Raw genomic sequence first — 57,671 nt, forward strand, 5'->3', positions numbered from 1 at the left:
ACTGCCGGCAGCCGCCGCCCCTTCGGCGAAGCTTCGTCGTTCTGGTCAGCGCCTGGTGTTCTTGAGGTTCTCGCCCGCCTGCTTCAGGTCTCCGCCGATTTTCTCCGCGGCGCCCCGGGCTTCCATCTCCCGGTCGCCGCTGACCCGGCCCGCAGTTCGCCTGCTGCGCCCCGTGAAGCGCTGCAGGGCATTCCTCGCCTTGTCGACCATGCTCATCGGAAACTCCTCTGTCGGTGCCCACGGGGATGCGGACGCTGTGCGGCTATACCCGGCCTCGGCACCGTCACCCGCGCGGGCCGCACAGCGGTGCGTGGCGCGGCAGCGCGGCTGCCGGCGGGCGAGGCCAGCCGTCCCGACTCGGATTCCGGCTGTTATGACCCGCGTTTGCGGGGTAGATCGTCGACATGAATGATCTGGGTGTAGTTGGTGCCCTTGCCGCGATCACGCTTATCGTGATCGGAGTTCTTCTTGCTTTCACCACCGCCATTTCCTGGGACACGCCGACCACATTCGGTGTCTTCGGGATCCTGCTCGGTGCGGTCGGTCTTTTCGGCGGAGGCATCGGATCGCTGATCCGTCGCCGCGCCTGACACCTCGGAGGCGTCGAACCCGCGCGTCAGTACGTCTGCCAGCCGCCCGGGTCCACCCCGCCGGGGGTGTCCGAGGCTGGGTCGTAGGGCGCGCGGGTGAAGACGAAGGTGCCGATGTCCAGCTGGGAGGCGGTGCCGTCCGGCGTCCGGACGACGCGCAGCGTCTCGCCCGCGTAGTAGTCGTCCAGCCCGGTCCAGGTGCCGTCCGGTTCGGCGCGGAAGCGGGCGCCGCGGCCAGTCCCGCCCTGGGGTACGAGCTCGAGTCCACGGTCAGCGCGCAGGTGCAGCAGGTGTGGCGCCGGCCCCCAGTGCCACAGGCCGGTGAGCGCGAGAAGCTCGGGATCAGCCGCCGCGAGTGGTCGCCAGGGCTCCGGGATCCGCGGTTCGTGCTCGGCGACGATCCGGATCAGATCCGCGGCGATCAGCGCGACCTCCGGGCCGGCAGTCGCGTTCGCCAGGACGACGGCGGCGAGGTCGTCCCGCGGGCTCACCAGCAGGCTGGCCAGGAAGCCCGGCATGGAGCCGTCGTGGCCGTACAGAACCTGGCCGTCCTGGCGTCGCAGGTGCAGGCCGAGCCCGTAACCGGTGGTCCAGTCGTCCGCCTCGTCCGGTCCGGACGAGGGCTGGCGCATCTCGGCGAGGGTGTCGGCGCTCAGGACGTCGTCGGCGCCGCGGGCCAGGAACGCGGCCCAACGGGAGAGGTCGGCGGCGGTCGACCAGAGCTGGCCCGCCGGCGCCATCACGCCGGTGTCCTCCAACGGCTCGGGCAGCATCACATCCGCCCACGGGTGGACGGCGAAGCCCCCGGCGTGCGGGGGCTGCGGGGTCAGCGTGGTCCGGGTGAGGCCGAGCGGCGCCAGCACCTCCTGGTGCAGCACCTCACCCCATGGCTGCCCGCGCAGCCGGCTCACCAGTGCGCCGAGCAGCGCGAAGCCAGGGTTGGAGTAGTGGAACCGGCGGCCCGCCGGATGGCGCACCGCCGGCGCGCCGAGCACGTCACCGAGCTGTGGCCGCAGCGTGCCGGGGGTGCGTTCCCACCAGGGCCCGGGCGGCTCGGACGCGAGACCCGAGGTGTGGCCGAGCAGCTGGGCGATCGTGAGCGACCCGACCCCGACCCCGGCACCCGTCCCGGCCTCGGCTCCGGCCGTGGCCGGGACGGTGGCGGTGGCGGTGGCGGGCAGGTGACGCTCCAGCGGGTCGGCCAGGTCCAGCGCACCCTCGTCACGCAGGCGCATGACCTGCACCGCGACGAAGGTCTTGGTGATCGAACCGATTCGGTACTGGACGTCGGCGTCGGGGCTGTGCCCGTCGATCATGCTCCTGCCGTCAGCCCAGACCAGCTCGCCGCCCCGCGCGACCGCGCCGACCAGCGAAGGCGTGCGCCCCGCCGCCTGCCCGACGGCCAGCCGGTGCAGCAGCGCCCGGCGGGTGCCCGGCAGAAGCTCCTCAGGAGGCACCGTCATCGCCCGCTCGCTGACCATCCCCGCAGGATCTTCTCATCGGCCGACAGCTGCCACTGCTTTTCCCCCGCACCCGCCACCGGACGCGGGCCGGCATCGGGCGCCGGCAGCATCGGACCGGGTCGGTTTCCGGACGGCCTCAGTGCTGGTCCGGGTCGAGGCCGAGCATCCGCGCGGTGGCGCGCAGGGTGGCGCAGACCTGGCCGTCAGGGACGCTCCAGGGCCCGTTGTCGCCCTCGCAGTCATGCCGGTAGCCGTGCAGCTCGGTGATCTCCCGCAGGCCGGCGCAGAACGCGAGCACGGTAGCCGGGTTCCACCGGGCGACGTGCTCGGCGGTCGGGAGCGCGACCCCCGTCATACCCGCGACCTGCCGGGCGTTCCAGATGGACGGTCCGGGAACGGCACGCGCGATCTGCTCGAGCCGGTCGATGCCGTCGATGATGCGGGCCCGAAGGTGAGGCACGGTCTCCCCGGTTGCCGGTCGGTGGGGCCAACGCCGAGCCGCTGGCCGGGCCGGCGGCCGCGCCGGAGAGCCTGGCCGCGCCGTTGGGTGGCCGGGGCTGTTCAGCCGTCCGCAGGACCGGGTCCGCTCAGAGCTGACCGTGGTTGGGTGGGAGCACGCCGTTGAGCACGTGATTGCCGATGTGATGGTATTTCCAGTCGGCGGGGTCGTGGCTCGCGTGGGTACGGGCGTTACGCCAGTGCCGGCTGAGATCGTGGCGTTCGTCGGTGGCGCTGGCGCCGGTGAGGGCGAACAGGTCACTGGCCACCTCGGTGGCGATGTCGCAGGCGAACGCCTTCGCCTGGGCCACGGCGAGGGAGCCGCGGGCGGCCTGGTCGGCGTCCGCCGGGCGCCTCCCGACGTCCTGGAGTTCGCCCGCGGCCCAGCGCAGGAGCTGTTCGGCGGCGCGGACCCGGGTGACGAGCCGGCCGTGGCGCAGGATGGTGTGCGGGTCCTGGCCGGCCGAGTCGGCCCACCCGCCGCGCGCCGCCTCGAAGAACGGCCGTGCGCGGGTGCGCACGAACTCCGTCGCGTCGCGCAGCGCGCCACCGGCAATGCCCACCTGGATGGCGGCATGCACCAGCTGGGCCCGGGCGCCCAGCTGCTGCGGGACCTCGAAGGCGCGGTGATAGGGCACGACGAGCGCAGGGTCGACGGGGACGGCCCGCAGCGTCGTCGTGCCGCTCACCGTGGCACGCTGCCCCATAACGTCCCAGTCGGTGTCCACCTCGACGCCGGGGGCGTCCCGCTCGACGAACGCGACGACGAGACGATCCGATTCGTCCAGCGCGCTGACCGCGATCCACCGGGCGGTGATCGACCCGGTGCAGTAGTACTTCGTCCCGTCGAGGCGCAGTCCCGCGCCGTCAGCGCGCAGCCGGGTGCGCAGGTCCTGCGCGTGCCGGCCGCCGCGCTCCGCCAGCGCGTTGCCGATCCGGGCGCCGGTGAGGACGTCGGAGAACAGCCGCTGCCGCTGCGCGTCACTCCCCCACACGGCGAGGACGTCCACGAACAGGTAGTGGGCCTGCGGTGTCTGGGCGATGGCCGGGTCGACCGCGGCGATGGTGCGGACGACCTCGGCCAGGGTGACCGGTGAGACGTCCGGCCCGCCGTGCTCCGCCGGCACGGTGATCCCCAGCAGGCCGCTGCCGTCCAGAGCGGCCAGGACCGCCGCCGGCACGGCACCGGACCTGTCCCGCTCGATCACGCTGTCGGCGATCGACTCGGCGTAGCTCCGCGCCACGGCGAGCGCCGCCGCGTCCGACCCGATCACCGACGCGGCTGCCCGCATCCCACCCGACTGCCGAACCATCCCCGTCCCCTGTCCCCTGTGCCCTGCCCCTGCGTCCTGACCGGCCCGGCTGATCCGGCGTGCGGCGTGCCGTCGCCGGAACGAGCATTTCCACACTGTGCGGCCTCCGGGAGCCATCTGTCGGTCTGTGGACACGGCGGCGCTGGCAGACASCCCTGCCACAGTCCGGGTGCGGGCGGTTCCGCCGACCACCTACGTGCTTGGCCGAAGCAGCGGCATCCCATGCGCTTTCGGCCCTCCCCCGGGAAGCAGGTGATCCGTGCTATTCAGACCGGATGACATTGTTCGGACCGGGTGAGCCGCACTCGCGTCCGGGACGGAGGCAGCCGTGACGCCCACCCGGGAAACACCGACGACGCCCGTCAGATCCACGCTGGATGATGTTCGTTCCCCGGTCGGGTCTTGACGCACCATGACGGGTCAGGCTGCAACGCCCGGAGGGCTTCGACGGGCCTGGCGGCACCGGTGGGTCGAGTGGCACGGATGGTGGGAACGGCGCGAGCGGCGCGCCGGAACGGCCGCCCGCCGGCACCTGAACCCCCAGGGCCCGGTCCTTCCGGTCAGACGGCCGAGGCTGTGCCGGCTGCCGCCGCCGGGCCGGCTGCCGCCGCCGGGCCGGCTGCCGCCGCCGAGCCGCTGGCCGGGCCGGCCGCGTTCAGGGTGAAGACCACCCGGGTGCCGCCGGAGTACTCGGTGTCGAGCCAGATTCGTCCGCCGTGGTATTCGATGATCTTCTTGCACAGCGCGAGGCCGATGCCGGTGCCGGGAAACTCGTCGCGGGCGTGGAGCCGTTGGAAGATGACAAAGACACGGTCGCTGTACTGAGGATCGATACCGATGCCGTTGTCCGTCACGCTGATCTGCCACTGGTCGCCGTCCCGCACGGCACCGACATGAATGACCGGGGCTCGATCAGGGCGGCGGAACTTGACGGCATTGCCGAGCAGGTTCGTCAGCAGCATCTCCAGGTGCGAGGGATGCCCGATGACGGCCGGGAGCACGTCGTGGGAAAGCTCTGCGCCCGCCTCCTGAACGGTCAGCGCGAGGCTGTCGGTGGCACGGTCGTAGACCTGCTCGAGTTCCACGGTCTCGGCGGGCTGATCCGCGCGGCCCGCACGGGAGAACGCGAGCAGATCCTGGATGAGTCGCTGCATGCGCGTCGCGCCGTCGACGATGAAGCCGATGTACTGGTCGCCCCGCTCGTCGAGCTGGCCGGCGTAGCGGCGTTGCAGCAGCTGGCAGAAACTCGTCACCTTACGAAGCGGTTCCTGCAGGTCGTGGGAGGCGACGTAGGCGAACTGCTCGAGGTCGGTATTGGAACGACGCAGCTCGTCAGCCTGGCGATCAACTTTCAGGCGGGCCTGTTCGGACGTCGTGTAAGCCTCGGCGAGCCGGCTTCGCATCAGATCAACAGCCCAGGCAACGGTCTGGATGTCCGCAGGGCCACCGGAGCGGATCGGATGATCGAAGCTGCCGGCGGTGACCCGCTCGGCATCGCCGGCAAGCCGGGCCAGCGGCCCGGACACGGCCCGGCGCAGCCCCACGAACGCCAGCACGGCCACGACGAGGATCACGGCCGCGATCGCGGTGAAGGTCCAGTTCCGCAGGGTGCGGACAGCGACCAGGTCGGCACGCGCCTGCGCACGGGCCTCGGTCAACTGCCCGTTCAGGGTGATGCTCGCGGCGCGTAGCGCGTCGAAGGCTGCCTTGCCGGCTTCCGCCTGCGCTGTGGCGAGCGGCACGGGTCGGCCGGACGGCGCGGCCACGATCGGGTCCGCGTACCTCTCGTGCCAGCTGTCCGCCCGGGTCAGCAGCGCGTCGAGGGCGACGGTGCGCTCGTCGGCCGCGGTCAGCAGCTGGCGCAGCTCGCGCACGGCACGGTCCTGCTCCGCGACCCCGAGGCGATAGGGCTCGAGGAAGTCCGCGTGGCCGGTCATCCCGTAGCCACGCACCCCCGTCTCCTGGTTCACCAGCGAGGCGTCCAGCCGCACCGCGGCGATCAGGGCAGGGGCGCTCCGGTCGACCAGCCGCTGGTTCACCGTCGTCCCGTGGGCCAACAGCCAGGCACCGGTCAGACCGAGCACGACGAGCACCGCCAGGGTGCCTCCCACCCCGACGGTCAACCACCGGCTGGTCGTCCACCCGGTGGGCCTCCGCCGAGTGGCCAGTCCGGGCTCCGGCTCGAGTCCCGGCTTCGGCGAGGCCGCGGTTGCCCCGCTCGCCGGGCGGTCGAGCTCGTCGGAGACAGCCTCACGCGATGCCACGTTCCCTACTTTCCACCGGCCGCCCGCACCAGCCCACCGACCGGGTGGTGCGGACCCACCCGCGCCGAAACGCCGTCGCCGGCCTCGGGTGCCCGGGGACGGAGCAGCGCGACTGTGAGCCATCGCAAACTACGGCACCGACAGCCGCACGTCATGATCCCGCGCACTCCTTACGGTAAATCGTGCAGGCAGGATCGACCGCCCGCCCCTCATTGTGATCATCGTGAGGGCTTCGCGGACATGCGATGATGACGCGGCGCCCCTGACACCACCCGAGCACGGGGCCGATGGAGACCATGCTTATGACCGCTGCCGCGCCGAGCCGCCCCTACGACATCCTTCTCGCCGAGGACGATGCCGGTGATGCCCTGCTCGTCGAGGAGGCTTTTCTGTCCCGCGGGCTCGGCCAGCTCCTGCACATCGTCGGCGACGGGGTGGAGGCGTTGGAATACCTTCGGGACCCGGCCAGGCGCCGGCCCGACCTGATCATTCTTGATCTGAACATGCCACGGATGGACGGCCGCGAGACGCTGGCCGCGATCAAGGCCGACAGCTCGCTGCGGACCATTCCCGTCGTCATCCTGACGACCTCGGACGCACCTGACGACGTCGCCGGCAGCTACGAGCTCCACGCCAACGCCTACGTCTGCAAACCGACGGACCTCGACGCCTTCCTCGACACCGTCCACATCATCGACGACTTCTACCTCGGCCTGGTACGCCTGCCGCGGCCCTGACCGCGCGACCGTGCCGTGCTGGCACGCGCGCGGCGGCCTCGCCGTAGCGGCACGCACGAGCTGGCGCGACCGCCCCGCCGGCAGCCGACCGGGTCCTGGCCACTGACAGCCCCCGCGAGACGCTGACAGCGGCTGACAGCCGCTGGCGGCTCGGGAGCCTGGAGAAGGGACGGCCGTCGGCGTGGGTGCGCAGGCACACATCGGGACCTCGGGCTGGAGCTACGGCCACTGGACCGGTGTGCTGTACCCGCCAGGCACACCGAAACAGCGATGGCTGGAGATCTACGCCCAGGCCTTCGAGACCGTCGAGCTGAACGCCAGTTTCTACCGCTGGCCGTCGAACACCGCCTTCCAGCGGCTGCGCTCACGCCTACCCGAAGGGTTCCAGCTCTCCGCCAAGGCAGCCCGCGGGCTCACCCACGGGAAACGACTGCGTGAACCGGAGATCTGGGTCGAACGAACGGCCGCCGGCTGGCACGAACTGGCTGATCGACGCGCCGTCCTCCTGGTCCAGCTGGCACCCGACCACACCCGCGACGACGCACGCCTGGAGTACTTCCTCGGCCGGCTCCCGTGGTGGATGCGGGTGGCCGTCGAGTTCCGGCACCCGAGCTGGCATGACGAGGCAGTGTTCCAGATCCTGGAGCGCCATCAGACCGCATACTGCGTGATGAGCGGGGCCGACCTGCCCTGCGTTCTCCGGGCGACCGCTCCCTTCGTCTACGTCCGCCTGCACGGGCCCGACCACCGGTATCTTTACGGCGGCTCGTACGGCGACAATGACCTGCGCTGGTGGGCGGACCGGGTGGGTGAATGGCTGGACAGCGGCCACGAGACCTACGTCTACTTCAACAACGACGGCGGCGGAAACGCCGTCCACAACGCCCGCCGACTACGGGAAATCGTCGGCTGACAGATCCCACTTCCAGATAGACGCAGCACGAATAGCAACCGCACCGCACCCTCCGCCACCAGACCAAACACCACACCGGCCGGCCATGGGATCATTACGGTCTACGGCGCGGTACCGACGATGGGCGGGTTCAGGCGCGCGAAGCCAGCCTGACGGTGGTAGGGGAAATAGGGGTAGGGGGCGGTTCGCGCGGTGACTGCCTCCAGTTTCTCCAGGTGCTCCGGGGCCAGGGCCCACCCGACGGCGCCCAGGTTCTGCCGCAGCTGTGCCTCGTTCCGCGCGCCGATGATGACGGATGCGACGGTCGGCCGGGTGAGCAGCCAGTTGACGGCTATCTGCGGAATCGCCCGGCCGGTCTCCTCGGAGATCTCGGTGAGGACGTCGACGACGTCGTAGAGGTCCTCCTCGGACACCGGCGGAGCGTAGGGGGCGGTCTGGTGCAGGCGGCTTTCCGGCGGCAGCGGCTGACCGCGGCGCACCCGGCCGGTGAGCCGGCCCCACCCGAGCGGGCTCCACACGATCGCGCCGACTCCCTGGTCCAGCCCCAGCGGCATCAGCTCCCACTCGTAGTCACGACCGATCAGGGAGTAGTAGACCTGGTGGGCGATGTAGCGCGGCCACCCGTGCTGGCCGGCGACCGCCAGCGATTTCATGAGCTGCCAGCCCGCGAAGTTCGAGACCCCGACATATCTCGTCTTGCCCGCGCGCACCAGATCGTCGAGGGCCGACAGCACCTCCTCGACCGGCGTGTTCGCGTCGAAGGCGTGGAGCTGGAAGAGGTCGATGTGGTCGGTACCGAGCCGCCGCAACGCGGCCTCACAGGCCGCGATCAGCCGCGCCCGCGACGTACCGGCATCGTTCGGCCCGTCACCGAGCGGCAGGCCGGTCTTCGTAGAGACGATCACCTTCTCCCGCCTACCGCGGACCGCCTCACCAAGGATCTTTTCCGACTCGCCGTCCGAGTAGACGTCGGCGGTGTCGAACATCGTGACGCCCGCCTCGAGGCAGATGTCGACGAGGCGGCGCGCCTCGCGGGCGTCGGTGTCCCCCCAGGCCCCGAACAGCGGGCCCCTGCCGCCAAAGGTGCCGCCGCCGAAACTCAGCGCGGGGACCGTGAGCCCTGAAGCGCCCAGCCGTCTGAACTCCATCTCCGTCGCCCTCTCCACGAGATGTGGACCGCCACATCCCCCGCTGCGGGAGCAGGGAAGCCGGGTCCTCACCACCCACCGGCGTCGCCGCCCGTCGGACCGCCCGCCAGCCCCGGCTCATCGCTGAGCCATATCTTTAACGGATCGCCAGTACCATTAGGACTGCGCCAGCGTACCAGTCGAGGGCGTGTTAACGGAACTTCCATCCCCTTAGTGGCGGATCGGGCGGTGTGGATGAAGGACGGGGACGGCCCTGGCGACGGGGACCGTGACGGCGACGGCTGCGGCGTGCTGCCGGGCAGCATCCGGCCCGGCGGACGCACCGCGCGGGTACGCGCCTCGGTCCTGCGGGCCGCTGGCGATGCACTCGCCGAACACGGCTTCGCCGGCCTGGATCTCGCCGACGTGGCCAGCCGTGCCCAGGTGGGCAGGACCACCGTCTACCGGCGCTGGGGGTCGGCGGGTGCCCTGGTCGCCGACCTGCTCGTGGACATGGCCGAGCAGTCCCTGGCGCGCAGCCGGACAGGGTCCCTGCTCGGCGACCTGAAGGAGAATGCCCGGCTCGTCCAGCGCACCCTCGTCGACCCGCGGCAGGGCCCGTTGTTCCGGGCGATTCTCGCGGCCGCCGCCACCGACGACTCGACCGCGCGGGCGCTGCGCCGGTTCTACGAGATTCGTGTGGCGGAGTGGGCGGGATGCGTGGACGACGCCGTCGAGCGCGGTGAGATACCGGCGGGCACCGACGCTCGCGAGGTCGTCCGGGCCGTCTCCGCTCCGCTCTACTACCGGCTGCTCACAACCGCTGAACCGCCTGATGAGACCGCCGCGGACCGCGCCGCCGAAGGTGCTTTCGTCGCCGCCCACGCCGGCGTCTACCTGCGTGTCAGGCCCGGCGCTCCACAGTCCGGTGCGGCCGGTGACCTCGAGCCCCCCGGCGAACACGGGGTCGGCCGGTAGGCAGGACCACGCCGCGAGACCGGGACACGTTCACGGCCGACCAGCCGGCTCGTTCGGCGGCCAGCGGCCGCGTATCGTCCGCCCGCTGCTACGCGGGAGGGACCGACGCCACCTGTGCTGATGGTGGCCCGCCGACTGGTCCCTCCCGGCTCCGGGCCCGGTACCGGCCGGGAGGCAGCGAACGGTCGCGGGAGAACGCCCGGGAGAAGGCGTATTCGGAGGTGTAGCCGACAGCCCGGGCGATGGAGTCGATCGGGTCGTCGGTGTCACGCAGTCGGCGGGCGGCGAGGTCCATCCGCCAGCGGGTGAGGTAGGCGGCCGGGGTTTCGCCCACCAGTGCGGGGAACCGGCGGGCCAGCGTCGCGCGGGAGACGGCGACGTGGTCGGCCAGCGAGGTCAGGGTCCAGGTCCGGGCCGGATCGGAATGCATCGCGGTGAGGACCGCGGCGATCGTCGGATCGTTCAACGCCCGCAGCCATGACGCCGACGGCGTGGTCGGCTCGGTCCGGAGCCAGGCCCGCAGCAGCTGGATGAGGAGCACATCGACGAGGCGGTCGAGCACCGTCGCGCCGGCGACACCGCGTTCCGCGAGTTCGGCGGACAGCAGCCGGACGGTGTCCGGGAGCAGCCCGAGCCCAGGGCTCCCGGCGGGCATGTGGACGACCTCCGGCAGCAGGGTGAACAGGGGGGTGCTGATGGCGGGATCGTGGCGGTACGAGGCGCACAGGATCGTCGTCCGGACCGGACGGGGCCCGACGTCGAGACGCCCACCCGCAGCGAGAGCCCGTTTCGAAGCGGCGTGGTCGAAGGGTTCCAGGGGACCGTCCGGATCACCGGCCAGGCCGTGTTCGGACCCTCTCGGCAGGAGCACGACGTCGCCGGGCATGAGCCGTACGGCGGCCTGACCAGGCATCCGCAGCCACGCCGTGCCGGCCGTGACGGCGTGGAAGGCCGCTGCCGAGATCCGGAAAAGCCGCAGCCCCCACGGGTCGCCGGCGTGAACCGTCGCGGCCACGGTGCCTCGCACGCCGGCGACATTCAGTACCTCGACGAGCGGTTCCACATTCTCAGCCTATCGACCTCCCCTGATCGGTGATCGCACGGTCTCCGGTCAGCTGAGATGGTCGGACAAAAAATCGAGATTCCAGATCATCGACCGTCGCCAGCGTGCTTCATACGGTTGTTCCATCGAGCTTCCGAACGGAGGACAGGCCATGAATATCGAAGGCAGCGTCGCGCTGGTGACCGGCGCCAACCGGGGTCTCGGCGCCCGTCTGGTCGAGCGTCTCCTCGACGCCGGCGCACGCAGGGTCTATGCGACAGCCCGGGATCCACGCAGCGTGGCGGCGACCGTGAGCACCGACCCCCGGGTAAACGTACTGGCCCTGGATGTCACCGACCAGTCCAGTGTCGACGCCGCGGCGAAGACGGCGACGGATGTGACCATGCTGGTCAACAATGCCGGGGTACTCGGTTTCGGTGGCGCCCTCGACGGCGACCTCGACCTTTTCCAGCGGGACGTGGCGACGAACTATGTCGGCCTGCTGCGGGTGAGCCGGGCTTTTGTGCCGGTGCTGACGGCGAACGCGCCCGGCGCGATCGTCAATGTGCTGACCCTGATCGCCCTGGCGCCGGTGGGAGGCATGGCGGGCTACTGCGCCTCGAAGGCGGCCGCCCACTCGGCCACCCAGTCGATGCGGGCGGAGCTGCGTGGGCGCGGCATCGAGGTCATCGGCGCCTACCCCGGCGGTATCGACACCGACATGCTCGCCGGAGTCGATGCCGACAAGGCCGCCCCCGAGGTCGTCGCCGAGCGGATCATCACCGGCGTTGCCGCCGGAAGGACGGTGATCTGGCCGGACGACGCGTCCGCGGGTGCCGGTTCCGTCTACTCGACCGACCCTCTTGCCCTCGAGGTCATGCTCGCCGGCTGACCTACGGCGGCCCTGACGATCGCCCGCGAAGAACCCTCGGCGCTCGGCCCGGCGTCCGCCGTCGTGCACTGCGAGCCTGGTCATGGAAACCCGACCCCTCGTCAGGGCGGCGCCAGGCCTGGATGATCTGCACGTGAGCTGCCGCGGCGCACGGGGGCGTCGAGAGAGCGTCCGCCGATGAACGTCGGGACGATCGCGATGTTGGCGAGCATCAGCATGGTGTGGGCCGGGGCGCTGTTCCTCCTGGTCGGCCTCTACACGCTGCTTCGGATCATCCAGCGGATCCGGCTGCGGTTCGCCGGGAATGTCGCCGTCGCCACGATCGTCGACGTCGAGGTGATCGAACGCGGCGTCGACGACGGCGGCCCGATCTACACCCCGATCGTCGACTACACGACGCGGGCCGGAGAACGGATCCGCAGCGCGACGCTGCGAGACCCTGACCTGTCCTTTCCCGGCATCGGCGCCACGGTCAGGGTGGTGTACCGACCGCACGACCCGACCTGGGTGACGAGGACGGACTGGTTCGGCGCGGTTCTGTCGGCGATCTTCCTGCTTCCGGTCTACCTCACCGCCGGCCCCTTCTGCCTCTACTTCGGCATCAAGATGCTCACTTCATAATCCGTGATGCGCATAGGCGGCGGCGTCAGGAGATCTTCTCGATGGCGGGCGGATGCCAGCGGTTGGCCAGCGCGGACTCTGTCGGGACGTACGCACGGATCATCAGGTTGAACGGTCCGTCCGGCGCGGGCAGCCAGTTACTCAGGTGCCCTTCCGGTGCGGTCGCCGAGAGGTAGAGGTCGATGGAGCCGTCCGGGTTCACCGCGAGATCACTGCGGTCTCCCAGCGCGTACCGCCGCAGCGGATTCGGCACCAGGAACATTTCCTCGTCGTACATCGTCACCGACCAGAATCCGGCGGCCTCGACCGGCGGCAGCTCGCCGGCGGCGATATGCATCCGGTAGGTGTGCCCGCCGGTCAGCGGCTCACCGTCGGCGTCCGGGCCGGACCAGTAGTACAGCGCCTCCTGCGGCACGTTCGCCCCGAGACCGACCACGGCGACCGCCGAGCGCAGCAGATAGTCGGTGCCGTAGACGCCGCCGTTGAAACTCCCCAGCCAGGTACCGGATGGAACGAGGACGTCCTCGGCGGCGGCCTGGACCTCGGTCTCCCCGGCCGTGACCCCCGCGGCCAGCGCCGCGACCGTCGCCGGGTCACCCGTCGACGGCGTCGAGCCCGGGACGACCCCGATGCTCGCGAGTGAGGCGAGCGCGGGGCCGTCCGCGGCCGGCGGCGGGTCGGCGGCGAGCACCGCGGCCAGCTCGTCGAAGAACGCCGCACCGGCGTCGCCGGGGGTCTGCGGGTCGGGCGGGTTCGCGCAGTCGACCGCCGGCAGCGCGGGCGGCACCGGCCCGGTCACACCGAGGCCGGTCGCCGCCACGGTGTACTGGCGCTGCACCGCACGTGCGGCGGGCAGGTCGCCGTCACCGTTCACCAGGGTCCGGCCGAGAGCCCAGACGTCCCAGCTCGGTGCGGCGATCGTGGTGGTGCCGGCCGGCACCGTCCCGCTCCATCCCGGCGGGGTGATCAGGTAGGCGCCGGGCTGCGAGCCGTTGAGCCGGGTGCCGACGTTGGCGAAGACGTTCGAGTAGATGTCCAGCATCTCGAACACGACGTAGCGGTCGGCGGTGTCGGGCAACGCCAGTCGCACCGGCCCGCCGCGCAGGTCCAGCCAGGCGACCGAGTAGAGGGTGTCGACGTTCGGCGCCACCACACTGCGGCTTGCCGGCGTGGACAGGACAGGCACGTTGAGCAGGCTGTTCGTGCCGCCCTTGCAGACGTGGCCGGCCCGGGTGCGGGCCATGGCCACCGGGCTGTAGCCGTACACGTAGCCGTCCGCGGCGATCTCCTCCGCCGAGCCCGCCGCCGGCGCGACCGCCAACCCGGGCGACCCCGGCGACGCTCCGGCCGACACGGCCGTGGCAGACGCGGCCACCACGCCCGTCATCGCCAGGGCGACGACACCCGCGCGACGCGCCCGCCGCGACGCCCGGCTCCGCGCCCGAGCCCGCCTGTGGTCCGGCATCCCGCGCTCCCGTCCTCGGCGACATCGACACCGTCAGTGTCCGGCCCGAACGTGTGAGAGGCATGTGCGCGCGATGCCAGTGCCGCGAACCTTGCCGGGCACGACACAAGGACGTCATGAGGACGCCCTGGTTCTACGCGGCGCCCTCGGGCGCTGCACGCCCGGTCTGGCCGGTCGACGGGTTCGGGGTCTGAGACGTCTGGGGGGACCTTTCGTCGCGGATGCCGAGCACGGYCGAGATGGCCTCGCCACAGAGGGTTCGCACCAGAGTCATGTCGGCCGCGCCGGACTGGGTGAGCGAGAGGGCGGCGGCACCGCGGGCCATTCCTGTGATCATGATGGCTGCGGCATCGGCGTCGATGTCCTGGCGGATCGATCCCTCCTGWTGGCCGCCGCGGATCGTCTCGGCGAGCAGGTTGTGCGTCTGCCGGTCCACCTCGATGACGGTGGGTAGCGGCGCCTYGGCAGGAAAGGTGGCACCCCACAGCACGACGACCGCGCGCTCCTCCGGCGAGTCCGCCGTGGTGAAGACCTGGAGGTAGGTCTCGATGGTCGCCCGCAGCACCTCGAGCCTGGAGAGCCCCTCGATGCGCTGATGCTTCTGTCGGAGCGCCTCCGCGGTCGCCTCCAGTGTCCGTTCGTGTGCCCGCTCGGCGAGCCGGCTGATCAGGACGTCTTTCGATCCGAAGTGGTAGGCGGGCATCGCCCGGCTGATGCCGGCGCGGGCGCCGATGCTGCGCAGCGACGCACGCTCGATCCCACGCTCTGCGATCAGCTCGGCGGCGGCCCGCAGCACCGCCGCCTCGGAGGCCGCACGCCGTTCCGCCTGAGTCCGCCTCGCCCCGCTGGCCGCCGTCACAGTCCGTCACCCTATGGACCGGTCCGTGGACCGTCAAGCATTGACTTGCCTGCCGACTGACAGGAAAGTATGAAGCCCACTTCGCCGCGAGGAGACGTCGACGTGCCACGTGCGATCGTGTTCAAGGGTGACGAGACCTGGGACCTTCGAGAGGTCCCGAAGCCGGCGTTAAGACCCGGATTCGCGGTGCTGCGGGTCGAGGCCGTCGGCATCTGCCACAGTGATGTCGACCAGTTCCGGGGCCATGCGCCGGTGCCGTCCGGTGGGGTGTTCCCCACCGTTCCCGGTCACGAGATCGTCGGCCGGATCGAGGAGATCACGCCGGAGGCGGAGGCACGGTTCGGCGTCCGGGAAGGCGACCGGGTCGGGGTTCGCTCGGTGGTTCTCGGACCGGCCGGTAGCAGGGTCTACGGCTTCGACTTCCCCCTCGACGAGGGTTCCGGGCTCTTCGGCGGCTACGCCGACTACATGGAGCTCGCGCCCGGGTCCGAGGTTCACAAGCTTCGCGACGACCTGCCGGCGACCGAGCTGACGGTCTACGAATGCCTGACCAACGCGATCACCTGGATCCGAGCGGTGCAACCGGGTCAGACCCTCGTGGTGGAGGGCCCTGGTCACATGGGGCTGGCCGCGATCGTCGGCGCCCGCGCGGCCGGCGCCGGAAAGATCATCGTGACCGGGCTGAGCGGCGACAGGCTCCGGCTCGACACCGCACTCAGGGTGGGCGCGGATCACGCCATCGACGTGGAGAACGAGGACGTGGTCGCCCGCGTCGCCGAAATCACCGGCGGGGCCATGGCGGATGTCGTCCTCGACGCCGCGTCAGGCAACCCGGTGACGCTGAAGACCGCGATGCAGATCGCGCGGACCGGCGCGACGATCGTCGCGGCCGGGATGAAGGACCGGCTTCTCGACGGGCTCGACGTCAGCCAGATCCCACTGCGCCATCTGACCATCGCGCCAGGCGGCGGCCTCGACCTCGCCGGAGCCTGCACGATGATCAACGAGGGCAAGGTGCCCACCGGCGTGCTCCACGGAGCGTCCTTCCCACTCGAACAGTTCGAGGACGCGCTGGCGCTGGCCGATCGACGGGTCCCCGGCCAGGACGCGGTGCGCGTCTCCCTCAAGGTGGCCTGACATGACCGTGTCGCGCGTGGAAGTCGGGCTCGTCAGCACGAACGAGGCGCTGGTGGACTTCTTCATCACCGTCTTCGACCTGAAACGACTCCCGGTGATCACGTCAGGGGCGGGGGTGCTCCATCCGCTCCAGGCACCCGGCGTCACGATCAAGGTCATGGTTCCCGCGCAGCCCCCCACCGTGACCGAGCCTCCCGCCGTCTTCATCGGTGCGACCGRCATCCGGTACCTCACGATGTACGTCGACGATCTGGGGAAGATCACGGATCGTGTGCTGGCTGCCGGGGGGCGGCTGGTCATGGGCCCCCTCGACGTCGCCCCCGGCGTGCGCCTCGCGGTCTTCGGTGACCCTGACGGTAATGCCCTCGAAGTCGTCGAGGGTGCTTCCTGAACCGACCCGCCTCTGCTGCCCGGACACCGCACGGCCCAGCCGGGAGCCGGGACCTTCCGGCGCAGCAGATCTCTGCCACCATATAAGGAGGCGAACCCGATGGAGAACCTGGGCATCGAGTTCCTCAGCGTCTTCGGCATGCCACCGGTGGAATTTGTCTCCCTCGCCGCTGACCTCGGCTGCCGGCACATCTCCACCGGCCTGGAATCCAATCCGTACAGCTCACTGGGATACCCGCCGTTCTCACTACGCGAGGATGCCGCCCTGCGGCGGGAGATGATCGCGGCGATGYGCGACCGCGRCATCTCCATCTCGCTCGGGGAGGGAATGAACATCCGTGCGGGCTCCGACGTTCGCAACCGAGCTCCCGACCTTGAGCTCATGGCCGAGCTGGGTGTTCGACGGGTCAACACCGTCTCCCTCGATCCCGATCTGGGTCGCAGCGTGGAGCAGTTCGGAATCCTCACCGAGATGGCGGCGTCCTTCGGCATGGAGGCGACCCTGGAGCCGAGCCCGGGCCTGACCATCGGGGATCTGTCGACAGCGCTCCACGCCATTCGCCAGGTCGGGCGGCCGGACTTCCGTCTCCTCATCGACACGATGCACGTCGTCCGGGCCGGTTCCACGCCCGACGACATCGCGGCGCTGGAGTCCGACGTCGTCGGATACATCCAGCTCAGYGACGCGCCGCTGGTCCCCACCACCTCCGACTACATGACGGAGGCGATGTTCGAACGAATGGTGCCCGGCACGGGCGAGCTGCCGTTGCTCGACATACTCTCGGCGCTGCCCCGCGACCGGACAATCGGACTCGAGGTACCGATCCGTTCACAGGCAGAAGCTGGCGTCAGTCCTGCTGACCGGCTCGCCCGATGCGTCGAGGCGACCYGCGGACTCCTGGCCCAGCTGTAGTTCGCTTCATCGCCGAAGGCGACTTCGCTTCACAGGCAAAGTCGACATCATTCTGCATTTCGCGGCCGGGGGCGACGACGTCAGACCAGGTCAGCGAAGACGATGACGTTGTCGCGGTAACTGGACCGGGCCTGGTCGAACGTCCCGCCGCAGGTGATCAGGCGCAGGGCGGGGCGGCCCGTGGGCCCGTAGACCTCGTCGGAGGGCAGTCTGTCCTTCGGGTAGCGCTCCAGCCGGCTGACCACGAACTCGGCCGACGAGCCGTCCACGCGGTCGACCTGGACGCGATCGCCGGGCACCAGCTCGCGGAGGCGGAAGAACACCGCCGGCCCGGTGTGCGAGTCGACGTGGCCGGCGATCACCGCGGTCCCGTTCTCGCCCGGTTCGGGCCCATCGACGTTCCAGCCCGTCTCCGCGAACACCTTCGGCGCCTCCAGCCGCCCGTCCGCGGCGAGCGCCAGCGGGACGACAGGCGCCGAGACGCCGATGGCCGGAACGCGGATCCGAACCGGATCGGCGACCTGCCCCGCCGCGGCCCCCGCCGCGGCCCCCGTCTCGCCGGCTGCGCTGCCTGCGTCGGTGGGCCGCGCCGACACACCGGACGCCGGCACCGACGCCGACACCGCGCCGGTGGACCGGTCGGATGCCGACCCGGACGTCCCGCATCCCAGCAGCACGCTCAGAAGCAGCGAGACCACGACGGCGGCGCAGCACCGTCGAGCCGCAGCGCAGGACGTGCGGTGAACGCGCGGGGAGGCGCGGCGCTGGCCGTGCCCGTGAACCGAGAACCTCAACACCGCGCGCCTCCTTTGGTGGGTGTGTAGTAGTTGGAATCCCCCTCGTTCACGAGGGGGAGGACGTCAACTCAGCTCTCGACCCGTGCCGGTGCCGTGCGCCGCCGGACGCCCAGTCCAACGATCAGGCCCAGCCCGGCGCCGGCAGCCGCGAGGGGAAGCACCGGCGCGCCGTCTTCGGTCTCGGCCGTGGCGGTGCCGCCCGCGCCGGTGTCGACCCCGCCGACGGGCAGTGAGCCGTCGCGTCCCGGCGCGACCGCCCGTTCGCAGCGCAGCCGCTGCTGCTCCGGCGACACCGCGGGGTCCTCGACCGCGCAGGCGGCTGTTCGCGACGGAACAGGCACCGCGGACGGCACGGGCCCTGGCACGGCGCCCGCCGGCGTTTCCGCCGGAACCGGTGCGGGCGCTGYGGGCACCCCTGGAGGGGTCGCGGCAGGTGGCGCCGGGGCGGGAGCCGACGTGGTCGCCGCGGCGGCGGACGTCGACGTCGCGATGCCGGCGCCCAGCAGGGTGAGCGCCAGCCCTGCGATGCCCACCAGCTTTCGGGTACGCGGCAGGTTCTGGGTGGATGCCATCGTCGAACCTCGGTTCGGTCATGCCGCGGCCACTCCGCGGCGGCGCAGAGTGACACTCGTCGCCGAGCGTGGGTGTGCCATGAAACGGAGATGAGAGCTCTCTCATCGCCAGGCCACGGCGGCGTGCAGGGGCGGTGGCCGGCAATGCCTGGCCGACCACTTCTGGCGGGTGGGGCCCGGTCCCGCCGGCGGCGGTGTCACGTCCCGTCCTAGCCTTGCTGTCCATGAGGCGCTTCCGGCGGGACCAGCGGGATCAACCGGAACGTCGGGCCGCGCGCGGGCGGCACCCCCGCCGCCGTACGGACAGTCGACGCCGGCCCGGGCGCCCCTGGCTGGTGCTGCTGCCCGGGGCCGTGTTGTCCCTGGTCGTCGTGAGTGCGCTCGTGGCCCCCGGGTTCGGCGTGGTCGTCACCGGCCGCGGCCAGCCACGGCCGCCGGACCTCGGCGGTCCCATCCTCGTGCCGACGGTGACGACGACCGCGACCCCGGTTCCCAGCCCGACGACTGAGGAGCCGGCGCCAACAGGGGTGCCGACCGGAGTGTCGGCCGAGCAGACGCGGCAGCGGTACCTGCGGGAACTGGCTACTCGCATGTCCGGACAGGAGACACCGCAGCGGCTCGCCATCCGGCCGGACGACGCGCCTGCGGTGACGTACCGCCCGTTGCCGGCCGCCACCACGGATCCCAGTGCGGCACCCGCACCCGTGCTGTCGGAACCCGGAGTGACCCTGGTGCCCAGCGCACCGCCACGCGCACCGGGGCGCGCACTGCCCGCCGCAACACCGTGATGCCGGGTGCCCCGGCTCTCTCGCCATCCCTGACGGCGCCCTGTTCGGCGCCACCCCGGTCGTCGCTGCGGAACGGCCGGTAAAGATGAGAACCTTCTCATCCCGGTCTCACCAATCCTGTGGGACTTCCCCGCCAGGCTGGCGGTTGTGCCGGTTCCGGAAAGGTCGAGGAGGCACGCGGACGGCCTGGCGATGAGGCTGACCACCGGGCGCCCGGCGCCACAAAGGCTGGCACCAGAACGGCTTGTACTGAAACGGCCGGCACTGCGACGGCTGGCGCTGCGACGGCTGGTACCCAGGTGGATGCGTCGGGCCGCGCGTTATCTCGCGAGCTCCGCCCGTCTGCACATCCTCGGCTGGCAGCTGCTCCTCGTGGCGGTGGCTCTCGCCGGCTCGGTTCTCGTCTCACGGGAGGTGCTGCTCCAGCGGGTGGACGAACGCGTCGACCGGGGGCTGGCGCTGGAGGTCGCGGAGCTTCGGCGTCTCGCCATCCGCAGCGTCGACCCGCGGACGTCGCGACCGTTCACCGACGTCCGGCAGCTCCTGGAGGTGCACCTGGAGCGCAACATCCCAGAGCCCAGCGAGACCATGCTGGCGCTGGTCGACGGTGTGCCGTACCGGCGCAGCGCCGAGGAGCCGATCTACCGGCTCGACACGGACCCGGCCGTGGTTGCGGCCCTGCTCGCCGGCTCGGAGCCCCGATACGGCACCATCATGACGCCCGCCGGCGAGGTGCGGTACGCGACGGTGCCCGTGCGGGTGGCGAGCAGCCCCGCCCGCGGTGTCTTCGCCGTGGCCGTCTTCGCGGATCAGGAACGGGCCGAGGTCGACGAGGTCGTCCGCGTGCTCGCGATCGTGGGGTTCGTGGCGCTGGCGCTGGCCGGAGCCGGTGGCTGGCTCGTCGCCGGCCGCGTCCTCGCGCCGGTCCGTGAGCTGCGCCGCACAGCGCAGACCATCACGGACACGGACTTCTCCCGCCGCATCCCGGTCGCCGGCCGGGACGAGATCTCCGAACTGGCCCGCACCTTCAACGGGATGCTCGACCGGCTGGAGGAGGCGTTCAGCACCCAGCGGTCGTTCGTCGACGACGCCGGCCACGAGCTCCGCACCCCCATCACGATCATCCGTGGACACCTGGAGCTGCTCGGAGACGATCCCGCCGACCGCGCCGACACGGTCGCGCTGGTCACCGACGAGCTCGACCGGATGAGCAGAATGGTGGACGACCTGCTCACGCTGGCCAAGGCCGAGCGGCCCGACTTCCTGCGCCTCGAACCGGTCGAGCTGGCCGGGTTCACCGAGGACCTGATGTCCCGGGCCGGGGCGCTGGCGCCGCGCCGGTGGCGGGCGGAGACTTCCGGTGCCGGCATGGTCGTCATGGACCGTCACCGCGTCACCCAGGCGCTCGTGCAGCTCGCGCAGAACGCCACGCAGCACACCGATGACGGCGACGAGGTGCGGATCGGCTCCCGGCTGCGGGACGACGCCGTGACCTTCTGGGTGACGGACACCGGGCCGGGTGTCGCGCCGGAACACCGGGCACGGATCTTCGAACGGTTCGCCCGTGGCCCGGCCGGACGTCGTTCGTCGTCCGAAGGCGCGGGTCTCGGTCTCGCCATCGTGCGCGCGATCGCGGTGGCGCACGGCGGAAATGTGCGGGTGCGGAGCGGGCCGGGCCTCGGTGCGACCTTCGAGATCACGCTGCCGCGCTCCGGCCCCGGCCCTCTCCCCGCCCCGCCGAGCAGTTGAGGAGAGCAACCGTGAGCAGCAGCGTCCTGATCGTGGAAGACGAACGCAGAATCGCCTCGTTCATCGAGAAGGGGCTGCGGGCCAACGGTTTCGTTCCGCTCTGCGTCAGCGACGGCGCGACCGCGCTGGACATCGCGATGACAGCCGACATCGACCTGATCGTCCTGGACCTCGGACTGCCGGACATGGACGGCTTCACCGTGCTGCGCCGCCTGCGTCGCGCGGGTGTGCGGGTTCCCGTCGTCGTGCTGACCGCCCGTGACGGCGTGCGCGACACCGTCGCCGCCCTCGAAGGGGGTGCCGACGACTACATGAGCAAGCCCTTCCGCTTCGAGGAGCTCCTCGCCCGCGTGCGGCTCCGCCTGCGCACCGAGCGCGCGACGGAGGAGGTGACGGTGCTGTCCGCCGGCGACATCAGCCTTGACCTGCGCACCCGACGGGCACGGGTGGGGTCCCGGAGCATCGACCTCACCGCCCGCGAGTTCCTTCTCGCCGAGACCTTTCTGCGCCATCCCGGCCAGGTACTCGCCCGGGAGCAGCTGCTGTCCGCCGTCTGGGGGTACGACTACGACCCGGGAAGCAACATCGTCGACGTCTATGTCGGCTATCTCCGCCGCAAGCTGGGCGCGGGAACCATCACGACGGTACGAGGAATGGGATACCGCCTGGAACCCGACCCCCCCGGTGAATGACGTGGGTGAATTCCAGTTTATTCGCCGTCACCACCGTGTTGGATCGGCTTGCCGGCGACGTTATGCATGTCGCGTCGGCCGGTGTCGGTGTCGGTGTCGGCAGCTTCGCCCAGCTCGGCACGCAACAGGGCGGCGTTGGAAAGGATCGTCAGCGAGCACCAGAGTCGTCGGGGAGCGGCCAGCGGGCCGGTGATCTCGGCGAGGGTCGCGCGGAATTCCTCCGTATAGCGTGCCTGTCGCTGATCATCGACCGCGATGGCCGCCGCGACCCCGACCAGGCTGTGGGCCAAGGTGCCGGGCCGCAGTTCTCTGGTTACCTGTCGGGCGGACAGCGYGGTGCGGCGCACGCCCCCTCCGACTGACACCAGCCTCCACCCCGAACTCGGCCGGCGAACGCTGGCGACCGCGCCCACCACCGCGCTGACCGCGGCTGTCTCGGCCGCTGGCGTTCCGGGACACAGCAACCACACCGTCGACCCGATGTAGGCACCCGCAAGCGCGCCGAAGCAGGGACGGCCCCGCAGGGGATGGCGATGGGTGAACGCGCCGAGAACCAGCCCGAGCGCCGCGCCTGCCGTGGCCACCGCATGGGTCGGGTCAGCGGGGAGGGCGTCAGCCAGCGTGCTGGCGAGACAGAGGCCGGTGACGACGCCGACGACCGCCCGCCGGGCCAGCGCCCGGGACGGGGCGACCAGAACCGCGTGGGGGGCAGCGTCCAGAGTCGCGGTCATCGGGCGCCCTCCGGCGCCGAGCTGAATCCGCCCAGCCCGCGGCGCTGGCCGGCGCCGCGACCACGGCGCTCGGCGAGCAGCACCCGGGCACCGGCCATGCCCTCCGGCGTGAAGCCGTAGAGCCGCCGACGCGGCCCGGGGCGATCGGTTTCCTCCCAGTTCGAGGTGATCCACGCGAGGCGCTCGAGCCGGGCCAGGATGGGGAATACGCTGCCGGTCGCCAGCCCGGCCCGCTTGGCGATCGCCAGGCCGTACGGCTCGACCTCGCCGTTGAGAAGCACCTCGAGGACATCGAGCGTTGCGGGTGTCACCCGGGACAGTCCGGCCATGGCATCAAATCTATATATGTAGAGATAGCACGGTCAAGGTCTGGATCTTGTCCCGTCTCGAGCCGTCACCACGGGACAAGTGTCGCTGCGACACATCGAAGGAGCTGCCCGGCGCGGTCGGTTGCTGGGCGAGCCGACACAGCCGGGTTACGGCGGGCGTGTGGTACCCGTTCGGCGCTGCGGGCAGACATCTTAGTGACCAAAGGATCACCCAGTGTGCCTCTACATGGAGGTCTCGACATGAAACTTCTCGAGCGGCACCGGACGCCCCACCGCCCACCACCCGCCACCCCGGCCCGACCCGCCACCCCAGCCCGACCCGCCACCCCAGCCCCACCCGACGCATCCCGCCCCGTCGCGCGTCCCGCGGCCGTGTCCGCCGGCGACCTCGGGCTCCTGCTCCTACGCATGACCTTCGGCCTGCTGCTCGCCGGACATGGCGCGCAGAAGCTCTTCGGCCTGTTCGGCGGCGAGGGCCTCACCGCGACCGGCAGAGGGTTCGCCCAGCTGGGTTACCACCCCGGCACCTTCTTCGCCGGGCTGGCCGGAGCAGGCGAGCTCCTCGGCGGCCTGGGCCTGGCCGCGGGCCTGCTGACTCCGTTGGCGGCCGCGGCCGTGATCGGCGTGATGATCAATGCGATGATCGTGACCGTGCCGCAGGGCCTGTGGGCAACCGACGGCGGCATGGAGTACCCGCTGTGCATCGCGGTGGTCGCGACCGCGGTGGCGGCGGTCGGCGCCGGGCGGCTCGCGCTCGACCGCCTCTTCCGGCGGCGCGACGGTGGGTTGCCCGAGATGGCGTTCGCCGTTGGGCTCGGCAGCCTCGGCGCCGCCATCGTCCTGGCGGTCAGCTGACGTCCTCGGCCGGCGCGGCCCGTGCCGGCTGAGCGATGGTGCTCCGGTCAACGCCGTTGGCGGCCACCGCCGAGGTCCGCGGCACCGCGACCGACGCCGACGGGTACACCGGTGGGATGACTCCGGCCCCAGTCCTGCTCACCGTCGGCCATGGCACCCTGTCTGAGGGCAGCCTGGTCGAGCTGCTGCGCGGCGCCGGGCTCGGGCTGCTGGTGGATGTCAGGTCGGCGCCGGGAAGCCGGCACAACCCGCAGGTGGCTCGGCGCAACATCGAACGGTGGCTGCCGGCCGCCGAGGTGGCCTACCGCTGGGAGCCGCGCCTCGGCGGCCGGCGCCCCGCCCCGGCGGACTCCCCGGACGTCTCGCTGGTGAACCGGTCGTTCGCCGGCTACGCCGCCTGGATGCGCACGCCGGCGTTCACCAAGGCGGTCGACGAGCTGCTCGCCGAGGCCGGAACGGTACGGACGGCGGTCATGTGCGCCGAGACGCTGTGGTGGCGCTRCCACCGGCGGATGATCGCCGACTTCGTCACGATGGTCCGCGGCGGCCAGGTGCTCCACCTGCGCCACGATGGCCGCACCGACCCGCACCGCACGACCTCCGGCGCGCGGCGCCGCGACGACGGCCTGCTCGTCTACGACGCCGGCACCCTGCAGCAGGAGATCATCGATCTGCCGGACCTCGGCACAGCACCTACCAGCAGTGAAACGCGACAAGAAGAAATAAGGAATACCTAGGGCAATCACGACAGTTCGTCAAATTGGTACTTCCACCAGATCACGCCGGGCACCATGCTCCTGGGGATCACCTTCCCCTTAGGAGCAGAGCACCTTGGCAAATCTCAGCGCACGCCGCTGGACCACGGCGGCGAGTCTGTCGTTCGTGGCCGCGGCCAGCCTGACGGCCCTCCCGGCTCCCGCGAACGCGCTCTCAGCCGACGTCGTCATCTCCGCCGTGTACGGCGGAGGCGGCAACTCGGGGGCGGCCTTCAAGAACGACTTCATCGAGTTGGCGAACCTCACGGCCAGCCCGGTCAGCGTCGAGGGCTGGACCGTTCAGTACGCCTCAGCGGCGGGCGTCGTCTTCCAGACGACGGCCCTGTCCGGGTCGATCCCGGCCAACGGCCGTTACCTGATCCAGGAGGCCGCCGGCGCGGCCGGCACGCTCGACCTGCCGACACCCGACGCCACGGGCACCGTCCCGATGTCGGCCACCTCCGGCGTCGTCGCCCTGGTCACCGCCACCTACTCGCTGGTCGGCTGCGGCACCCTCTGCGCCACCGCGCCCAACGTCAAGGACCTCGTCGGCTACGGCGCCACCGCCAACGTCGAGACCCTCGCCGCTCCCGGGCTGACCAACACCACGGCCCTCGCCCGCAGCGGCGACCTGGTCGACACCGACAACAACTCGGTCGACTTCACCTCGGGCGTGCCGAGAGCCACCAACGCGGCCGGTGTCACCGTGAACGCCGGCGACGGCCCGGGCAACCCGACCGACCCGACTCCTGGCAGCACCCGGATCCACGACATCCAGGGCTCGGGCCGGATCTCCCCGATCGTCGGCCAGAGCGTCACCAACGTGTCCGGCATCGTCACCGCCGTCCGTAGCACGGGCAGCTCCCGCGGCTACTGGATGCAGGACCCGTCGGCCGACGCCGACCCGCTGACCAGCGAAGGCCTCTTCGTCTTCACCGGCTCCACCACCCCCGCGGTCGCCATCGGCGACTCGGTGCTGGCGACCGGCCGGGTCACCGAGTACCGCCCCACCGCCGGCGCACAGACGCTCACCGAGCTCGGCGGCCCGATCAACACCATCAGGCTGACCGGCGGCAACGCCCTTCCCACGCCGGCCCCCGTCAGCCTCGCCGACACCTTCACCAAGACGGGCAGCCTCGAGGCCCAGCCGCTCGAGCCGGGCTCGTACGCGCTCGACTGGCTGGAGGTCCACGAGGGCATGCGGGTCACCGTCGCCCAGGACACCCGTCTCGTCAGCCCGGTCGACACCGAGTTCGGCGAGCTCTGGGTCACCCTGAAGCCGGCCCAGAACCCGACCCCGCGCGGTGGTTCGGCGTATGTCTCCTACGACGACCCCAACAGCGGCCGTCTGATGCTCCAGGCCCTGAACGGCGCCCCCGCCGCCAACGTCGGCTCCACGCTCGCGGGGGGTTCGGTCGGCGTCGTCGACTACCAGTCGTTCGGCGGGTACGTCATCCAGACCACCGCCCTCGGAGCCATCACCGAGGGCAGCCTCAAGCCGCAGAAGGTCACCCCGCCGAAGAAGGCCGGCGACCTGTCCATCGTCACCTACAACGTCGAGAACCTCACCGTCACCGACTCCGACGCCAAGTACGCGCGGCTGGCCGAGGCTGTCGTCGTGAACCTCGGCAAGCCCGACATTCTCGCCCTGGAGGAGATCCAGGACAACAACGGCACCGCCGACGGCGGCGTCGTCGCCGCCGACCAGACCATCGCCAAGTTCATCGCGGCGATCGTGGCGGCCGGCGGCCCGACCTACCAGTCGCGTTCGATCGACCCCAACAACGGCACCGACGGTGGCGCCCCCGGCGGCAACATCCGCCAGGTGTTCCTGTTCAACCCGGCCCGGACGACCTTCGTCGACCGCCCCGGCGGCGACGCGGACACGGCTGTGACCGTGCAGAAGGTGCGCCCGACCAGCAACCAGATCATGCTGTCGGCCTCCCCCGGCCGCATCAACCCGACCAGCTCCGCCTGGAACGCCAGCCGCAAGCCCCTGGTCGGCGAGTTCCGGTACGACGGCGACAAGCAGCTCTTCGTCATCGCCAACCACTTCAACAGCAAGGGCGGCGACTACCCGCTCACCGCCGCGGTGCAGCCGCCGGCCCGCACCTCCGAGGGCCAGCGCGTCAGCCAGGCGACCGAGGTCCGCAACTTCGTGGCCGACCTCGCGGCCAAGAGCGGCAACACCGCTCGCGTGGTCGTGCTGGGTGACATCAACGACTACCAGTTCAGCCCGACCCTGGCGACGCTGACCGACAACGGTGCGCTACTGAGGACGCTCATCAACGACCTGCCCGCGAACGAGCGGTACAGCTACGTGTTCGACGGCAACTCGCAGACGCTGGACCACATCCTCATCAGCCCGACCATCAAGGGCTACTCGTACGGTGTGGTGCACATCAACGCCGAGTTCTCCGACCAGGCCAGCGACCACGACCCGCAGATTCTCCGGATTCTGACCGGCTGTGGTTCCGAGCCGCTGCCCGTGCGCTGCCGTCCTGGCAGCCCCGTGGTGGATGTCGAGTAACCCCCTCTCGCAGCAGGAAAGCGCCCGTCCCCCATCCCGGGGGACGGGCGCTTTCCGTTTCGGACACCTGGACCGGTCGACAGCAAGATCCCACACCCCGATCACGCACATAATTTGCAGTTGCATATGGGTTGCAACTACTGTCAGGTCGCTGGCCGATCGAGGGGAGCAGACCATGGGCAGCGTCCCTGACGGCCCGGCGGCGTGCCTGCCGGCAGCAATCGAGATCATGACCGCCTACACCGACTCCGCCACCGACCCCGCGTTCTTCTGGACCACCGTCCAGCGCGTGATGGCAGACGGAGCCGACCGCGCCAACCCCACAGCGGCGATGGCGGAACTCGTCCTCGGCCTCGCGACCCTGTGCGGGATCACCCTCGACCACCTCGCGGACCGATCCGGCCCCGACACCGGGCCACGCGACCTCCTCGCCGCGATCCGGAACGCCTACGTCACCGACCCCGTCTGACCCGTCCACCCGCCGGACGTCCCACCCACTCACAGCGAAGGACACCCACGTGGCCGTCTACACGTTGCCGGACCTGCAGTACGACTACGCCGCTCTCGAGCCGGCGATCTCCGGACAGATCATCGAACTGCACCACGACAAGCACCACGCGACCTACGTCGCCGGCGCCAACACCACCCTCGACAAGCTCGCCGAAGCCCGCGACAAGGGCGACTTCGGCGCGATCGTCGGCCTGGAGAAGACCCTCGCCTTCAACGTCTCCGGGCACATCCTGCACTCCATCTACTGGCAGAACCTCTCCCCCGACGGCGGCGACAAGCCCGACGGCGCCCTCGCCGACGCCATCGCCGAATCCTTCGGCTCCTTCGACAACTTCAAGGCCCAGCTCACCGCCGCCACCACCACCGTGCAGGGCTCCGGCTGGGGCATCCTCGCCTACGACCAGCTCTCCGGACGCCTCCTCGTCGAGCAGGTCTACGACCACCAGAGCAACGTCGGCATCGGCAACACCGCGCTGCTCGCCTTCGACGCCTGGGAACACGCCTGGTACCTGCAGTACAAGAACGTCAAGGCCGACTACGTCACCGCCCTGTGGGACATCGTCAACTGGGCCGACGTCGCCGCCCGCTACGCCACCGCCAGGCAGATCACCTCGGCCTGACAGGCCGAGGCTGCCCGCTGGCCAGCGGTTTGCCCGCTGGCCAGCGGACTTCGACCACCCTGGGAGGTCGCATGACGCTGTTGCCCATCCGTACTCTCGGCGACCCGGTCCTGCGCACCCCCGCCGAACCGGTCACCGCCTTCGACGCGGCGCTACGACGCCTCGTAGCCAGCATGATCGAGACCATGTACGCGGCCCCGGGGGTCGGCCTCGCAGCACCCCAGATCGGCGTCGGCCTGCGGCTGTTCGTCTTCGACACCGACTACGACACCGAGGAGCCCACGACCCGCCGGCCGCTCGTCGTCGTGAACCCGCAGCTGGAAATCGGCGAAGGAGACCAGCACGGTTCGGAGGGCTGCCTCTCCATACCCTGGCTGGGCTACCCGACGACCCGGTCCGCGAGCGCCACCGTCCGCGGGTTCGACGAGACCGGCAGCCCCGTCGAGTACAGCGGCTCCGGCCTGCTCGCCCGCTGCCTCCAGCACGAGACCGACCACCTCGACGGCACCCTCTACATCGACCGGCTCACCGGCGAGTACCGCCAGGCCGCCCGGGAGGCACTGCGTGACGGTGTCCCCGCGGCCACCCCGGCCCCTTCGGTGTTCCGTCGGGCACGCAGACACGCCGGCTGACGGGCAGGCCGGGACCAGCGGGGACCGGCCGCTCAGAAGTCCTCGTCGAAACCTGCGAAGTCCAGCTCGGCAAGCCGGTGGTCGTCGACCAGGTCGGGCTCCTCCGCCCGGACCGGCGTGAGCGACAGCAGAGCGATTGACATCTGATATATCAGAGTGTCAGAGTGGTTCTCGGACGTCATCGCACCATCCAGCGCGAGAACACATCCGGTCACCTCCCACGTCGCCGCGCGACGACGCAGAAACGCGTTCGGGCGACGCCAGGGATGGCAGAAAGGTGGGCCCATGCGCCGACGGAGAGTCACGACAGCCCTGACGCCCCGCCGGCTCGGTTCATGACCGTCGTGCAGGGAGACGACTCCCGGCTCTTCCGCGACGCCATGGCCTCCTTCCCGAGCGGGGTCACGATCGTCACGACCGCCGATGACACCGGGCGCTGGTGGGGTTTCACGGCGAGCTCGTTCTGCTCGGTCTCCATGGATCCGCCGCTGGTGCTCGTGTGCCTCGCCGCGACGGCGCAGTGTCACTCCGCCTTCGAGCAGGCCGAACGGTTCATCGTGCACGTGGTTYCCCCGGGGCACGCCGATCTGGCCGTCCGTTTCGCCACCCGCGGCGCGGACAAGTTCACCGACGCCGGCTTCCGCTCCGACGAGCGGGGCCTGCCGGTTCTGGACGAGGCCTGCGTGACGCTCGACTGCGCGGCCCACGCGGTGCACCCGGCGGGCGACCATTCGATCCTGGTCGGCCGCGTCGTGCGGACTCGCCTCGGCGACGACCAGCCCGCGGTGTACTTCCGGCGCCGCTTCCATCTGATCGGCGACGCGACCTGATCCATCCGGCGTGGAGCGTGATCCGCCCACAGCCGGAAGACGTCGCTCCAGACACAACGGCGCATCTCGCACCTGTGCGACGCCGTCATCTTCTGATATACGCTGAGTGGCGTGTCGGCATCTGGACGTACTCCCCACGGCGCGTCAGCCGAGGGCAGCCGGGCGGAGAGCGGTCGGGCACTGCCGTCCAGCACGGCGCCTGACACTGACACCGTTGCCCTCGGCACCACCGGTTCGGGCGTCCACCGGCTCCGGCTTGGCACGACCGCGCGCGACCGGGTCGCCGACGTGCTGCGCGATGAGATCATGACAGRCTGGCTGGGCCCGGGGGCACGCATCGACCTCGACGGCACGGCCGACCGCCTGGGCACCAGCCGCACGCCGATCCGCGAGGCCTGCCTGGCACTGCAGCACGAAGGGCTGGTCCGCATCGCGCCCCGCAGCGGGGTCACCGTGGTCGGCCTGCGCCGGCGCGACGTGGAGGACAACTTCGCCCTCATCGCGATGCTCTCGGGCGTGGCCGCGGCCTGGGCGGCGCAGCGGATCTCCCCGGCCCAGCTCGACGACGTCCGCCGGCTGGCGGGCGACGTCCGGCACGCGGTCGACGACGGCGTGGACCCGAAGGCGGCGAACTTCTCGTTCCACCGGGCGATCAACCGGGCCAGTGACTCCGTCCGGCTGATCGCCCTGATCCGCCAGACCGGGCGGATCGTGCCGTGGTCCTTCTTCGATCTGGTCCCCGAGCAGGCGGGCTGCGCGCTGCGCGAGCACGACGACATCGTCGACGCACTCGCCGCCCGCAACGTCGCCCGCGCCCGCCGGGTGTCGGAGGAGCACGTGGTCAACGCCGGCCAGCTGCTCGTCGCCCGGATGTTCGGTGCCCAGGAGGGCGACGCCGATTCCGCGCCGGGCACCGGCACTGCCGGCTGAGCAACCGGCCGGCCAGTACGACCGCAGCTGTCCACCCCACCGCCAGCCCGGTCCGGTGCTCGACCTCGGACGTCGACTCAGCCATGGTTCGCGCCGGACACCGGCTTCGTGAAGCTGCTGGCGGGACGGTCCAGGCCCAGGTTCTCGCGCAGTGTCGAACCGGTGTAGTGGGTGCGGAACAGGCCGCGGCGGCGCAGCTCGGGCACCACCAGGCGGACGAAGTCCTCGAACGCGCCGGGGAAGTGGGTGGCCGCGATGACGAACCCGTCGCACGAGCGGCTCTCGAACCACTCCTGCATCTGGTCGGCGACCTGCGGCCCGGTGCCGACGAACCGCGGCCCCTGCAGCAGGGTCGCGCGGTGGCTGGCCAGTGTCCGCAGGGTCATCGGCCCGTCGCCGAGGTGCCTCTTCACGCCCTGGACGAGGCCGCGGATGCCGGAGACGGAGTTGATCAGCTCGTCGGTCACCTCGTCGTCCAGCGCGTAGCCGGAGAAGTCGTGGTTGGTGAGCTCGGAGAGCAGCGTCAGCGAGGCCATCGGGTGCACGAGCTGGTTGAGGAAGATGTCCTCCTTCTCCCGTGCGATCGTCTCGGTCTCGCCGACGATCACGTACGCCATCGGCAGCAGGCGGACGGCGTCGGCCGACCGGCCCTCGGCCGTGATGAGCTCCTTCTGGCCCCGGTAGTGCTCGGCGGCGATGGCCTGACTGGGATCCGCTGTGAAGATCAGGTCGGCCCAGCGCGCGGCGAAGCGCTGGCCGCGGCCCGACTGCCCGGCCTGGATGATCGGCGGCCGGCCCTGCGGCGGGCGGGGGACTGTGAGCGGGCCCTGCACCGAGAAGTACCTGCCCTGGTGGTCGAGCTCGTGGACCTTCTCCGGGTCGGCGAAGATGCCCGCCTCGCGGTTCATCACCAGCCAGTCGTCCTCCCAGGAGTCCCACAGCCTGGTGACGACCTCGATGAACTCCTCGGCGCGGTCGTAGCGTTCGTCGTGGCCGAGATGCTGGTCAACGCCGAAGTTGCGGGCCTCGGCGTCGTTGACCGAGGTGACGACGTTCCAGGCGGCGCGGCCGCCGCTGAGGTGGTCCAGGGTCGCGAAGGTCCGCGCGACGTGGAACGGCGGGTAGTAGGTCGTGGAGTAGGTCGCGCCCAGGCCCAGGTGGGTGGTCGCCGCCGCGGCGGCGCCGAGCACGGCGGTCAGGTCCAGCTTGATCGGACGGGCGCCGTGGCGCACTGCCTCGGCCGGCGAGGAGCCGTAGATCGACGGCATCGCGAGCCTGTCGTCGAAGAACATCAGGTCGAACGTGCCCTCCTCGAGCACCCGCGCGATCCGCTGGTAGTAGCGCAGATCGAGGAAGTCGGGCATCGAGCTCGGGTAACGCCACGACCCCGAGTACACCGACACGTTCGACGCCTGCATGAAGGCGACGAGGGTGAGCTGGTCGTCCCGTCCTGTCGGCACAAGCCCTCCACATTGATATATCAGATGTGGAGATGATTAGATGCTGCCCGGACAGAGCGGTCAACCCCACGCCTGGACGCCGAGACAGGAAGCCCCAGGCGACCGCAGGATGAGGCGGCCCCAACCAGGCCCAGTCCCTCCAGCCGCACGGCGGCTACGGATACCTCAGCGAGTACGGACTGGAGAAGATCGTGCGCGACCTGCAGGTGCACCAGATCCTTGAGGGGACGAACGAGATCATGCGCATCATCGTCTCCCGCTCGATGCTGGACGCGGTCCGATGACGGCGGCTCCCGAACCTCCTCAGGAGCCCGAGATCCTGCGATCCGTCGAGGGACGGGTCGGCCGGCTCACGCTCAACCGCCCGAAGGCCATCAACGCGCTCACCCACGACATGGTCCGCGCGATGGACGCGGCGCTGCGCGACTGGGAGCACGACGACCGGGTCGACGCCGTTCTCGTCGACGGCGCGGGCCACCGCGGGCTGTGCGCGGGCGGCGACATCCGCGCGATCCACCACGACGCCCGCGCCGGCGGCACCGGGTCGCTGGACTTCTGGGCCGACGAGTACCGCCTCAACGCACGGATCAGCACCTACCCGAAGCCCTACATCGTCCTCATGGACGGGCTGGTCATGGGTGGCGGCGTCGGGATCTCGGCGCATGGCAACGTCCGGATCGTGACGGAGGGCACCCGGCTGGGGATGCCGGAGGTCGGCATCGGCTTCATGCCGGACGTCGGCGGCACCTGGCTGCTCTCCCGCCTGCCCGGCGAGTCGGGCACCCATATCGCGCTGACGACCGCCCAGATGTCCGGGGCGGACGTCCTGCACGCGGGCCTGGCGGACCACCTCGTGCCCGGTGACCGGCTCCCCGACCTGATCGCGACCCTCGTCGGGGCGGCGGATGCCAGCAACCCGGCAAAGATCGTCGAGGAGTTCGCGTTCATCCCCCCGGCCGGCGGGCTGACGGGCGGGCTGGCCGAGGCGGCTGACTGGATCGACGCCTGCTACAGCGCGCCGACCGTCGAAACGATCATCGCCCGACTGCGCGGACACGGCGACCCGGCCGCTGCGGCAGCGGCCGACGAGATCGAGACGAAGTCACCCACGGCGCTCAAGGTCACGCTGCGCGCCCTGCGCGCCGCCGCGGACCTCCCCGATCTGTGGGCCGCGCTTGTCGCGGAGTTCCGCATCTCCAGCGCCGCGCTGCGCTCGCACGACCTGCGCGAGGGCATCCGAGCCCAGATCATCGACAAGGACCGGTCACCCCGGTGGGATCCCCCCGCCCTGGCCGATGTCGACGACGACCTCGTCGCCGCGTTCTTCGTCGTGCCGCCGGCCGGTGACCTGACGCCGGCGGAGGAACGGGACGCACCCGCGCCGGCTCCCGCGCGGGCACCCGCGGAAAGCAGGGCTCGGCGGTTCCGCGGGCTCGGCGGTTCCGCAGCGCCGGCCTGACGCATGACGCCTGCGAGCGGGCCCAGCCTCCATGAGGCTGGGCCCGCTTCGCTGTATTCCGACGGCGTCACCATGGGAGCCAGCGTCGGCTGCTTCCGGCCGGCACGAAGCTCGGGCGTGGCTTCCGCTCTCCTCCCGGAGCAACCGACTACTTGGAAGAAGGTGTCAGCGCATGATCGACCACCAGGTCCGTGTGCACCGCAGCGCGGAGCGACTCGCGCGGGAGGACCAGCTCGCGTGGAAGATCGCGACGGTGGCCGCCGACCCGGTGGACGTCGAGCCCGAGGTGACCGACATGGTGATCAACCGGATCATCGACAACGCGGGGGTCGCCGCCGCCTCGCTGGCGCGGCGGCCGGTGGTCGCCGCCCGGGACCAGGCGCTGCGGCACATCCCCGCCCCCGGCCGGGACGGAGCGACGGTCTTCGGCCTGGCGGCGGACACCCGCGTCTCCCCCGAGTGGGCGGCCTGGGCGAACGGCGTGGCCGTGCGCGAGCTGGACTTCCACGACACCTACCTGGCCGCGGACTACTCCCATCCCGGCGACAACATCCCGCCCGTGCTGGCGGTGGCCCAGCACCTCGGCCTGGGCGGCCATGCCCTCGTGCGCGGGATCGCCACCGGGTACGAGATCCAGGTCGCCCTCGTCCGGGGGATCTGCCTGCACGAGCACAGGATCGACCACATCGCGCACCTCGGCCCGTCCGCGGCGGCCGGCATCGGCACCCTGCTCGGGCTGCCGACCGAGACCATCTACCAGGCGGTCGGGCAGGCGCTGCACACCACGACGACCACCAGGCAGTCCCGCAAGGGCACCATCTCCAGCTGGAAGGCCTACGCCCCCGCCTTCGCCGGGAAGCTGGCCGTGGAGGCCGTCGACCGGGCGATGCGCGGCGAGGGTGCCCCCTCACCCGCCTACGAGGGCGAGGACGGGTTCATCGCCTGGCTGCTCAGCGGGCCCGAGGCCCGTTACGCGGTCTCGCTGCCCGCGGCGGGCGAGGCCAGGCGCGGCATCCTGGAGACCTACACGAAGGAACACTCGGCCGAGTACCAGAGCCAGGCACTGATCGACCTGGCCCGCCGCCTCGGCCCCCGCATCGGCGACTTCGGCCGGGTCAGCGCGATCGTCCTGCACACCAGCCACCACACCCACCACGTGATCGGCTCCGGCGCCGGTGACCCGCAGAAGTACGACCCGACGGCCAGCAGGGAGACCCTCGACCACTCGATCCCCTACGTCTTCGCCGTCGCCCTGCAGGACGGTGACTGGCACCACGAGCGCTCCTACGCGCCGGACCGGGCCGCCCGGCCCGACACCGTCAACCTCTGGCAGAAGATCACCACGGTCGAGGACGAGGAGTGGACCAGGCGCTACCACTCCACCGACCCGGCCGAGAAGGCGTTCGGCGCGCGCGTCGTCGTCGAACTGACGGACGGGACCACGTTGACGGACGAGATCGCCGTCGCCGACGCCCACCCGCTCGGCGCACGCCCCTTCGCGCGCGACGAGTACATCGCCAAGTTCCGCCGCCTCGCCGACGGCGTTCTCCCCGCCGAGGAGCAGGAACGCTTCCTCGACGCCGCCACCCGCCTGCCCGAGCTGCGACCCGACGAACTCGCCGGGCTCACCATCGCCCCGCAGCCGCCGCTGACCGCCAGCGGCACCCAGGGAATCTTCTAGAGGCGAGGGGACGTCCGACCGATGCTGCACGCGAGAACACCCGCCCACGCCCGCCGCGCCGCGTTCCGCGACGCGCTGCGCACAGGTCGGCTACTGCGCTTCCCCGGCGCGTTCAACCCGCTGTCCRCCGTCCTCATCACCGAGCTCGGCTTCGACGGCGTGTACATCTCCGGCGCGGTGCTCTCCGCCGACCTGGCGCTGCCCGACATCGGCCTCACCACGCTCACCGAGGTGGYGGGCCGGGCCGGGCAGATCGCCCGGGTCACCGACCTGCCCGCCCTCGTCGACGCCGACACCGGCTTCGGTGAGCCGATGAACGTCGCCCGCACCATCCAGACCCTGGAGGACGCCGGCCTCGCCGGCTGCCACCTCGAGGACCAGGTCAACCCGAAGCGGTGCGGGCACCTCGACGGCAAGTCCGTGGTCAGCACCGACGAGATGGTCCGACGGATCGGCGCGGCCGTCGCCGCCCGCCGCGACGACAACTTCGTCATCTGCGCACGCACCGACGCCCGCGCGGCCGAAGGGCTGGAAGGCGCCCTCGAACGGGCCCGCGCCTACGCCGACGCCGGAGCGGACATGATCTTCCCGGAGGCGATGGCCGACGCGTCCGAGTTCGAAGCCGTCCGCAGGGCCGTCGACGTGCCGATCCTGGCCAACATGACCGAGTTCGGGAAAAGCGAACTCCTCACGACGGACACGTTGGCCTCCGCCGGCGTGAGCCTGGTCATCTACCCGGTCACCCTGCTACGCCTGGCCATGGGCGCGGTCGAGGACGGCCTGCGCCGCATTCTCGCCGACGGCACCCAGGCCGGTCTGGTCGACCGGATGCAGACCCGCTCCCGGCTCTACGAACTCCTCGACTACCCCGCCTACAACGCGTTCGACGCCAACATCTTCAACTTCCGGATCTGAACGTCCGGTCTTCCCTTCTGGAAGGACATCCGCCATGCCCACCGTGCGGTTCGCGGCGCGCGGCCTGGTGATCTGACACTGCCGGTCGGTTCCTGGCCTCGCGGGTGGATGTTCTGTTCTCGTGCATGAGGAGAGTCACCCCGACTGGCACGGTGCAGGCCAGGTTCAGCGGGCGTGTGCCGCGGGACCGTGATGCAGCACCGGCTCGGGGTGCACCCGGGTCAGCAGATCGCCGACGACGGGATCGACGAGCCGGTAGCGGATCACTCGCCCGTCCCGCTCGGCGACGACGGCCTGCTGGTGGCGCAGCAGCCGCAGTGCCTGCGAGACCGCCGCGTCGTTCATGCCGACCGCGGCGGCCAGATCGGAGACCGAGATCGGGCCGGCGTAGTGGATGGCCAGCAGGATCGCCAGCCGGCCCGGCTCGCCGAGCATGGCGAAGACGCCGGCCCAGCGGGCGACGTCGGCCCGGTCGCCGATCGCGGCCACCGCGTCGCACGCCCGATCGCCGTCGATGAGCCGGTGCTGGGCCCGGGCGTCCAACCGGTGCATGGGGCGATTCTCGCACCCGCACCACCGCCCGGACACCCGCCCCACGGCTCTCTCACCTCGCCCACCACCGGCCTGACGAGGACGACTCATGGGCGCCCGGTTATCCGCTGCAGCAGTAATGCACAAATCGTCAACTACCCGGTGGTGTACTCGGGTCTCACACTCAAGTCCAGGGAGCCGAAGAGCATGTCGCTGCCGACCGTCGTCCTCGTCCACGGCGCTTTCGCCGACGCGTCAAGTTTCGCCCGAGTGGTTCCCGAGCTGCTCGCCGACGGTCTCAAGGTGGTGGTGCCTGCCGTGCCGAACCGCTCGCTCAGCGGCGACGCCGAGTACATCGGGTCGGTCCTCGCGGCCATCGAGGGTCCCGTTCTCCTGGTCGGCCATTCGTACGGCTGCTCGGTGATCACCGTGGCGGGTGTCGCGGAGAACGTCGAGGGCCTGGTCTATCTCGCCGGGTTTGTCCCCGAGGAGGGCGAATCCCTCGGTGAGCTCCAGGGCCGCTTTCCCGACTCCGACCTGGCCGGGGCTCTGGTCGCGACGCCCTTCCCGGGTGGCGTCGATCTCTCGGTCGACATCGAGAAGTTCCCGGCGGTCTTCGCCCACGACGTCGACCCGGCCGTCACCGCGGTGCTCGCCGTGTCGCAGCGGCCGTTGTCCGCGGTCGCGTTCGGGGAGAACGCGTCCGCCGCCGCCTGGCGGACCAGGCCGGCCTGGGGCATCGTCGCCACCTCGGATCACGCCATCAATCCGGAGGTCCAGTACTTCGGTTACCGGCGAGCGGGGGTCGACACGATCGAGGTGGACTCGTCGCACCTGGTGATGTTCTCCCAGCCGGCCGCGGTAGCCGATCTGATCAGGACGGCCGCCAAAGCGATGTCCGCGGCCCGCGCGTCCTGAGCGGAACGAGATCCGCGAGTCCTGAGCGAAACGAGACGGTGTGTTGGGTCCGGAGAACGGGACACCGCGGGATGACTTCCCGGTTCGTGTGCGCGACCTGCTGCGGGAACGTGCGGTGTGGATGCTGCCGCTGGTCCTGGCTTCGGTCGTCGTCATGACGATGACCGCGCTGTACCTCGCGTCGGCGGTGGACCCGCTGGCTCATGCGCGCGGCCTGCCCGTCAAGGTGGTGAACAGCGACCGTGGGGCCACGGTCGGAACCGAACATCTCGACTTCGGCCGGCGGATCGAGGCTGGCCTGCGGGCGAGTCCCACCGTGTCCCGCCGGCTGCAGCTGGAACCCGTGACCCTGGCCGCGGCCGAACGAGCCATGAGCCGCGGGCAGGCGTACGCGACCATCGTGATCCCGCCCGGCTTCACCGCCTCGCGCCTGGCCCAGGCCGGTCATCCGACAGCCGGGGTGACGGACGGCGGGACGGACGGGGCGGCGGACGGCGGGGCAGTCCAGCTGCTGACCAACCCGCGGGCCGGCACGTTGGGGGTGAGCCTGGCCGCCGGCATCGTGGCGCCCGCTGTCGCCGCCACCTCGCAGGTGATCAGCGGCCAGCTCGCGGCGGTGGCCGGCACCGGCGCCCACGAGTCCGCGACGACCGCGTTCCTGGCGAACCCGGTGACGGTCACGACCAGCCAGTTCCACCCTCCGCCCGCGAACAGCGCGCTGGGTCTGAGCGCCTTCTACCTGGCCCTGCTGACCCTGATGTGCGGATTTCTGGCTGGGACCATCCTGCACTCCACGGTCGACGCGGCGCTCGGCTACGGCACCTCCGAAGTAGGTCCCCGGTGGACCCAGCTCCAGCCGAAGGCGATCAGCCGGTGGCGGACCCTGCTGATCAAATGGGCGATGGCCGCGGTCCTGACCGGGGTGGTGACCGGTCTGATGATCGCGGTGGCGGCCGGCGCGGTGGGCATGGATGCTCCGCATCCACTGCTGTTGTGGCTGTACGCGTGGCTGTGCGCGGCCAGTGTCGCCGCCGGGACGATCGTGCTCTTCGCCGTGCTCGGCACACCCGGGCAGCTGGTCGCCATCCTGTTGTTCGTGTACGCCGGCCTGGCCTCGGCCGGCGGGACGGTGCCGATCGAGGCACTGCCCGGTTTCTTCCGGCTGCTCAGCGAGGCCGAGCCGCTCCGGCAGATCCTCGCCGGTGACCGGGCCATCCTGTACTTCGAAGCCCAGGCCGGCGCGGGCCTGACCCGTGGCGTCGTGGGGGCCGCGATCGGCCTGCTCTGCTGGGTCGTCGTGGGCGCCCTGATCGTCCGCTGGTACGACCGCCGGGCGATGCACCGGCTGACTCCGGAGCTCCTCGCGTACGTCGATCGCTCCGTTCAGGACTTCCGGGCCCGAGGAAGGGCCGGCTGAGAGCGCGTGGCCAGGCCCCGGCCGGGGCGCGGCCCCGGCCGATGTCGGGCCGGCCCGACGTAGCTCAGCCCGACGTAGATCAGATGGTGCCGTCGGCCCGCAGCCGAGCCAGCTCCTCGTCTCCAACCCCGGCCGCGCGTAGCACGTCGTCGGTGTCGCCCCCCAGCACCGGCGGTGCGGCCGGCGGCGGTGTCGGCAGCCGTTGCCCTTCGTCGTCGCCGAAGCGGAACGGTGCCGCAGGAACCAGCGTTCCCGCGACGTCCACGAGCGTGCCGCGGGCCGCGGCGTGCTGGTCGTCCACCAGATCCGGTCCCTCGTTCACCACCCCGATCGTCGCCTCGGGATCCGAGGCGACCCAGGCCGCCGCAGGCCTCGTCACGAACACCTTCTCGAACCGCTCCGCCATGGCCACCTGCTCGTCCTCACCGGCCCGCAACCGTTCGACCAGGTCTTCGGCACCGAGCACCCGGCACAGTGCCCGCCAGGTCCGAGGCTCCGCGGCGGCGACCGTCACCCACCGGCCGTCGGCGCACCGGTAGAGCCGGCGGCCCGCCGCCCAGCCCATGTCGGACTCGGTGCCCGAGAACCGGCCCGGGGTACCGGACAACATCCAGGTCGCGACGTCGTCGAGCGAGACGTCGACGAAGGAGCCGACGCCGGTGTGCGCCGCCCGGGCGAGCGAGGCGGAGACGACCATCGCCGCGACCGCTCCCGCCAACGGTGCGGCGATCGGCGTCTGCGGCATCCACGGAAGCTGCTCCGCGATCGCGGTCAGGGCTCCGGAGTGACCGAGGAAGGTGATCTCGTGCCCGGCGCGGCCGGCGTACGGACCGTCGAGGCCGAACGACGACAGACTGGCCCAGACCAGCCGCGGGTTCACCTCGGCCGCCTGCGCGTACGCGAAGCCCGCCGCCTCCCGGGCACCTGGCCGCGCGCTGTCGACGACGGCGTCGGCCGAGGCGACGAGCCTGCGCAACACCTCGAGCCCAGCCTTGCTTCGGGTATCGAGCGTGACGGATCGCTTGCCGTGGTTCAGCCCGACGTGGGTCGGTGAGGTCCCGGTCGGGCCCCGCAACGGGTCACCGACACCCGGCTCCTCGAGCTTGACCACCTCGGCACCGAGGTCGGCGAGCAACCGTGTGCAGTAGCCGCCGGGAAAGGAACGAGAGAGGTCGAGGACGCGGATCCCGCGCAGGGGGAACGGCACCGGTCGAACCTATCGAGCTGTCGAGCTGTCGAGCTGTCGAGCTGTCGAGCTGTCGAGCCTGGCTCAGGGCCCCGCGGACGCGCGGTCCAGATCGAGGTTCAGTGCGAGGACGTTGACGCTCGGTTCGCCGATGAAGCCCAGGGCCCGTCCGGTGGTGTTCTCGTCGACGAGGGCAGCGACCCGGTCGACGGGCAGCCCGCGTTCACGGGCGACCCGGGGGATCTGCAGCTCGGCGTAGGCCGGGCTGATGCCGGGGTCGAGGCCGCTGCCGCTGGCGGTCACGGCGTCGGCGGGCACGGCCGGGCCGTCAGGGGCACCGCCGCGGACGACGACCCGCTCGCCGGCGGCGATGTCGTCCCCGGGCTCCCGGCAGGCGACCGCGACGCCCTGGTAGGTGGCGAGGAACGGGGTGGTGGGGCAGGCGTCGTTGACGCTCACCACCCGGGTGATCGGGCCGTCGAAGCCGGGGCCGGCGTGGTGGACGGCGAGGACGGCCCCGACGCCCGAGGCGGTGCAGTACCTGCGGGCACCGTCGACTCCTTCCCGTTCGCCGATCGCCAGGCTGCGTGCGCAGACCTGGGTGARCAGGCTCTGCCCGCTCTCGTCGTCGGGGGTGGCGGGGTCGTCGAAGGTGTCGACGACGTCCTCGGGGCCGAGGTTGGACGCCGAGGTGGAGGTCGGGTCGTAGCCGTCGCCCGCGGCGGACGGCCGGCTCTGGAAGTACGCGGGCAGCGGGTTGCCGTCGCTGTCGGTGAACGCCTGGCCGATCAGGGACGAGCCGACGTGCTGGCCCCGCGTGTCGGTGACGAGGGAGCCGTCGGCCCGGTCCTTCAGGCCGGGTATCTGGGCGATGGCGAGGATCACGAGCGGGTACGCGACCCCGAGGATCACAGTGAGGACGAGCAGGGTGCGCAGCGCCGCGAGGTGCTGGCGCAGCCAGGACGGAAACCGTGTCGGCATGGTTCAGCCCACTCCCGGAACGAACTGGACGAGAAGATCGATGGCCTTGATACCGATGAAGGGGACGACGATCCCGCCGAGGCCGTAGAGGTAGAGGTTGCGGCTGAGCAGCTTCGAGGCGCTGGCCGGCGTGTACCGCACGCCCCGCAGCGCGAGCGGGATCAGGGCGACGATGACGAGGGCGTTGAAGATGACCGCGGAGAGGATCGCCGACTCGGGGCTGGCGAGGCGCATGACGTTGAGCGTGTCCAGGCCGGAGTAGACGCCGGCGAACATCGCCGGGATGATCGCGAAGTACTTGGCGACGTCGTTGGCGATGGAGAAGGTCGTCAGCGCTCCGCGGGTGATGAGCAGCTGCTTGCCGATCTCGACGATCTCGATGAGCTTCGTCGGGTTGCTGTCGAGGTCGACCATGTTGCCGGCCTCCTTCGCGGCCGACGTGCCGGTGTTCATCGCCACTCCGACGTCTGCCTGCGCGAGCGCGGGTGCGTCGTTGGTGCCGTCGCCGGTCATCGCGACCAGCTTGCCGTCGGCCTGCTCCCTGCGGATCAGTGCGAGCTTGTCCTCCGGGGTGGCCTCGGCGAGGAAGTCGTCGACCCCCGCCTCGTCGGCGATCGCCTTCGCGGTGAGCGGGTTGTCCCCGGTGATCATGACGGTGCGGATGCCCATCCGGCGCATGGCGTCGAACCGTTCCCGCATGCCGGATTTCACGACGTCCTTGAGCTGGATGACGCCCAGGACCCGCGCGGTCGGCCCGGACGGCCCTTCGGTCATGTCACCGACGACGAGCGGGGTGCCCCCCGAGGCGGAGATGCCGTCGACGATCTCCCCCACCTGGGCCGGGACGTGGCCGCCGTTCTCCCGTACCCACCGGGTGACCGCACTCGCCGCGCCCTTGCGGACCCGCCGCACCCCCGCCCCCGCGCCGGGCTCCGCAGCVCCGGACGCAACGGCACCCGGCTCCGCGGCACCGGGCTCCGGGCCGTCCGCCGGCTGGGCGGCGAGGTCGACGCCGGACATCCTGGTCTGGGCGGTGAAGTGCACGAACGTGGCGTGCCRCAGCTCGCCGGGAGTGCGCTCACGCAGGCCGTGACGCTCCTTCGCGAACACCACGACGGAACGCCCCTCGGGGGTCTCGTCGGCGAGCGAGGAGAGCTGCGCGGCATCCGCCAGCTCGGCCTCGCTCACGTCGCCGACCGCGAGAAAGGCGCTGGCCTGCCGGTTACCCAGGGTGATGGTTCCGGTCTTGTCGAGCAGCAGGGTGTTGACGTCACCGGCGGCCTCGACGGCCCGGCCGCTCATCGCGAGCACGTTGCGCTGGACGAGCCGGTCCATCCCGGCGATGCCGATCGCGGAGAGCAGTGCGCCGATGGTGGTCGGGATCAGGCAGACCAGCAGCGACGCCAGCACGATCCCGGTGATTCCGTCGCCGGTCAGGGTGGAGCTGTCCGGCAACGCCGGCTGCTGCGCCTTCGCGTAGATCGCCAGCGGCTGCAGGGTGGCAACGGCCAACAGAAAGATGACGGTGAGTGCGGCCAGCAGGATGTTGAGCGCGATCTCGTTCGGGGTCTTCCGCCGGTTCGCCCCCTCGACCAGGGCGATCATCCGGTCGATGAAGCTTTCCCCGGGCTGCTGGGTGATCCGCACGACGATCCGGTCGGAGAGCACCCTCGTCCCGCCGGTGACCGAGGACCGGTCGCCGCCGGACTCGCGGATCACCGGCGCCGACTCACCGGTGATCGCCGACTCGTCGACGCTGGCGATGCCCTCGACGATGTCCCCGTCACCGGGGATGAACTCCCCCGCGTCCACGACGACGAGGTCGTTGCGGGCGAGCAGCGGCGCGGGAACCTGCTCCACGGTCGCGGCCTCGACAGCCTGCCCGGCCTGCCAGCCGGTGAGCCGGCGGGCGACGGTGTCGGTCCGGGCCCGACGCAGGGCCGCCGCCTGGGCCTTGCCGCGTCCCTCGGCGACGGCCTCGGCGAGGTTGGCGAAGATCACGGTGAGCCACAGCCAGACCGTGATCAGCCAGCCGAACGTCGACGGGTCGGTGATCGCGAGGACAGTGGTGAACGCCGCGCCGACCTCGACGATCAGCATCACCGGGTTGTGCCACAGGGTGCGCGGGTCGAGCTTGCGCACGGCGCTCGGCAGGGACTTCCAGAGCTGCTTCGGGTCGAGCAGGCCGCCTCCGACCCGGCGCGGCTGGTCCGCGACAGCCTCCCGGCGGTTGCCTGGGGCGTCCGGGCGGGCGGCGATGGTGGTGGTGCTCATGGTCAGTGAATCCCTTCCGCGAGGGGCCCGAGAGCCAGCGCGGGAAAGAAGGTGAGCGCCACGATGATCAGCGTGACGCCGGCGAGCATCCCGACGAACTGAGGCCGGTGCGTCGGCAGCGTTCCGGCGGTGACGGGTACCGGTGCCTGCCGGGCCAGTGCGCCCGCCAGCCCGAGCACGAACAGCATTGGCAGGAATCGGCCGAACATCATCGCCAGGCCCAGCGCGGTGTTGTACCAGGTCGTGTTCACTGTGATTCCGGCGAAGGCCGATCCGTTGTTGTTGCCGGCCGAGGTGAACGCGTAGAGAACCTCGGAAAGGCCGTGCGCGCCGGAGTTGAGCATGCCCGCCCTCTGGCCGGGCATCGCCATCGCGACCCCGGTGCCGAGAAGCACGATGATCGGTGTGGTCAGGAAGTACAGCGACGCGAACTTCATCTCCCGCGCGCCGATCTTCTTCCCGACGTACTCCGGCGTACGCCCGATCATCAGCCCGGCGACGAAAACCGTGACCACGGCAAGGATCAGCATTCCGTACAGCCCCGAGCCGACACCTCCCGGCGCCACCTCACCCAGCATCATGTTGAACAGCAGGGAGGCACCACCGAGGCTTGTGTAGGAGTCATGAAAGGAGTTCACCGCGCCGGTGGAGGTCAGCGTGGTGGCGGTGGCGAACAGCGCCGAGTTCGCGACGCCGAAACGGGCGTCCGTGCCCTCCGTCGCGGCACCGACGGCCTCGGGGACGGTTCCGTGGTGCGCGGTCTGGAAGGCCATGTTCACCGCGAGGCTGCCCAGCGCGATCAGCGCCATCGCCGCGACGATCGCCAGGCCCTGGCGCCTGTCCCCGACCATTCGGCCGAAGGTGCGCGGCAGCGAGAAGGCGATCATCAGCAGGAGGTAGATCTCGAACAGGTTCGTCCACGCCGCCGGGTTCTCGAACGGATGCGCGGAGTTGACGTTGTAGAAGCCGCCACCGTTGGTGCCGAGCTCCTTGATGACCTCCTGGCTGGCCACCGGCCCACCCGTGATCGCCTGCTCGCCCCCGGCCAGCGTCGTCACGACCTGGTTGCCGTGCAGGTTCTGGACCACCCCTCCCGCGATCAGCACGACCGCGCCGAGGACGCAGATCGGCAGCAGGATCCGCACGATCGTCCTGGTCAGATCGACCCAGAAGTTACCGATCTCGTCACCGGTGCCCACGRCGCCGTCCATGCTGCCCGGCCCGGCCGCGACCGGCGCCCGCCGGCGCGCGAAGCCCCGCACAACGGCGATCGCCACCGAGATGCCGACAGCGGCCGAGGCGAAGTTCTGCACCGCCAGGCCGGTCATCTGGGTGAGGTGCGACATCGTCGACTCACCGGAGTACGCCTGCCAGTTCGTGTTCGTCGTGAAACTCACGGCGGTGTTCCAGGCCAGCGCCGGCGAGACCCCCGAGAAGCCCAGATCCCACGGCAGATGGCCCTGGACGCGCTGCATCAGGTACAGAAACAGCACGGACACCAACGAGAAGGCGAGCACGCTGCGGGCGTACACCGGCCACCGCTGGCCCACGCCCGGATTCACCCCGGTCAGCCGGTAGATCGCCCTTTCCACCGGAAGGTGCTTCTCGCTCGTGTACACCCGGTACATGTAGTCACCGAACGGACGGTACGTCGCCACCAGCGCGGCGACCAGCAGCAGGACAACCAGAGCACCCGCGGTCGTGGCGGACACTAGAAACGCTCCGGAAACAGCAGGGCAGCGATCACGAAGATTCCCAGCCCAATCGCCAGGATGAGGCCGGCTACGTTCTCCGCGGTCACAGCCGCTCGACCCCCCGCAAAACAAGCGCCAGCAGCGCGAAACACCCCAGTGTCAGCGCCACGTACACCACGTCGAGCACGAGTCCTCCCTCACCGGCAACGAAAGAAAGCAGCCCTGGACCGCCGTGAACGGACGATCGGGCGGCGTCGCCAGTAAAGCGCGGTGGATCCCGGTTCTGGTGATCTCTCACAGGTTTCTAACAGCGACGCGGCACTTTCTAACACACCACTAACGGCGATCATGAAAACCGCCGGAGGAGACGGCCGCGAAGCCTTCCGGCAGGGTGTCGCCGCCCGCACGATGGGCGGGTGACACGAGGAACCCTGCGGATCTACCTGGGCGCCGCACCGGGCGTCGGCAAGACCTACGCCGCGCTCGACGAGGCCCACCGCCGCGCCGGCCGGGGCACCGACGTCGTCATCGGCTTCGTCGAGACCCACGGCCGGCCACGCACCGCCGCCATGCTCGACGGCCTGGAGATCATCCCCCGGCAGATCCTCGAGCACCGGGGCGGATCGTTCACCGAGATGGACCTCGACGCCGTCCTCGCCCGACGCCCCGAGGTCGCCTTCGTCGACGAGCTGGCGCACACCAACGTCCCGGGCAGCCGTCACACCAAGCGGTGGCTCGACGTCCAGGAACTGCTCGCCGCCGGCATCGACGTCATCTCCACCGTCAACGTCCAGCACCTGGAGTCACTCAACGACGTCGTCGAGACCATCACCGGCGTCCCGCAGCGGGAGACCRTCCCCGACGACGTCGTCCGCCACGCCGACCAGGTCGAACTCGTCGACATGGCCCCGGAGGCCCTACGCCGCCGGATGGCGCACGGCAACGTCTACGGGCCCGAGAAGGTGGACGCCGCCCTGGCCAACTACTTCCGCGTCGGCAACCTCACCGCGCTGCGCGAACTCGCCCTGCTCTGGCTCGCCGGCAAGGTCGACGACCAGCTCGACCGCTACCGCGCCGACCACGGCATCGGCGGCACCTGGGAGACCCGCGAACGGGTCGTCGTGGCGCTCACCGGCGGGCCCGAAGGCGACACGCTGATCCGCCGCGCCAGCCGCATCGCCGCCCGCAGCAAGGGCGCCGACCTGCTCGCGGTCCACGTCGCCCGCTCCGACGGCCTCACCGGCGCCGACCCGTCCGCCCTCGCCCGGCAGCGAGCCCTGGTCGAGAGCCTCGGCGGCAGCTACCACCAGGTCATCGGCGACCACGTCCCCACCGCGCTCCTCGACTTCGCCCGGGCCGAGAACGCCACCCAGCTCGTGCTCGGCGCCAGCCGCCGCGGCCGCCTCGCCCGCATTCTCAGCCCCGGCATCGGCACGACCACGACCAGCAGGTCCGGCTCCATCGACGTCCACATGGTCACCCATTCCGAGGCGTGGGGACACCGGCGGGCCCCGGCGGGTGGCGAGGGGGAGCCGACGCACCGGACCGGCCGGAACGGCTGGCGGCTCCCCCGCGCCCGAACCCGAACCGCGGCGCTGGAGCCACGCCGGCGAATCCTCGCCACGGTGCTCACGCTCGCCCTCGTCCCGGCGCTCACCGCCGGCCTCACCGCCAGCCGGGGCACGTTCAACCTGACCACGGAGATGCTCGCCTATCTGCTGATCACGGTCATCGTGGCGCTCGTCGGCGGGTTCGGGCCCGCGCTGCTCTGCGCCGTCACCAGCTCGCTGCTGCTCAACTACTACTTCACCGCCCCGCYCCACACCTGGACCGTCGCGGACGGCGACAACGCCCTGGCGCTGCTCGGCTTCGTCCTCGTCGCCGGCCTGGTCAGCCGGGTCGTGTCCACCTCCGCACGGCGTTACGGGCAGGCCGTGCGCGCCTCCGCCGAGGCCGCGACCCTCTCCATGCTCGCCGGCAGCGTCCTACGCGGCGAGGACGCCCTGCCCGCCCTCCTCGCCCGCGCCCAGGAGACCTTCGGGATGACCTCGGTGACCCTGCTCGAACGTGTCGGTGACGGGCAGGCCGCGGGCGGCTGGCGTCCGGTGATGACCGTCGGCACCGACCCGTCCGCCACGGAGACCTCCCCCACCAGCGACCGGGTCGACATTCCCGTGCGCGACAACCTGCGCCTCTCGCTCACCGGGCGGTCACTGCCCGCCGCGGACCGGCGGATCCTCACCGCCTTCGCCGCCCAGGCCGCCGTCGCTCTCGACCAGCACCGGCTGCGCGAGGCAGCCGCCGAAGCCGCCCCGATCGCCGCGGCCGACAAGGTCCGCACCGCACTGCTCACCGCCGTCAGCCACGACCTGCGCACCCCGCTCGCCGCGGCCAGGGTCGCCGTCAGCGGGCTCCGCGAACCGGGTATCACCCTCACCGGGGAGGAACAGGCCGAACTCCTCGCCACCGCCGACGAATCCCTCGACAGGCTGACCCGCCTCGTCGAGAACCTGCTCGACATGTCCCGCCTGCAGGCGGGTGCCCTCAGCGTCTTCCCCCGTCCTGTCGGGCTGGACGACATCGTCCAGCCCGCCCTCGACGAGATCGGCCCGCCGGCCAGCCGGATCGACGTGCGGGTACCCGAGGACCTGCCCACCGTCACGGCCGACCCGGCGCTGCTCCAACGGGTCATCGTCAACCTCGTCAGCAACGCCCTGCGGCACGCGCCCACCGAAACCCCGCCGACCATCACCGCCAGCGCCCTGGGGGGGCGCGTCGAACTGCGGGTGGTCGACCGTGGCCCCGRTATCCCCGCCGCCCGGCACGAGGACGTCTTCCAGCCGTTCCAGCGTCTCGGCGACCGCGACAACACCACCGGGGTCGGGCTGGGCCTGGCCCTGGCCCGGGGTCTCGCCGAGGCCATGGGCGGCACCCTCACCCCCGATGAGACACCCGGCGGCGGCCTGACCATGGTGCTGTCCCTGCCCGCGGCGTAACGGGCGCGCCATCGATGTGCATCGCCCGATTCGAGGAGGCCCGGCCCAGTGCCGGCGAGCTGACGGTCGTTCCTCGCGGGGTGATGGCCGCGGCCATGCAGGGCTCCCGCGGCGGTGTCGGCCTGCCGGAGAACGACATCACCCGGGTCAGGAGCGTCCTCTGTCGGGTCGCGGCTGTACACGCCGCGGCGCGTTCGCCGCGGACCCACCGTGCGCGAGGATATTCCCGGCACACCGATGGATTCTGGATGGTGTGTGGGTGCGCACGGCTTCGCTGGCGAGGAACGGAGAGCTGATCATTCATGGTGACGGCTGATCAGAAAGATGGTTCCCCGCCTGTTGCCGCCGCCGCGGGCTGGGCCATCCGCGGGGCACTACCGGTGGATGCCGAGGCGATCGCCCTCGTCCACGCGGACAGTTGGCGTCGCACGTATCGGGGCATGATGAGCGACACCTACCTCGACGGGGACGTGGTCAGCGAGCGTCTCTCCGTCTGGCGCCAGCGCATGACGGCCCCCCGCGGGGACCAGCGGGTGTGGATCGCCTCCACAGCGTCGGACCTCCTTGGATTCATCTGCGTCTTCGCGGACGAGGACCCGCGCCGGGGGGTCTACGTGGAGAACCTGCACGTGCGTCACGACGCGCAGGGCAGTGGGCTGGGCACAGCCCTGTTGCAGACCGCCGCTGCATGGACGAACGCGGAACAACCCCGGAAAGGGCTGTGGCTGTGGGTGATGGAGGCCAATCATTCCGCCCGGCGGTTCTACCAGCGCCTGGGAGGCGTCGAGACCGACCGGACCATGCTCGGGGACCCCGCAGGCGGATCGGCGCCGAACCTCCGCTGCTGCTGGCCGGACGTGCAACCGATCCTCGACAAAGATCACCCGGGCGAACTCCGACCCGGGTGTCATCCACAGCCGAGCGAGGGCATGGGAGGGCATGTTCGGGGAAACTGACCGACATGGATGTCCCCAGCCCGCATCGGTTCGCCTACACCGAGGCCTTGGAGCGGATCCGCGTGGTGCTCAGCGAGCTGGCCAGCGAGACCCGCCAGATGGTGACCGACGCGACCACCGCCGTGGCCGGTCCCTCAGCCGGCCGCACCGACACCGCGCCCATCCACGCCGCGGGGAAGCGGATCCGTGACCGATCCGACGCTCTCGACGACGACCTGGTCATGCTGCTGACCCTGGAAGCCCCGGTGGCCGGGGATCTCCGCCTGATTGTGGGTGCCCTGCGGATCGCCGCGGCGATCGAACGGATGGCGGGGCTGGCCGACCACATCGCCGCCGTCGCCGACCGGCGCGCCCCTGCCCCTGCCCTCCCTGCGCCACTGCATCCCACCATCACCCATCTCGGCGAGCTGTGCGCCCACCTCGTCACCCAGCTCGTCACCGCCATCAACAGCGACGACCCGAGCGCCCCCCAGCGCGTCGAAGACGCCGACGACCCGATCGACGAGACGCATCGGTCGCTCCTCGCCACCGTGACCAGCCCCGACTGGCCCCACGGCATCGAAGCCGCCATCGACCTGGCCCTGCTCTCCCGCTTCTACGAACGGTTCGGCGACCAGGCGGTCACCGCCGCCCGCCAACTCGCCCGCATCGACAACCCCACCCCGGACGGCACCTCCCCCATGCCCGTGTGAGGACACTGGGCGCATGTTGCCCGACCTCACGGTCGCCGGGGCGGACCTGCCCGTCCGGGCCGCCCTGCCGGCGCTCGTCGCCGCGCTGACCGCGCGCGACCAGCACGGACCGGGCGGCACCGGCGGGGCCGCGGTGCTGGTGGCCCCGCCCGGCACAGGCAAGACGACGCTCGTCCCGCTCGCACTCGCGGACCACGTCCCCGGCCGGGTGCTGGTCGTCGAGCCACGGCGGATCGCCGTCCGCGCCGCGGCCCGGCGGATGACCAGCCTCGCCGGTGGCGGCGAGGTGGGTGGCGCGGTCGGCTACACGATCCGCGGCGAGCGCAGGGCCGGGCCGTCCACCAGGGTCGAGGTGGTCACGACGGGAGTGCTCGTCCGGCGGCTGCAACGCGACCCCGAGCTGCCCGGTACCGACGCGGTCATCCTCGACGAGTGCCACGAGCGCCACCTCGACGCCGATCTGGCGCTCGCGTTCCTGCTCGACGTCCGCGCCGCGTTGCGCCCCGACCTGCTCCTGCTCGCCGCCTCCGCGACAGCCGACACCCGGCGGCTGGCCGCGATGCTCGGCGCGCCCGGCCAGCCCGCGCCGGTCATCGGGACGGACGCCTCGATGTACGACGTCGAGGTGGTCTGGGCGCCCCCGCCAGGGACGGTCGCCCCGGCGCACGGCCTGCGGGTCGACCCGAAGCTGCTCGACCACGTCGCCGCGACCGTCGGGCGTGCGCTGCGGGAGACGTCCGGGGATGTGCTCGTCTTCCTGCCCGGGGCCGGTGAGATCGCCGCCGTCGCCGGCCGGCTCGCCGGGCACCGGACAGCGGTCGATGTGCTCACCCTGCACGGCCGCCAGACCGGCGGGGCGCAGGACGCGGTGCTGCGCCCCGGCCCGCGTCGCCGGGTCGTGTTGGCCACCGCGGTCGCGGAGAGCAGCCTCACGGTGCCCGGTGTGCGGGTCGTCGTCGACGCCGGCCTGGCCCGCTCCCCGCGGATGGACCACGCCCGCGGGCTGGGTTCGCTGGTCACCGTGCGGGTGTCGCGGTCGTCCGCCGGGCAGCGGGCGGGCCGGGCCGGACGGGAGGCGCCGGGCCGGGTGTACCGCTGCTGGTCCGCCGCCGAGCACGACCGGCTACCCGCCCAGCCGGAACCGGAGATCGCCGTCGCCGACCTCACCGCCTTCGCCCTGGAGCTGGCGGCCTGGGGCCATCCCGGCGGCGTGGGCCTGCCGCTGCTCAGCGACCCTCCCGCCGGCGCGATGGAGGCCGCCGGGGTCTCGCTGCGGGCTCTCAGCGCTGTCGACGAGACCGGGCGGGTCACCCCGCGAGGACGTTCGATCGCCCAGGTCGGAGCCCATCCGCGGCTCGCCCGGGCGCTGCTCGACGGCACCCGGGCCATCGGCGCCCGCCGCGCGGCGGAGGTCGTGGCGATGCTCTCCGGGGACGGCCCGGCGGGCGGCCCCTCCGACGACCTCGTCGCCACGTGGCGCCGCCTGCGCGACGGCACCGACCGGGCCGCGTCCACTCGCTGGCGGGAGGAGACCCGCCGGCTGCGCTCGGCCGCGGAAGCCGCACCCGCTGGACCCGGTGAACCCGGTGGGTCTGGCGGATCTGCCAGGCCCGCAGCGCGGGGAACGGGTGGGATGACCGACGATCTTGCAGCGGGGCTGGTGGTCGGCCTCGCCTTCCCCGAGCGGCTCGCGCGAGCCCGCGACGCCGGCAGCTCAAACTACCTGATGGCGGGCGGGACCGGTGCCGAGCTCGCCGCAGGCTCGGCGTTGACCGGGGCGGAATGGCTCGCCATCGCGGTCGCCGACCGCGGGCCCGGCCGGACGTCCGCCCGCGTGCGCCTGGCCGTAGCCCTCGACGCGGCCACCGCGCGGGAGGCGGGCGCGGCGCTGCTGCGCACCGAGGACGAGGTCGCCTGGTCCGGTGGCGACATCGTCGCCCGCCGGCTCGAGCGCCTCGGCGCGATCGTCCTCGCCGAACGCCCGGTGACCAGGCCCGACCCGTCCCTGCTGCGGGCCGCGGTGCTCGACGGGCTGCGTGACGCGGGGCTCCCCGTGCTGCGCTGGAGCGCCGACGCGCTCGCCCTGCGCGACCGGCTCGCGTTCTGTCACCGGTTACTCGGCGCCCCCTGGCCCGACGTCACCGACGCCGCCCTGCTGGACTCCGCCCCCGACTGGCTCGGGCCGGACCTCGATGGCGTGCGGCGCCGCGTCGACCTCGGGCGCATCGACGCCGGCGGGGCGCTGCGCCGGCTCCTGCCCTGGCCACAGGCCACCCGGCTGGACGAGCTGGCGCCAGAGCGGGTGGCGGTGCCGAGCGGCTCCCGGGTGCGCCTCGACTACAGCGGCACCAGCGGCGCGGCCGGCCCCGTCCTGGCCGTGAAGATCGCCGAGGTGTTCGGGTGGGAGCGGGTACCCGTCGTCGCCGACGGCCGCGCACCCCTGGTGCTCCATCTGTTGTCGCCGGCGGGCCGCCCGGTGGCGGTGACGAGCGACCTGGCGTCGTTCTGGCGCACCGGCTACCCGCAGGTCCGCGCGGAGCTGCGCGGCCGCTACCCCCGCCACCCCTGGCCGGACGACCCGACCACAGCCCCGCCGACCCGCCGCGTCGCCCCCCGCACCCGCGGCCGCTGACAGGTCCGACGGCGCCGCCGACGCGTTGGACGTTATCGCCAGCCTCCGCAGCCTCGCGATCGCTCTCTTGAGGCTGCCCGGCACCACCGACATCGAGGATATTCTAGGAATATGCGAAGAATAGAAATCGTGGACTGGCCCTGGTTCGAAACACCGACCGACCGAGTAAGAGAACTTCTCGGAAGCGACATCATGCTCCATCTGGAGCGAGCGCTCGGAATCACCCAGAGAGACGCTGATGCCACCTTTCCACAACTGGGAGAACTTCGGCTTCGATGGGTCTCCGACGACGCGGATGACCCCGACGCAGAAGGAGACGACCCTTACGTAATTGTCTACGTCRCCCTCAGCACGAGTGGCAGCTACTACAGCGGAGGAAGCAGCGCCTACGCCGGAGGAAGCGATGACGAAGAAGCGGTGGAAGTAACATTCGAAKATATTGTCGCCTCTGTCGCCGACTGCACCCAGGACCTCGTCCTGTCGCTGTACCTGCGGGAGTGGCCCGTTTGTCCACAGCATAATCGATCTCTTGGTCTGTCATTTCCAGAAGATTGGCCGACGTGGAGCTGCCAAGTGAATGGCGGCCATGGTGTAGCCAAGGTCGGCAGTCTCGCCGACATCAACGAGGTTCCTTGAGTTCCTGTCTTGAGGCGTCGGTGACGGCACCCCACCGTTCCCGCTCGAAGAAGCCAGCAACCGAGCTTTCGTGCACCGTCCGCTCCGCGACCTGCCGCGGCTTCTTCTCGTCGGACGACCCCGCACCCGCCGGCATGCAGAGGCGCGCGCCACGCATAAGGGCGACCACCTTCATCGCGCCGACAGCATCGGGCCGGCGCGTCGTCAGAATCCGCTCGGATGGCGCGGCGCACAAAGCCCGGCCAGGATGCGGATCTCGCCGTCGGTGAGGCGTACGTCCAGCGCCGCGGGCGGAAACGGGTACGCCGGGTTCGGCGAGCGGCCCGGAGAAACGGACCGGCGGCAACGCCGGCACCGCACTGCAGGCCGACTCAACCGGGGCGAGGCGACGTAGGCAGCGCTGCTGCCACACCATCAGCCACACGCCAACCGATTCAGGGCTTACGACTCTTTTATCGAGATGGTACCGGTTGGCCGTGTATGATCGCCGCGACGGCCAGCAATCGGGGGTTTGATGGCTCGCGAAGAACTGTGGACCTTCTACCTGTCCTACGCACCTGGCGACCATGAGTGGGCCGAATGGATCGCCTGGCAGCTTGACCGCGAAGGTTACTCGGTACTTTTCCAGGGCTGGGACCAGGTTCCCGGCACCCACTGGACCGCCGGGATACACGGCGGTCTCATCCACGCCGAACACGTGCTCGCCGTCGTCTCGGCCGACTATCTGCAGTCCGTGCTGGCTGCGGCGGAGTGGCAGACCGCCTGGCGGGACGACCCCGCCGGGCTGCGGCGACGGCTGCTCCCCGTCAGGATCGAGGACTGCGAGCCGATCGGCCTGCTCGCAGCGGTGTCCTCCTTCGACCTGTTCGGGCGGGAAGCCCAGGCCGCTCGCCGACAGTTACTCGCCAAGGTCGCGGCGGCCCGGGTGGGAACGGCGAGGCCGCTGGCAGCCCCGCCGTTCCCAGACGACCGGTCCCACCCCGGATCCGTACCGCATCCGGCGTCCCTCCCCCAGCCGCCGCGAACGGTCCAGGCGTCGGAGCCGCCCCGTTTCCCCAGGCCGGATCACCGGCGCGGGCGCGTCCGGGAAGCAGTGTTCGAGACCGACGGTCTGCCCGGCGGAGCCATTCTGCTGAGTTACGCGCAGGACGACGCGCTACTCGCCGCCGGCATCGCCGAACACCTCCACCAGCTCGGCTACGGGCACGTGTTCGCGTTCGACCACACGGACACCGGCGGTGCCGCTGTTGCCTGGCAGGACGCGCTGGCCGCGTCGGCGCGCAGTTCCGACCTGGTGCTGCAGGTCGTGAGCAGGCCGACGGCATCGTGGATCGGCTATGAGCTGGCTCTGTGTCACCGCCGGGGCATTCCGGTGATCACCGCGCTGACGGTCGCGGGAGCTCGCCACCCGGGTCTCGACAGCGGAAATGTGATCGACCTGTCGAGGGTGTCCGCCGACCAGCCCGAGCCGGGCGATTTCGAGGCGTTGGCCGCGGCGGTCCGTCGCACCGGGCTGCTGCCCGGCCCACGTGGCGACCTGCACCTGCACCGCCAGGTCTATCCGGGGCTGCGCGCGTTCGACACGGACGAGGCGGGCGCGTTCCATGGGCGCAGCCGGGAGATCGCGCGGCTTACCGAGGTCGTCGACGGCCAGGAGAAGTCGGGCTCGCTCGTGGTCATCGGGCCGTCCGGTGTCGGCAAGTCCTCGCTGGTGCATGCCGGGCTGGTGCCACGGCTGCGCACGTCGGACCGCCGCTGGCTGGTTCTCCCAGCGATCCGGCCGGAGCACGACCCGTTTCACCGGCTGGCCCGGGCGCTCGCCGGCCCGGCGATTCCGAGCGCCGACGTCGCCGCGCTGGCCGGCCGCCTTCGCACCGACGACGACGCCCTGCTCGCCGCGGTGACCGAGCGCCTGGCCCGGCTGCCGGGTACCGCATCCCGGGCGCTGCTCATCCTCGACCAGGCGGAGGAGCTGTTCACCCTCAGCCTGAGCGACGGCGAGCGCCGTGCCTTCCTGCACACCCTCACCCGGGCCACGGCGGGCGGAACAGCGCTGTGGACCGTGTTCACCATCCGCGCCGAGTTCCTCACCGAGCTGCTCCGGGACACTCCGCTGCCGACGTTCGCCTGGCACTCACTCGTCCTCGGGCCGATGCGCGGAGCGTCGCTGCGCCGAGCGATCGTCGAACCGGCCCGAGGCGAGGGGTGGGAGTTCGCACCCGAGGTGATCTCCGAGATGGTCTCGGAGGCCGACGGCGGCGACGGCCTCCCGCTGCTTGCCTACACACTGCACGACCTGTGGGCCCGGGTGACCGGTGACACCTCGCGCCGAGCCGGCCCGGACCGGGTCGTCACGCTGGACGACTACGAGGCCGCCGGAGGCATCACGGGCACGCTCGAACAGCGTGCCGACGCCGCGCTCGTCAACGGCTGCCGGCGTACCGGGCTCGCACCGGCGGACATCGTCGGTGTCATCGCGCGGCTGGCGGCGGTGAACGACGAGGGCATCGCCACCCGCCAGGCGCACCGGCTGCACGAGCTCGGCGAGGTCGAACGGGCGGCGCTGCTGCCCTTCGTCGACGCCGGGCTGCTGAGAACCCGCTCCGGCGGTGGCGCTGGCACCGCGCCCGCCGCGCCCGCCGGGCCCGCCGCCCCCGCCGCCGATCTCGACGAGCTCGTCCGGGAGTCGGTGCTGATCGAGATCTCGCACGAGGCGCTGCTGCGTGCCTGGCCACCGCTCGCACGGTTGCTGGTGCGCTGGAAGGAGGCACTGCACGCGCGGGGTGTCGTCGAACGGCTGGCGCGGGAATGGGACGCCGCCGGCCGGTCACCGGGCTACCTGCTCACCCGCGATCGGCTCACCGATCTACGACGCGCGCTGACGGCCGACAGCACGTTCGGAGCCGTGCCACTACGCGGCCTCGGCCGTGAGCTGCTGGACGCATCGCTGGCCCGGGCGGCGGACGACGTCGCCGACCGCGCCCTCGGCCTGCTTGCCACCAGCCCGCATCTGGCGGTCGCGCTGTGCGCCGCGGCCGTGGAGGACTTCACGCCCACCGCACACGCGGTGGACGTCTTCCGGCGCTGTCTCGCCGCCTCCCGCGTGCACCGGGCGCTGGCCGGTCACTCCCTCGGTGTGTGGGGTGTGGCCTGGTCACCGGACGAGCAGCGTTGTGTCACCGCAGGAAAGGACGGCACGGCGCGCACCTGGTGGGTCGCGACCGCGCTCCCGGACGTCTCCGTCGGGCACGGCGTGTGGATCCGCTCGGTCGACTGGTCCCCGACCGGGCGCACGCTGCTCACCAGCGCGACCGACCTGACGGTGCGGACCTGGACCGACGGCGTCTGGGAACCGACCATCCATCCTCATCCCGACCGACTGTGGGCGGCCCGGTGGTCGCGTACGGGAGATCGTTTCGTGACCGCCGGCGCCGACGGTGTGGCCCGGATCTGGCGCCCCGGGCAGCGCACGCCGGAACGGGAGTTCAGCGCTCCCACCACTCGGATCTGGGATGCGGAGCTCTCCCCGGACGGCGCGTCCGTCGTGACGGCCGGCGAGGACGGGGCGGTGCGGGTCATCGACGCCGTCTCCGGTGCATCGGTGGTGGCCTTCGACCGGCACGTCGGAAACGTGCGGACCGCGCGCTGGTCGCCGGACGGCCGCCGGATCGCCAGCGGCGGCAAGGACAACACGATCTGGATCTTCGGTGTGGTCTCCGATGCCCCGGCGGCGCAGGCACTGACCGGCCACACGAACCAGGTGCGCCGGCTCGACTGGAGTCCGGACGGCCATCGCCTCGCCTCGGCCTCGGCGGACAACACGGTGCGGGTCTGGGACGTCCACACCGGTACGGAACTGCTGTGCCTGCGCGGGCATGACGAGGGCCCGTGCGACGTGGCCTGGTCGCCGTCCGGCCACCGGCTGCTTTCCGGAGCCGAGGACAACCGGGTGCTCGTCTGGACGGTCGGCCCGCCGCAGCTGACGGTGCGGCGGGTGGTGGGTCAGGTCACCGCGGTGGCGTGCAGCCCGGACGGCCGCCGCGTGGCCTGGGGGACCGACGGCGGCGACGTGGTGACAGCCGACATCGGCGACCCGGTCGGGCGCGTGCGACGGATCCATCACCATGACGACGGACCGGTCCGCGGCCTGGACTGGTCGGCCGACGGCAGGCTGGTGAGTGCCGGCGGCCAGGAGGCGGCGATCCTCGAGCCCGAGGGCGACGGCCCGGTGGTCCTGTTCACCGGGCACCGCGACGCTGTCTGGTCGGCCCGGTGGTCACCGGACGGGCAGCGGGTCGTGACCGCGGCGGAGGACCGCACCGCCCGCGTGTGGTCGTCCACCGGCGAGCTGCTCGCCGTGCACGAGGGCCACACCAGCTGGGTACGCGCAGCGGTGTGGTCGACGGACGGAGCCGGCATCGCCATGGTCTCGGAGGACCACCGGCTCTCGGTGCGGCCGTGGTCAGGTCCGTCGGACGGCCCACGCCAGATCGTCGACGCGGGAGCGGGGCTGTGGAGCGTTGACTGCGCGGCGGACGGCACGACCATCGCGGCCGGCCAGGCGGACGGCGCCATACAGCTCTGGGACGCCGCCTCGCTGTCCCCGCGCCGGGTGCTGGCCGGGCATCAGGGAACGGTGCACGCGGTCCGCTTCTCCCGGTCGGGCGAGCGCCTGCTGAGCGTGGCGGCCGATGGCGTCGGCCGGCTGTGGAACACCCGGA

At 71.4% G+C, this 57,671-nt stretch carries 52 protein-coding genes and 1 pseudogene (1 of these 53 running past the window's edge); 32 read left to right on the top strand and 21 right to left on the bottom strand.

Features of this window, described 5'->3' with window-relative positions; translation table 11 throughout:
• Window positions 1-45: 45 nt before the first annotated feature.
• Window positions 46-216 carry a CsbD family protein gene (locus CC117_RS15575; protein WP_071084778.1) on the bottom strand — a complete coding sequence of 57 codons (171 nt, stop codon included), beginning with the start codon at window positions 214-216 and terminating at the stop codon, window positions 46-48.
• Between the two features lie 188 nt (window positions 217-404).
• Here CC117_RS15575 and CC117_RS15580 point away from each other — a divergent pair, with 188 nt between their 5' ends.
• A complete protein-coding gene (locus CC117_RS15580) occupies window positions 405-590 on the top strand; it encodes a magnesium transporter accessory protein (RefSeq protein WP_071084780.1) in 186 nt (61 codons plus the stop codon).
• A 26-nt stretch (window positions 591-616) separates the two neighbouring features.
• Here the strand turns inward: CC117_RS15580 and CC117_RS15585 are convergent, their stop codons facing one another.
• From CC117_RS15585 to CC117_RS15600, 4 genes are all read right to left on the bottom strand, one after another.
• Window positions 617-2,053, bottom strand: coding sequence for a serine hydrolase domain-containing protein (locus tag CC117_RS15585; protein ID WP_071084864.1), 1,437 nt, complete (start codon window positions 2,051-2,053; stop codon window positions 617-619).
• Between the two features lie 136 nt (window positions 2,054-2,189).
• Complete coding sequence (locus CC117_RS15590) at window positions 2,190-2,513, bottom strand: DUF6221 family protein (protein ID WP_071084782.1); 324 nt, start codon at window positions 2,511-2,513, stop codon at window positions 2,190-2,192.
• A 127-nt stretch (window positions 2,514-2,640) separates the two neighbouring features.
• Complete coding sequence (locus tag CC117_RS15595; protein WP_071084784.1) at window positions 2,641-3,864, bottom strand: SfnB family sulfur acquisition oxidoreductase; 1,224 nt, start codon at window positions 3,862-3,864, stop codon at window positions 2,641-2,643.
• 560 nt (window positions 3,865-4,424) lie between these two features.
• Window positions 4,425-5,975: a sensor histidine kinase gene (locus CC117_RS15600; protein ID WP_071084866.1), complete on the bottom strand. Its 1,551-nt coding sequence runs from the start codon at window positions 5,973-5,975 to the stop codon at window positions 4,425-4,427.
• A gap of 455 nt (window positions 5,976-6,430) precedes the next feature.
• Between CC117_RS15600 and CC117_RS15605 the strand changes: the two genes are divergently transcribed.
• The gene (locus CC117_RS15605; protein WP_071084786.1) at window positions 6,431-6,865 is read left to right on the top strand and encodes a response regulator; all 435 of its coding nucleotides are present in this window, start codon (window positions 6,431-6,433) and stop codon (window positions 6,863-6,865) included.
• 181 nt (window positions 6,866-7,046) lie between these two features.
• Complete coding sequence (locus CC117_RS15610) at window positions 7,047-7,778, top strand: DUF72 domain-containing protein (protein ID WP_071084788.1); 732 nt, start codon at window positions 7,047-7,049, stop codon at window positions 7,776-7,778.
• 101 nt (window positions 7,779-7,879) lie between these two features.
• Here the strand turns inward: CC117_RS15610 and CC117_RS15615 are convergent, their stop codons facing one another.
• Window positions 7,880-8,926 carry an aldo/keto reductase gene (locus CC117_RS15615; RefSeq protein WP_071084789.1) on the bottom strand — a complete coding sequence of 349 codons (1,047 nt, stop codon included), beginning with the start codon at window positions 8,924-8,926 and terminating at the stop codon, window positions 7,880-7,882.
• Window positions 8,927-9,160: 234 nt separating this feature from the next.
• Here CC117_RS15615 and CC117_RS15620 point away from each other — a divergent pair, with 234 nt between their 5' ends.
• Window positions 9,161-9,883 (top strand): TetR/AcrR family transcriptional regulator, encoded by a 723-nt coding sequence (locus CC117_RS15620; RefSeq protein WP_071084868.1) that lies wholly within the window; start codon window positions 9,161-9,163, stop codon window positions 9,881-9,883.
• A gap of 88 nt (window positions 9,884-9,971) precedes the next feature.
• On the opposite strand, the gene CC117_RS15625 is transcribed toward CC117_RS15620, so the two are convergent.
• The gene (locus CC117_RS15625) at window positions 9,972-10,946 is read right to left on the bottom strand and encodes an AraC family transcriptional regulator (protein WP_071084791.1); all 975 of its coding nucleotides are present in this window, start codon (window positions 10,944-10,946) and stop codon (window positions 9,972-9,974) included.
• A 151-nt stretch (window positions 10,947-11,097) separates the two neighbouring features.
• On the opposite strand from CC117_RS15625, the gene CC117_RS15630 reads away from it, so the two are divergent.
• Window positions 11,098-11,817, top strand: coding sequence for an SDR family NAD(P)-dependent oxidoreductase (locus CC117_RS15630; RefSeq protein ID WP_071084793.1), 720 nt, complete (start codon window positions 11,098-11,100; stop codon window positions 11,815-11,817).
• A 177-nt stretch (window positions 11,818-11,994) separates the two neighbouring features.
• Window positions 11,995-12,438 (top strand): DUF3592 domain-containing protein, encoded by a 444-nt coding sequence (locus CC117_RS15635; protein WP_071084794.1) that lies wholly within the window; start codon window positions 11,995-11,997, stop codon window positions 12,436-12,438.
• A gap of 25 nt (window positions 12,439-12,463) precedes the next feature.
• On the opposite strand, the gene CC117_RS15640 is transcribed toward CC117_RS15635, so the two are convergent.
• Window positions 12,464-13,903, bottom strand: a complete 1,440-nt coding sequence (locus CC117_RS15640) for a DUF1254 domain-containing protein (RefSeq protein ID WP_241830134.1) — start codon at window positions 13,901-13,903, stop codon at window positions 12,464-12,466.
• A 133-nt stretch (window positions 13,904-14,036) separates the two neighbouring features.
• Entirely contained in the window at window positions 14,037-14,762 is a 726-nt protein-coding gene (locus CC117_RS15645) for a TetR/AcrR family transcriptional regulator (RefSeq protein ID WP_084132187.1), read from the bottom strand.
• 102 nt (window positions 14,763-14,864) lie between these two features.
• On the opposite strand from CC117_RS15645, the gene CC117_RS15650 reads away from it, so the two are divergent.
• From CC117_RS15650 to CC117_RS15660, 3 genes are all read left to right on the top strand, one after another.
• A complete protein-coding gene (locus CC117_RS15650) occupies window positions 14,865-15,899 on the top strand; it encodes a zinc-dependent alcohol dehydrogenase (protein ID WP_071084796.1) in 1,035 nt (344 codons plus the stop codon).
• A gap of 1 nt (window position 15,900) precedes the next feature.
• Window positions 15,901-16,290 (top strand): VOC family protein, encoded by a 390-nt coding sequence (locus CC117_RS15655; protein ID WP_071084798.1) that lies wholly within the window; start codon window positions 15,901-15,903, stop codon window positions 16,288-16,290.
• Between the two features lie 99 nt (window positions 16,291-16,389).
• Entirely contained in the window at window positions 16,390-17,202 is an 813-nt protein-coding gene (locus CC117_RS15660) for a sugar phosphate isomerase/epimerase family protein (protein WP_071084800.1), read from the top strand.
• Between the two features lie 80 nt (window positions 17,203-17,282).
• Here CC117_RS15660 and CC117_RS15665 read toward each other — a convergent pair whose 3' ends face one another.
• Window positions 17,283-17,900, bottom strand: coding sequence for a class F sortase (locus CC117_RS15665; protein ID WP_071084802.1), 618 nt, complete (start codon window positions 17,898-17,900; stop codon window positions 17,283-17,285).
• 167 nt (window positions 17,901-18,067) lie between these two features.
• The gene (locus CC117_RS15670; RefSeq protein ID WP_071084805.1) at window positions 18,068-18,571 is read right to left on the bottom strand and encodes a hypothetical protein; all 504 of its coding nucleotides are present in this window, start codon (window positions 18,569-18,571) and stop codon (window positions 18,068-18,070) included.
• A gap of 335 nt (window positions 18,572-18,906) precedes the next feature.
• On the opposite strand from CC117_RS15670, the gene CC117_RS15675 reads away from it, so the two are divergent.
• The 3 genes from CC117_RS15675 to CC117_RS15685 all read left to right on the top strand — a co-directional run bounded on the left by CC117_RS15675 (window position 18,907) and on the right by CC117_RS15685 (window position 21,800).
• Window positions 18,907-19,359 carry a hypothetical protein gene (locus CC117_RS15675; RefSeq protein WP_071084807.1) on the top strand — a complete coding sequence of 151 codons (453 nt, stop codon included), beginning with the start codon at window positions 18,907-18,909 and terminating at the stop codon, window positions 19,357-19,359.
• A gap of 303 nt (window positions 19,360-19,662) precedes the next feature.
• Window positions 19,663-21,108: a sensor histidine kinase gene (locus tag CC117_RS15680; RefSeq protein WP_071084809.1), complete on the top strand. Its 1,446-nt coding sequence runs from the start codon at window positions 19,663-19,665 to the stop codon at window positions 21,106-21,108.
• A gap of 11 nt (window positions 21,109-21,119) precedes the next feature.
• Window positions 21,120-21,800: a response regulator transcription factor gene (locus CC117_RS15685; protein WP_071084812.1), complete on the top strand. Its 681-nt coding sequence runs from the start codon at window positions 21,120-21,122 to the stop codon at window positions 21,798-21,800.
• Between the two features lie 17 nt (window positions 21,801-21,817).
• On the opposite strand, the gene CC117_RS15690 is transcribed toward CC117_RS15685, so the two are convergent.
• The gene (locus CC117_RS15690) at window positions 21,818-22,531 is read right to left on the bottom strand and encodes a hypothetical protein (protein ID WP_071084816.1); all 714 of its coding nucleotides are present in this window, start codon (window positions 22,529-22,531) and stop codon (window positions 21,818-21,820) included.
• Complete coding sequence (locus tag CC117_RS15695; RefSeq protein WP_071084818.1) at window positions 22,528-22,860, bottom strand: PadR family transcriptional regulator; 333 nt, start codon at window positions 22,858-22,860, stop codon at window positions 22,528-22,530. Before CC117_RS15695 ends, CC117_RS15690 begins: the two co-directional genes overlap by 4 nt.
• A 240-nt stretch (window positions 22,861-23,100) precedes the next feature.
• Here CC117_RS15695 and CC117_RS15700 point away from each other — a divergent pair, with 240 nt between their 5' ends.
• The 8 genes from CC117_RS15700 (at window position 23,101) to CC117_RS15735 (ending at window position 30,522) form a co-directional block, all read left to right on the top strand.
• Window positions 23,101-23,715, top strand: a complete 615-nt coding sequence (locus CC117_RS15700; protein WP_071084820.1) for a DoxX family protein — start codon at window positions 23,101-23,103, stop codon at window positions 23,713-23,715.
• Window positions 23,716-23,753: 38 nt separating this feature from the next.
• A complete protein-coding gene (locus CC117_RS15705) occupies window positions 23,754-24,452 on the top strand; it encodes a DUF488 domain-containing protein (protein ID WP_241830135.1) in 699 nt (232 codons plus the stop codon).
• Between the two features lie 94 nt (window positions 24,453-24,546).
• Window positions 24,547-27,000 carry an endonuclease/exonuclease/phosphatase family protein gene (locus CC117_RS15710; RefSeq protein ID WP_071084822.1) on the top strand — a complete coding sequence of 818 codons (2,454 nt, stop codon included), beginning with the start codon at window positions 24,547-24,549 and terminating at the stop codon, window positions 26,998-27,000.
• A gap of 175 nt (window positions 27,001-27,175) precedes the next feature.
• Window positions 27,176-27,469 (top strand): hypothetical protein, encoded by a 294-nt coding sequence (locus tag CC117_RS15715; protein WP_066072678.1) that lies wholly within the window; start codon window positions 27,176-27,178, stop codon window positions 27,467-27,469.
• A gap of 49 nt (window positions 27,470-27,518) precedes the next feature.
• Entirely contained in the window at window positions 27,519-28,130 is a 612-nt protein-coding gene (locus tag CC117_RS15720) for a superoxide dismutase (RefSeq protein ID WP_071084824.1), read from the top strand.
• Between the two features lie 71 nt (window positions 28,131-28,201).
• Window positions 28,202-28,762 (top strand): peptide deformylase, encoded by a 561-nt coding sequence (gene def / locus CC117_RS15725; RefSeq protein ID WP_071084826.1) that lies wholly within the window; start codon window positions 28,202-28,204, stop codon window positions 28,760-28,762.
• Window positions 28,763-29,097: 335 nt separating this feature from the next.
• On the top strand, window positions 29,098-29,592 hold the full coding sequence (locus CC117_RS15730; RefSeq protein ID WP_071084828.1) for a flavin reductase family protein: 495 nt from the start codon (window positions 29,098-29,100) through the stop codon (window positions 29,590-29,592).
• Window positions 29,593-29,703: 111 nt separating this feature from the next.
• Window positions 29,704-30,522, top strand: a complete 819-nt coding sequence (locus CC117_RS15735; RefSeq protein ID WP_241830136.1) for a GntR family transcriptional regulator — start codon at window positions 29,704-29,706, stop codon at window positions 30,520-30,522.
• Between the two features lie 77 nt (window positions 30,523-30,599).
• Here the strand turns inward: CC117_RS15735 and CC117_RS15740 are convergent, their stop codons facing one another.
• A complete protein-coding gene (locus CC117_RS15740; RefSeq protein WP_071084878.1) occupies window positions 30,600-31,940 on the bottom strand; it encodes an LLM class flavin-dependent oxidoreductase in 1,341 nt (446 codons plus the stop codon).
• Between the two features lie 173 nt (window positions 31,941-32,113).
• Between CC117_RS15740 and CC117_RS39065 the strand changes: the two are divergent.
• The 4 genes and pseudogenes from CC117_RS39065 to prpB form a co-directional block, all read left to right on the top strand.
• Window positions 32,114-32,266: pseudogene (locus CC117_RS39065) on the top strand (acyl-CoA dehydrogenase family protein); the annotation flags it as partial.
• Window positions 32,263-33,441, top strand: coding sequence for an enoyl-CoA hydratase/isomerase family protein (locus tag CC117_RS15745; RefSeq protein ID WP_241830138.1), 1,179 nt, complete (start codon window positions 32,263-32,265; stop codon window positions 33,439-33,441). The pseudogene CC117_RS39065 and the gene CC117_RS15745, both read left to right, overlap by 4 nt.
• A gap of 172 nt (window positions 33,442-33,613) precedes the next feature.
• On the top strand, window positions 33,614-35,122 hold the full coding sequence (locus CC117_RS15750) for an MmgE/PrpD family protein (RefSeq protein WP_071084830.1): 1,509 nt from the start codon (window positions 33,614-33,616) through the stop codon (window positions 35,120-35,122).
• A gap of 21 nt (window positions 35,123-35,143) precedes the next feature.
• Window positions 35,144-36,037: a methylisocitrate lyase gene (gene prpB / locus CC117_RS15755; protein WP_071084832.1), complete on the top strand. Its 894-nt coding sequence runs from the start codon at window positions 35,144-35,146 to the stop codon at window positions 36,035-36,037.
• Window positions 36,038-36,202: 165 nt separating this feature from the next.
• On the opposite strand, the gene CC117_RS15760 is transcribed toward prpB, so the two are convergent.
• Entirely contained in the window at window positions 36,203-36,589 is a 387-nt protein-coding gene (locus tag CC117_RS15760) for an ArsR/SmtB family transcription factor (RefSeq protein WP_071084834.1), read from the bottom strand.
• A gap of 186 nt (window positions 36,590-36,775) precedes the next feature.
• Between CC117_RS15760 and CC117_RS15765 the strand changes: the two genes are divergently transcribed.
• Both CC117_RS15765 and CC117_RS15770 read left to right on the top strand, forming a co-directional pair.
• Window positions 36,776-37,486 (top strand): alpha/beta fold hydrolase, encoded by a 711-nt coding sequence (locus tag CC117_RS15765; protein ID WP_071084836.1) that lies wholly within the window; start codon window positions 36,776-36,778, stop codon window positions 37,484-37,486.
• Between the two features lie 40 nt (window positions 37,487-37,526).
• Window positions 37,527-38,903 (top strand): YhgE/Pip domain-containing protein, encoded by a 1,377-nt coding sequence (locus CC117_RS15770; protein WP_071084838.1) that lies wholly within the window; start codon window positions 37,527-37,529, stop codon window positions 38,901-38,903.
• A 79-nt stretch (window positions 38,904-38,982) separates the two neighbouring features.
• Here CC117_RS15770 and CC117_RS15775 read toward each other — a convergent pair whose 3' ends face one another.
• From CC117_RS15775 to CC117_RS40550, 5 genes are all read right to left on the bottom strand, one after another.
• A complete protein-coding gene (locus tag CC117_RS15775; protein ID WP_071084840.1) occupies window positions 38,983-40,110 on the bottom strand; it encodes a CaiB/BaiF CoA transferase family protein in 1,128 nt (375 codons plus the stop codon).
• 63 nt (window positions 40,111-40,173) lie between these two features.
• Window positions 40,174-41,070, bottom strand: coding sequence for a potassium-transporting ATPase subunit C (locus CC117_RS15780; RefSeq protein WP_071084842.1), 897 nt, complete (start codon window positions 41,068-41,070; stop codon window positions 40,174-40,176).
• Window positions 41,071-41,073: 3 nt separating this feature from the next.
• Entirely contained in the window at window positions 41,074-43,344 is a 2,271-nt protein-coding gene (gene kdpB, locus CC117_RS15785; protein WP_071084844.1) for a potassium-transporting ATPase subunit KdpB, read from the bottom strand.
• A 2-nt stretch (window positions 43,345-43,346) separates the two neighbouring features.
• Window positions 43,347-45,056, bottom strand: coding sequence for a potassium-transporting ATPase subunit KdpA (gene kdpA / locus CC117_RS15790; protein WP_071084846.1), 1,710 nt, complete (start codon window positions 45,054-45,056; stop codon window positions 43,347-43,349).
• Window positions 45,056-45,190 carry a potassium-transporting ATPase subunit F gene (locus CC117_RS40550; RefSeq protein WP_084132194.1) on the bottom strand — a complete coding sequence of 45 codons (135 nt, stop codon included), beginning with the start codon at window positions 45,188-45,190 and terminating at the stop codon, window positions 45,056-45,058. Before CC117_RS40550 ends, kdpA begins: the two co-directional genes overlap by 1 nt.
• 264 nt (window positions 45,191-45,454) lie before the next feature.
• Between CC117_RS40550 and CC117_RS15795 the strand changes: the two genes are divergently transcribed.
• From CC117_RS15795 to CC117_RS37040, 5 genes are all read left to right on the top strand, one after another.
• Entirely contained in the window at window positions 45,455-48,034 is a 2,580-nt protein-coding gene (locus CC117_RS15795; RefSeq protein ID WP_071084848.1) for an ATP-binding protein, read from the top strand.
• 302 nt (window positions 48,035-48,336) lie between these two features.
• Window positions 48,337-48,990, top strand: coding sequence for a GNAT family N-acetyltransferase (locus CC117_RS15800; RefSeq protein WP_071084850.1), 654 nt, complete (start codon window positions 48,337-48,339; stop codon window positions 48,988-48,990).
• 5 nt (window positions 48,991-48,995) lie between these two features.
• Complete coding sequence (locus tag CC117_RS15805; protein WP_071084852.1) at window positions 48,996-49,682, top strand: phosphate signaling complex PhoU family protein; 687 nt, start codon at window positions 48,996-48,998, stop codon at window positions 49,680-49,682.
• A 13-nt stretch (window positions 49,683-49,695) separates the two neighbouring features.
• Complete coding sequence (gene hrpB / locus CC117_RS15810; protein ID WP_071084854.1) at window positions 49,696-52,314, top strand: ATP-dependent helicase HrpB; 2,619 nt, start codon at window positions 49,696-49,698, stop codon at window positions 52,312-52,314.
• Window positions 52,315-52,443: 129 nt separating this feature from the next.
• A complete protein-coding gene (locus CC117_RS37040; RefSeq protein WP_131803078.1) occupies window positions 52,444-52,950 on the top strand; it encodes a hypothetical protein in 507 nt (168 codons plus the stop codon).
• Here the strand turns inward: CC117_RS37040 and CC117_RS37475 are convergent.
• Window positions 52,934-53,107 (bottom strand): hypothetical protein, encoded by a 174-nt coding sequence (locus CC117_RS37475; protein ID WP_157905415.1) that lies wholly within the window; start codon window positions 53,105-53,107, stop codon window positions 52,934-52,936. The two genes, CC117_RS37040 and CC117_RS37475, sit on opposite strands and share 17 nt — an antisense overlap.
• Before the next feature lie 357 nt (window positions 53,108-53,464).
• Between CC117_RS37475 and CC117_RS15815 the strand changes: the two genes are divergently transcribed.
• On the top strand, window positions 53,465-57,671 hold the 5' portion of the coding sequence (locus CC117_RS15815) for an nSTAND1 domain-containing NTPase (protein WP_071084856.1). 290 nt of this gene lie beyond the right edge of the window; 4,207 of the gene's 4,497 nt are visible here — the first part of the coding sequence; its start codon is at window positions 53,465-53,467; its stop codon lies off the right edge, out of view.

The sequence above is a fragment of the Parafrankia colletiae genome, from assembly GCF_001854655.1.
GTDB lineage: Bacteria > Actinomycetota > Actinomycetes > Frankiales > Frankiaceae > Parafrankia > Parafrankia colletiae.

Excerpts from the sequence above, each read along its gene's own strand:
- CC117_RS15575 (WP_071084778.1), bottom strand. The coding sequence starts at position 216 with ATGAGCATGGTCGACAAGGCGAGGAATGCCCTGCAGCGCTTCACGGGG.
- CC117_RS15580 (WP_071084780.1), top strand. The coding sequence starts at position 405 with ATGAATGATCTGGGTGTAGTTGGTGCCCTTGCCGCGATCACGCTTATC.
- CC117_RS15585 (WP_071084864.1), bottom strand. The coding sequence starts at position 2,053 with ATGACGGTGCCTCCTGAGGAGCTTCTGCCGGGCACCCGCCGGGCGCTG.
- CC117_RS15595 (WP_071084784.1), bottom strand. The coding sequence starts at position 3,864 with ATGGTTCGGCAGTCGGGTGGGATGCGGGCAGCCGCGTCGGTGATCGGG.
- CC117_RS15605 (WP_071084786.1), top strand. The coding sequence starts at position 6,431 with ATGACCGCTGCCGCGCCGAGCCGCCCCTACGACATCCTTCTCGCCGAG.
- CC117_RS15615 (WP_071084789.1), bottom strand. The coding sequence starts at position 8,926 with ATGGAGTTCAGACGGCTGGGCGCTTCAGGGCTCACGGTCCCCGCGCTG.
- CC117_RS15620 (WP_071084868.1), top strand. The coding sequence starts at position 9,161 with ATGAAGGACGGGGACGGCCCTGGCGACGGGGACCGTGACGGCGACGGC.
- CC117_RS15630 (WP_071084793.1), top strand. The coding sequence starts at position 11,098 with ATGAATATCGAAGGCAGCGTCGCGCTGGTGACCGGCGCCAACCGGGGT.
- CC117_RS15635 (WP_071084794.1), top strand. The coding sequence starts at position 11,995 with ATGAACGTCGGGACGATCGCGATGTTGGCGAGCATCAGCATGGTGTGG.
- CC117_RS15640 (WP_241830134.1), bottom strand. The coding sequence starts at position 13,903 with ATGCCGGACCACAGGCGGGCTCGGGCGCGGAGCCGGGCGTCGCGGCGG.
- CC117_RS15680 (WP_071084809.1), top strand. The coding sequence starts at position 19,663 with ATGCGTCGGGCCGCGCGTTATCTCGCGAGCTCCGCCCGTCTGCACATC.
- CC117_RS15695 (WP_071084818.1), bottom strand. The coding sequence starts at position 22,860 with ATGGCCGGACTGTCCCGGGTGACACCCGCAACGCTCGATGTCCTCGAG.
- CC117_RS15700 (WP_071084820.1), top strand. The coding sequence starts at position 23,101 with ATGAAACTTCTCGAGCGGCACCGGACGCCCCACCGCCCACCACCCGCC.
- CC117_RS15715 (WP_066072678.1), top strand. The coding sequence starts at position 27,176 with ATGGGCAGCGTCCCTGACGGCCCGGCGGCGTGCCTGCCGGCAGCAATC.
- def (WP_071084826.1), top strand. The coding sequence starts at position 28,202 with ATGACGCTGTTGCCCATCCGTACTCTCGGCGACCCGGTCCTGCGCACC.
- CC117_RS15740 (WP_071084878.1), bottom strand. The coding sequence starts at position 31,940 with ATGCAGGCGTCGAACGTGTCGGTGTACTCGGGGTCGTGGCGTTACCCG.
- CC117_RS15745 (WP_241830138.1), top strand. The coding sequence starts at position 32,263 with ATGACGGCGGCTCCCGAACCTCCTCAGGAGCCCGAGATCCTGCGATCC.
- CC117_RS15750 (WP_071084830.1), top strand. The coding sequence starts at position 33,614 with ATGATCGACCACCAGGTCCGTGTGCACCGCAGCGCGGAGCGACTCGCG.
- CC117_RS15760 (WP_071084834.1), bottom strand. The coding sequence starts at position 36,589 with ATGCACCGGTTGGACGCCCGGGCCCAGCACCGGCTCATCGACGGCGAT.
- CC117_RS15765 (WP_071084836.1), top strand. The coding sequence starts at position 36,776 with ATGTCGCTGCCGACCGTCGTCCTCGTCCACGGCGCTTTCGCCGACGCG.
- CC117_RS15800 (WP_071084850.1), top strand. The coding sequence starts at position 48,337 with ATGGTGACGGCTGATCAGAAAGATGGTTCCCCGCCTGTTGCCGCCGCC.
- CC117_RS15805 (WP_071084852.1), top strand. The coding sequence starts at position 48,996 with ATGGATGTCCCCAGCCCGCATCGGTTCGCCTACACCGAGGCCTTGGAG.
- hrpB (WP_071084854.1), top strand. The coding sequence starts at position 49,696 with ATGTTGCCCGACCTCACGGTCGCCGGGGCGGACCTGCCCGTCCGGGCC.
- CC117_RS37475 (WP_157905415.1), bottom strand. The coding sequence starts at position 53,107 with ATGCGTGGCGCGCGCCTCTGCATGCCGGCGGGTGCGGGGTCGTCCGAC.